48 protein-coding genes (1 of these 48 cut by a window edge) are annotated in these 48256 nt (G+C 39.0%); 2 read left to right on the forward strand and 46 right to left on the reverse strand.

The window, feature by feature from the left end:
• The 27 genes from CZ487_RS15540 to shc all read right to left on the reverse strand — a co-directional run.
• Positions 1-36, reverse strand: the start of a protein-coding gene (locus CZ487_RS15540; RefSeq protein WP_077213200.1) for an acyl-CoA dehydrogenase family protein. The gene continues 1116 nt to the left of window position 1, outside the view; only the first 36 of its 1152 coding nucleotides appear in the window; the start codon lies at positions 34-36; its stop codon lies beyond the left edge, outside the window.
• A gap of 371 nt (positions 37-407) precedes the next feature.
• Positions 408-2036, reverse strand: coding sequence for an MDR family MFS transporter (locus CZ487_RS15545; RefSeq protein WP_077213201.1), 1629 nt, complete (start codon positions 2034-2036; stop codon positions 408-410).
• A 154-nt stretch (positions 2037-2190) separates the two neighbouring features.
• Positions 2191-3789 (reverse strand): ABC transporter substrate-binding protein, encoded by a 1599-nt coding sequence (locus tag CZ487_RS15550; protein ID WP_077213202.1) that lies wholly within the window; start codon positions 3787-3789, stop codon positions 2191-2193.
• 55 nt (positions 3790-3844) lie between these two features.
• The gene (locus CZ487_RS15555) at positions 3845-4642 is read right to left on the reverse strand and encodes an SDR family NAD(P)-dependent oxidoreductase (RefSeq protein WP_077213203.1); all 798 of its coding nucleotides are present in this window, start codon (positions 4640-4642) and stop codon (positions 3845-3847) included.
• Positions 4639-6210, reverse strand: coding sequence for a class I adenylate-forming enzyme family protein (locus CZ487_RS15560; RefSeq protein ID WP_077213204.1), 1572 nt, complete (start codon positions 6208-6210; stop codon positions 4639-4641). Before CZ487_RS15560 ends, CZ487_RS15555 begins: the two co-directional genes overlap by 4 nt.
• A 26-nt stretch (positions 6211-6236) precedes the next feature.
• Positions 6237-7391: an acyl-CoA dehydrogenase family protein gene (locus tag CZ487_RS15565; protein WP_077213205.1), complete on the reverse strand. Its 1155-nt coding sequence runs from the start codon at positions 7389-7391 to the stop codon at positions 6237-6239.
• Positions 7392-7422: 31 nt separating this feature from the next.
• Entirely contained in the window at positions 7423-8331 is a 909-nt protein-coding gene (locus CZ487_RS15570) for an NAD(P)H-dependent flavin oxidoreductase (protein WP_077213206.1), read from the reverse strand.
• A 6-nt stretch (positions 8332-8337) separates the two neighbouring features.
• The gene (locus tag CZ487_RS15575) at positions 8338-9108 is read right to left on the reverse strand and encodes a crotonase/enoyl-CoA hydratase family protein (protein WP_077213207.1); all 771 of its coding nucleotides are present in this window, start codon (positions 9106-9108) and stop codon (positions 8338-8340) included.
• Between the two features lie 93 nt (positions 9109-9201).
• Positions 9202-9378: an AMP-binding enzyme gene (locus CZ487_RS15580; RefSeq protein ID WP_161949651.1), complete on the reverse strand. Its 177-nt coding sequence runs from the start codon at positions 9376-9378 to the stop codon at positions 9202-9204.
• A gap of 193 nt (positions 9379-9571) precedes the next feature.
• The gene (locus CZ487_RS15585; RefSeq protein WP_077213209.1) at positions 9572-10720 is read right to left on the reverse strand and encodes an acyl-CoA dehydrogenase family protein; all 1149 of its coding nucleotides are present in this window, start codon (positions 10718-10720) and stop codon (positions 9572-9574) included.
• Between the two features lie 126 nt (positions 10721-10846).
• Complete coding sequence (locus CZ487_RS15590; protein WP_077213210.1) at positions 10847-11956, reverse strand: thiolase family protein; 1110 nt, start codon at positions 11954-11956, stop codon at positions 10847-10849.
• A 15-nt stretch (positions 11957-11971) separates the two neighbouring features.
• Positions 11972-12373 carry a Zn-ribbon domain-containing OB-fold protein gene (locus tag CZ487_RS15595; RefSeq protein ID WP_077213211.1) on the reverse strand — a complete coding sequence of 134 codons (402 nt, stop codon included), beginning with the start codon at positions 12371-12373 and terminating at the stop codon, positions 11972-11974.
• Positions 12374-12615: 242 nt separating this feature from the next.
• A complete protein-coding gene (locus tag CZ487_RS15600) occupies positions 12616-13488 on the reverse strand; it encodes an acyl-CoA dehydrogenase family protein (protein ID WP_084783300.1) in 873 nt (290 codons plus the stop codon).
• A gap of 33 nt (positions 13489-13521) precedes the next feature.
• Positions 13522-13776 carry an acyl-CoA dehydrogenase family protein gene (locus CZ487_RS26205; protein ID WP_161949653.1) on the reverse strand — a complete coding sequence of 85 codons (255 nt, stop codon included), beginning with the start codon at positions 13774-13776 and terminating at the stop codon, positions 13522-13524.
• A 43-nt stretch (positions 13777-13819) separates the two neighbouring features.
• On the reverse strand, positions 13820-15454 hold the full coding sequence (locus CZ487_RS15605; protein WP_077213212.1) for an ABC transporter substrate-binding protein: 1635 nt from the start codon (positions 15452-15454) through the stop codon (positions 13820-13822).
• A gap of 46 nt (positions 15455-15500) precedes the next feature.
• Entirely contained in the window at positions 15501-16400 is a 900-nt protein-coding gene (locus tag CZ487_RS15610) for an ABC transporter permease (RefSeq protein WP_077213213.1), read from the reverse strand.
• A gap of 35 nt (positions 16401-16435) precedes the next feature.
• Positions 16436-17386: a nickel ABC transporter permease gene (nikB, locus tag CZ487_RS15615; RefSeq protein ID WP_077213214.1), complete on the reverse strand. Its 951-nt coding sequence runs from the start codon at positions 17384-17386 to the stop codon at positions 16436-16438.
• Positions 17387-17399: 13 nt separating this feature from the next.
• Positions 17400-19430 (reverse strand): ABC transporter ATP-binding protein, encoded by a 2031-nt coding sequence (locus CZ487_RS27745; protein WP_272914204.1) that lies wholly within the window; start codon positions 19428-19430, stop codon positions 17400-17402.
• A 385-nt stretch (positions 19431-19815) separates the two neighbouring features.
• The gene (locus tag CZ487_RS15625; RefSeq protein ID WP_077213216.1) at positions 19816-20601 is read right to left on the reverse strand and encodes an enoyl-CoA hydratase/isomerase family protein; all 786 of its coding nucleotides are present in this window, start codon (positions 20599-20601) and stop codon (positions 19816-19818) included.
• A 110-nt stretch (positions 20602-20711) separates the two neighbouring features.
• The gene (locus CZ487_RS15630) at positions 20712-21473 is read right to left on the reverse strand and encodes an SDR family oxidoreductase (protein ID WP_077213217.1); all 762 of its coding nucleotides are present in this window, start codon (positions 21471-21473) and stop codon (positions 20712-20714) included.
• An 11-nt stretch (positions 21474-21484) separates the two neighbouring features.
• Positions 21485-21892 (reverse strand): PaaI family thioesterase, encoded by a 408-nt coding sequence (locus CZ487_RS15635; RefSeq protein ID WP_077213218.1) that lies wholly within the window; start codon positions 21890-21892, stop codon positions 21485-21487.
• Between the two features lie 56 nt (positions 21893-21948).
• Positions 21949-23514 carry a long-chain-fatty-acid--CoA ligase gene (locus CZ487_RS15640; RefSeq protein ID WP_077213219.1) on the reverse strand — a complete coding sequence of 522 codons (1566 nt, stop codon included), beginning with the start codon at positions 23512-23514 and terminating at the stop codon, positions 21949-21951.
• Between the two features lie 64 nt (positions 23515-23578).
• Complete coding sequence (locus CZ487_RS15645; RefSeq protein ID WP_272914205.1) at positions 23579-24574, reverse strand: ABC transporter ATP-binding protein; 996 nt, start codon at positions 24572-24574, stop codon at positions 23579-23581.
• Positions 24556-25518, reverse strand: a complete 963-nt coding sequence (locus CZ487_RS15650; RefSeq protein WP_077213220.1) for an ABC transporter ATP-binding protein — start codon at positions 25516-25518, stop codon at positions 24556-24558. The genes CZ487_RS15645 and CZ487_RS15650 overlap by 19 nt, the downstream gene beginning before the upstream one ends.
• An 11-nt stretch (positions 25519-25529) precedes the next feature.
• A complete protein-coding gene (locus CZ487_RS15655; RefSeq protein ID WP_084783302.1) occupies positions 25530-26435 on the reverse strand; it encodes an ABC transporter permease in 906 nt (301 codons plus the stop codon).
• Positions 26436-26452: 17 nt separating this feature from the next.
• Positions 26453-27388, reverse strand: a complete 936-nt coding sequence (locus CZ487_RS15660) for an ABC transporter permease (protein WP_077213222.1) — start codon at positions 27386-27388, stop codon at positions 26453-26455.
• A 444-nt stretch (positions 27389-27832) separates the two neighbouring features.
• The gene (gene shc, locus CZ487_RS15665) at positions 27833-29710 is read right to left on the reverse strand and encodes a squalene--hopene cyclase (protein ID WP_077213223.1); all 1878 of its coding nucleotides are present in this window, start codon (positions 29708-29710) and stop codon (positions 27833-27835) included.
• Positions 29711-29779: 69 nt separating this feature from the next.
• Between shc and CZ487_RS15670 the strand changes: the two genes are divergently transcribed.
• Both CZ487_RS15670 and CZ487_RS27890 read left to right on the forward strand, forming a co-directional pair.
• Positions 29780-30913, forward strand: a complete 1134-nt coding sequence (locus tag CZ487_RS15670) for a DUF2515 domain-containing protein (protein WP_077215342.1) — start codon at positions 29780-29782, stop codon at positions 30911-30913.
• Positions 30846-31289 (forward strand): CBO0543 family protein, encoded by a 444-nt coding sequence (locus CZ487_RS27890; protein ID WP_337189744.1) that lies wholly within the window; start codon positions 30846-30848, stop codon positions 31287-31289. The genes CZ487_RS15670 and CZ487_RS27890 overlap by 68 nt, the downstream gene beginning before the upstream one ends.
• A 26-nt stretch (positions 31290-31315) precedes the next feature.
• Here the strand turns inward: CZ487_RS27890 and CZ487_RS15680 are convergent, their stop codons facing one another.
• The 19 genes from CZ487_RS15680 to CZ487_RS15770 form a co-directional block, all read right to left on the reverse strand.
• The gene (locus CZ487_RS15680) at positions 31316-31708 is read right to left on the reverse strand and encodes an acyl-CoA thioesterase (protein ID WP_161949654.1); all 393 of its coding nucleotides are present in this window, start codon (positions 31706-31708) and stop codon (positions 31316-31318) included.
• 125 nt (positions 31709-31833) lie between these two features.
• Complete coding sequence (locus CZ487_RS26365; RefSeq protein WP_139339582.1) at positions 31834-32259, reverse strand: hypothetical protein; 426 nt, start codon at positions 32257-32259, stop codon at positions 31834-31836.
• Entirely contained in the window at positions 32174-33226 is a 1053-nt protein-coding gene (locus CZ487_RS15690) for an acetate--CoA ligase family protein (RefSeq protein ID WP_139339583.1), read from the reverse strand. The genes CZ487_RS26365 and CZ487_RS15690 overlap by 86 nt, the downstream gene beginning before the upstream one ends.
• Positions 33227-33304: 78 nt before the next feature.
• Positions 33305-33970, reverse strand: coding sequence for a 3-oxoacid CoA-transferase subunit B (locus CZ487_RS15695; RefSeq protein WP_077213227.1), 666 nt, complete (start codon positions 33968-33970; stop codon positions 33305-33307).
• Positions 33970-34638, reverse strand: a complete 669-nt coding sequence (locus CZ487_RS15700; RefSeq protein WP_077213228.1) for a 3-oxoacid CoA-transferase subunit A — start codon at positions 34636-34638, stop codon at positions 33970-33972. The genes CZ487_RS15695 and CZ487_RS15700 overlap by 1 nt, the downstream gene beginning before the upstream one ends.
• A gap of 91 nt (positions 34639-34729) precedes the next feature.
• Positions 34730-36031: a TRAP transporter large permease gene (locus CZ487_RS15705; RefSeq protein WP_077213229.1), complete on the reverse strand. Its 1302-nt coding sequence runs from the start codon at positions 36029-36031 to the stop codon at positions 34730-34732.
• Between the two features lie 87 nt (positions 36032-36118).
• A complete protein-coding gene (locus CZ487_RS15710; protein WP_077213230.1) occupies positions 36119-36613 on the reverse strand; it encodes a TRAP transporter small permease in 495 nt (164 codons plus the stop codon).
• A gap of 107 nt (positions 36614-36720) precedes the next feature.
• The gene (locus CZ487_RS15715; RefSeq protein WP_237562898.1) at positions 36721-37824 is read right to left on the reverse strand and encodes a TRAP transporter substrate-binding protein; all 1104 of its coding nucleotides are present in this window, start codon (positions 37822-37824) and stop codon (positions 36721-36723) included.
• Positions 37825-38133: 309 nt separating this feature from the next.
• Positions 38134-38541 carry a Zn-ribbon domain-containing OB-fold protein gene (locus CZ487_RS15720; protein WP_077213231.1) on the reverse strand — a complete coding sequence of 136 codons (408 nt, stop codon included), beginning with the start codon at positions 38539-38541 and terminating at the stop codon, positions 38134-38136.
• Position 38542: 1 nt separating this feature from the next.
• The gene (locus CZ487_RS15725; RefSeq protein WP_077213232.1) at positions 38543-39682 is read right to left on the reverse strand and encodes an acetyl-CoA acetyltransferase; all 1140 of its coding nucleotides are present in this window, start codon (positions 39680-39682) and stop codon (positions 38543-38545) included.
• Between the two features lie 153 nt (positions 39683-39835).
• Positions 39836-41266: a hypothetical protein gene (locus CZ487_RS15730; RefSeq protein WP_077213233.1), complete on the reverse strand. Its 1431-nt coding sequence runs from the start codon at positions 41264-41266 to the stop codon at positions 39836-39838.
• Positions 41267-41271: 5 nt separating this feature from the next.
• Entirely contained in the window at positions 41272-42417 is a 1146-nt protein-coding gene (locus CZ487_RS15735) for a thiolase family protein (RefSeq protein WP_077213234.1), read from the reverse strand.
• 296 nt (positions 42418-42713) lie between these two features.
• Positions 42714-43901, reverse strand: coding sequence for a CaiB/BaiF CoA transferase family protein (locus tag CZ487_RS15740; RefSeq protein WP_077213235.1), 1188 nt, complete (start codon positions 43899-43901; stop codon positions 42714-42716).
• Between the two features lie 45 nt (positions 43902-43946).
• On the reverse strand, positions 43947-44351 hold the full coding sequence (locus CZ487_RS15745; RefSeq protein WP_161949655.1) for a PaaI family thioesterase: 405 nt from the start codon (positions 44349-44351) through the stop codon (positions 43947-43949).
• A gap of 259 nt (positions 44352-44610) precedes the next feature.
• A complete protein-coding gene (locus CZ487_RS15750) occupies positions 44611-45543 on the reverse strand; it encodes a ketopantoate reductase family protein (protein ID WP_077213237.1) in 933 nt (310 codons plus the stop codon).
• Between the two features lie 155 nt (positions 45544-45698).
• Complete coding sequence (fadH, locus tag CZ487_RS15755; protein WP_077213238.1) at positions 45699-46472, reverse strand: 2,4-dienoyl-CoA reductase; 774 nt, start codon at positions 46470-46472, stop codon at positions 45699-45701.
• 102 nt (positions 46473-46574) lie between these two features.
• Positions 46575-46955 (reverse strand): MaoC/PaaZ C-terminal domain-containing protein, encoded by a 381-nt coding sequence (locus tag CZ487_RS15760; RefSeq protein ID WP_077213239.1) that lies wholly within the window; start codon positions 46953-46955, stop codon positions 46575-46577.
• Between the two features lie 12 nt (positions 46956-46967).
• Positions 46968-47375 carry an FAS1-like dehydratase domain-containing protein gene (locus CZ487_RS15765; protein ID WP_077213240.1) on the reverse strand — a complete coding sequence of 136 codons (408 nt, stop codon included), beginning with the start codon at positions 47373-47375 and terminating at the stop codon, positions 46968-46970.
• 31 nt (positions 47376-47406) lie between these two features.
• Positions 47407-48256, reverse strand: an 850-nt coding sequence (locus CZ487_RS15770) for an acetyl-CoA acetyltransferase (protein WP_077215345.1), incomplete at its 5' end; no start/stop codon positions are given.

Consider the following 48256-nt stretch of genomic DNA (forward strand, 5'->3'; position numbering starts at 1 on the left):
AATCATTTGTTGTTCATCAGTAAAATCAAAATTCATAAATCATCTGCCTCCTATATAGCTCTAATTTATTTTCTCACCTATGATGGTGTATTTCATAAAGTTAAGAAAGACCATAGCAAATTCATTACCAAAAGTACCCCTTATCATGAAGGCGTTTTCAAAATTATTTAAGAAACCCAATTGAGAGTTTGTTGAATTCTCTAATAATAGAGAAATATAAATACATCACGGCTTAATCAAAGTGGATAATTTTCAGAATATACAGTATATTAAATCACTACTAAAATCTTATTTGATTTTTTGATTTCTGTAAAATAGTAATTTTTTATATAGAGTATTAATGAATTTTATACAATCGACTACTCACGTGTATAAAGTTCGTGACAGTCGCAAAATCACAATGTTAGTTAGTTTGTTTGCTTGCTAGTTAATCCCGAGGTTTTCTTTTGATCTGTGACATTTGCTGGTGTATCCTTTGGACTATTAGTAAGTCTTAAAGGTTTTTCTTTCAAAAAAAACGTTAATACGAATCCCATTAAAAGAATCATACTCGTTATCATGAAAACAAATGTTAAAGAATGTCCTAATGATTCTCTAACCTGTTCAATTAGGCTCCCCGTAACTTCCTGTAAATCTTTTGGTATATTTGCTTTGATATCTTCAACTTGTTGATGATCAATCAAAATCTGTGGATCTTGAAGTTGAGCTAATACTTTATTTTCATCAATTATCTTATCAAGTCCGTTCCTTGCAGTCATCTGTTCCACTTCAGTCCCAAGTCTTGCGTTCATAATAGTCCCCATGACTGCTACACCAATTGTTCCACCTAATTGCCGGAATAATTGCACTGTAGAAGTTGCTACTCCAAGTAGCGATTGTGAAACAGCGTTTTGAACTGATATCATGATTACCGGTAAACAAAAGCCAAGCCCCGATCCGACAAAAATAATATTGATAACAGCTCTTGCTGTTGAAGTTGACACATCCATTAACGATAAAGAATACATCCCCGTTGCCATTATAAGTATTCCAATGATGACAAGTCTTTTATATTTTCCTGTTTTTGAGATTAGTTGACCGCTAATTGCACTCGCGGTAACCATACATAATGTCATGGGCATCATAATTAATCCAGATTTTGTAGCTGTAGTCGCAAGTACACCTTGAACAAAGAAAGGCATATACATGATCGCCCCAAACATACCCATCCCAAGGATAAATCCAATTCCATTAGATAAGCTAAAAACTTTGTTCTTAAATAAACTTAAAGGTAGGACCGGGCTCGAAACTCTCTTTTCTGTGTAAATAAATAAAATAAAACCAACTAAGGAGCATATAAAGAGAAAAATAATCATGGATGATGACCATGCATAATTATTCCCCCCCCATGATAGAGCAATCAGCATCGGAACAAGTGTTAATGAAATAAATAAGGATCCAAAATAATCGATTGGCTCTTTTGTTTTTGCAGCTTGTTTGGGATAAATAAATAGAATCATACAGAAGGCCACTAAAGCAATCGGTAAGAACACCCAAAATACCCAATGCCAATCTGCATTATCGACAATCCATCCTCCTAGAGTGGGACCCAGTAAGCTTGAAATTCCAAAAATACTTGTCAGTAAGCCTTGCCATTTCCCTCTTTCTCTTGGTGAAAATAAATCCCCAACCACAGTGAACGAGGTTGACATAATCATACCTGCGCCAAAACCTTGTATACCACGATAGAGAATTAATTGAATCATGCTTTCTGACAGACCACAAAGAAATGACCCAATAGTAAAAATACCAATTCCAATAAGCATAAAAATTTTACGTCCATAAATATCAGATAGTTTTCCAACTAAAATGGCCGTAACACTAGAAGTAAGCATGAACATCGTAAATACCCAGCTATAGTAGTTTATACCATCTAGATCGGATATAATTCGTGGAAGGGCTGTACCCACAATCGTTTGATTTAAGGCAGCAAAAAGCATAGCTGACATAACAGCAAGCATAATTAAAATTTTTTTCCTCAGCACAAGATTTTCCATCTTGCCCTCTCCTTTTTAAAGCTTAATTATTAGCTTTTATTGCCCTAATATTTGCAACGATTTACAAGAAAAGCATTTTTAGATTATCGCAAAATAATATCTCCTTATCGATTACTGTGTAGATAACTGATAAGGAGACTATTCATAATAAATCTTATTTTAAATCTGTATTTTCATTTAGCGGCCAATAGTAGTATAGACTTCCCCCATGCTGACTGTAGCCTAAATCTACTTCTGTTCTTCTAACAAGAGTTGTTGAATATTCAATAAGTGGAGCGACGACGTACTCTTCCATTACTTGCTTTTGGATTTGTGCATATAATTCATTTGCTTCACTCTCGTCTGTTGCAACAACAGCTTGATCAATAAGAGCATCACTCTTATCATAATGAGAATAATTCAATACTCCAGTTGGTGTTCCAACCGTTGAATTACTATGATATACGTCCCTTACCCACCAAGAAGCATGAGGAATACGGTTAAAAGCAACGTACGCAATCGTATTCATATCTTTTCTCATATTATCTTGGTATGTTGTATGTTCAACCTTCTCTAATGGCATGTCAATCCCTATTTGTTTAAGTTGATCCTGAGCAAATACCATTGGATTTAAGATATGAGAAGCTTGTGAGACATATTGTGGTGGTAACTTAAATCCATTTTCATAACCAGCTTCCTTCAATAGTTGCTTCGCTTTTTCAATATTATATTCATATTTTCCAGCGTCGACAGCACCTGAAACATCAGAAGGTATTGGTCCTTGCGGTACTTTTCCATTTGTTGTCATGGAAGTAACATAAGATTCCGCATCAATCGCATGAGCAATCGCTTGCCTTACACGGATATCATTTAACGGTTCTTTTGAGCTATTCAAGTAAAAATTCCCTTGGTTGTTCGGACCACCAAGTTCAACCTTAAGGTCCTGATTTTTACTAATTTTATCCAACCATAAAGGATCAGAAATACCCAAAGACATATGAATTTCACCTTTTTCCATTGCCACATCAATTGCTGTTGAATCTGTCATAATCTTAAAAATCACTTTATCAATTTTTGGCTCGCCACGGAAGTAATCTTTATTTTTTACTAAAATCGCTTGGTCTTGCGTTTTGTATTCAGCGTATTCGAATGGACCAGTCCCTATATGGGGCTCACCTGCATCAATTGCCTTTGTATTAGCAATTGCACCACCTTTATAGTTCATAAGTAATTGTAGAAAGTTAGGATCAGGATTACTAAGATTAAATACAACTGTATATTGATCTGGTGTTTCTATACTTTCTACATGCTGAAAATATGTCGAATCAGAAATTCCATTTGTAGGGTCTATTACTCTTTCGTACGATGATTTAACATCCTCGGCAGTAAGTTCTCCATAACCTTTATGCCATTGTACTCCTTGTCTTAAATAAAAAGTCCATTGGGTAGAGGTTTCATTACTTTCCCACTTTTCAGCCAGGTCTCCTTCAATTGCCGTAACATCAACTTTTCCAAGAGGCATTCTTACTAACCCATTAAAAAGGTTCGGGACAACTGCATATTCTGGTAGACCTGCTAAGAAATGCGGATCAAAGTCTTTTACTTCACCACCGATAGCGAAGTAGAGAGTTTTTTCTGTATCAGTGTTATTGTTATTCTCTTTTTCTTCTGAACTCTTCTGATCACTAGAAGAAGTTGATTGTTGCCCGGAACAACCTGTGATAACGAAAATTGCTGCGATAAAAATCATTACAAACTTTTTATATTGCTTCATAAGATTGACCCCCCCTTTTAGATTAAACTTATATTTTTCTATGTTATTAATTTTTTTATTGATTAAAAGAATAGCCGCCATTCACTGGGTAAGTTTGCCCTGTAATCCAGCTAGATGCGTCAGAAGCTAGGAATAGTACCATATTGGCAACATCACTTGGTTCTCCAACACGGCGAATGACATAATTTTTCAACATCTTACGAAGTCGTTCTTCATCCTCTAGTCCTGCGGCAATTGCTGGGGTTCTAGTTGCTCCAATCGCAACAGAATTAGCTGTAATTTGGTAACGCCCAAGTGATTTTGCTAATGCTCTCATAAGTCCAGAAGCTCCTGCCTTTGCAGCAGAGTAAACAGCTAGATGCGGTTCACCAACTCTTCCTGCGTCAGAAATAATCGTGATAACTCTCCCTCCAGGACCTTCTTTAATCATCCCCGGAAGGGCAGCTCGACAGCCATTTAATACCCCATGAAGGTTAACATCAATCCATGTACCCCATGTTTTTGGATCAGATTCCCAAAAAGGAATACCCCTCTGATCAGAATTGTTATTTACGCCAGAATTCCCCGCGTTATTTACCAATACACCAATCCCCTTATTAAAATGATTCTCAGCGGTCTTTACCATTTTTTCTACACTTTCAAAATCAGTAACATCACCTTGCAAGGCTAAAGCTCTGCCACCAGCCTTTTCAATTTCAGCTGCAACCGCTTCAGCACGTTCGAGATAGTAGTCGTTCACTACTACACCACCCGCATTATTTGCTGCTAATTGTAACGCAATTTGTCTGCCTACTCCCTGTCCTGCTCCTGTAATCAACGCAACGCGACCATTTAAATCTAGAATATTATTCATATATTTCTCTCCCTTTCTCTCCAATATTGAGCTCGAAGCTCGTTTTTTAGTAGTTTTCCCATCGTATTTCGAGGTAATTCTTGAACAATTTCTATGGATCTTGGCAACTTATAAACTGCGAGTTCTTTTTTACTAAATTCATGTAGTTCATTTTCACTAATATTGGCACCCGTTTTTAGCTCACAAAATGCTTTGACTTGTTCACCAAAATCATCATGTGGTATACCAATAACAGCAACATCTTGAATAGCAGGATGTTTAAGAAGAACAGATTCAATTTCAGCAGGGTAAATATTGACTCCCCCAGAAATAATCATGTCTTTCTTTCGGTCTGTAATATAGAGATAGCCATCTTCATCTAAATAGCCGACATCGCCAACTCTAAAGTAGCCCTGTTTATCAAGAGTATCTGGACCAAGCGGCTCCCGATTAAGGTAACTTTCAATCGTCATTGGCGATTTTATCCAAAGTTCTCCTGGAACTCCTTGAGGCAATGGGTTTCCCTGTTCATCACGTACAGATACATGCACGTTCTTATAAGGGCGGCCTGAAGAACCAAGCTTAACCATTATCATGTCAGGAGGAATAAGTGAAACTAATCCTGTCTCACTTGATCCATATGACTCGTAAAGAACATTTTCTCCAAAGTAACTGATCGCCCATTGCTTTAGAACACTTGAAACAGGAGCTGCCCCACAAGATAAGAATGTGATAGACGAAACATCGTATTTTTCTAAAATTTCTTTAGGCAAGGCTGCAACCCGTTTTAACATTGTCGGAACCGTAACCCAAGTGGAAATTTTATATTGCTCTATTAATTGCAATGATCTTTCAGGGTTAAATCTTTTTAATAACACAACCGTATTTCCTTTTGAGTGTGCCAATTCCGCTGCATGCGGGCCCGCACCATGATGCAACGGCAATGTTAATAGTGTCTTATTCTCGGGTGATGGGGAAACCTTTTTCGCTTTCTCCATATCGAGCATATATTCTGTAATCTCTTTTTCTCGTTCTTTAAGTAGAGTGAGCGGAAGATGTACTCCCTTTGGTTTCCCAGTCGTCCCAGAAGTATAAACAATTTTAGGGACTTTCTTACCATCGGCAAATCTTAAAGGAGCGGTAGTCCTCGAAATGATATCTTCAATTCTATCTACACCCGGAATAGAGTGATTTGTCCCAATCGTTAACCAAGCGTTCAAGTTCATATCCTTCAGTTCATTGGTAAAACTAACCGGGTCCTCGTCATCAAAAACAATAGCCTTTGCCCCGCTATCTTCAATCATATAACGGACCTCAGAGGGGGTTAAGCGCCAATTGACTGTTAAGGTACTGCAGCCAATTTTGGCAAAGGCACGGTTAATAATGAACCATTCCTTCCTGATATGGGAACGGACAGCTACAATATCCAATGGGTTGATACCCTTTTGAATAAAAGCCTCGGCCAACTGATTGGCTTTGTCATTCCAATCCTTCCATGTTAGTTCATTTCCGGATTCATCGATGATTGCCGGTTCATTTGGTTTTTGTTGAGCCCAATATTCCAAGCTACCCGCAATTGGTTTAGTCATAATTACCTCCTACTAGACATTTGCTTCTATTTTCTTATCGCATTTAGACCGGTAAGTTCACGACCGATTACTAATTTTTGTATTTGCGTAGTTCCTTCTGGAATTGTTAAGATTCTGGCATTTCTAAACAGACGCTCTAATGGGAATTCTGACGTTAACCCATAGGCACCATGAATTTGAATCGCTTTTGAAGTGACACGAATAGCCATTTCGGTAGCAAATTGTTTAGCCATCGATGTCTCAACCCTGCAGTGTTTTCCTTTATTAACCATATCAAGTGCACGGTAAGTTAATAGGCGAGAAGCATCAATTTCTGTCTTCATATCTGCAAGCATTTCTTGGACTAATTGGAATGAACCAATCTTTTTCCCAAATTGCTCTCTTTCATTCACATATTTTAAAGAATACTCAAGTGCTTTTTCAGCAATAGTAGTTGCTTTTGCTGCAACAAAACAACGCCATGCATGATAACCTTTTAAGTTCTTCACTAACCCTTCTCCTTCAGGTACTAAAAGGTTTTCCTTCGGTACTCGAACATTATCAAAATATAATTCTGCTAAATCTCCAGTTTTAAGACCCATTAATTCAATTCTCCTAGATTCTACTGGTGTTTCTTCTCGATCGATAAGAATAGTCCCTAAACCTTTTCCACCTTTAGATTTATCGAATTGTACAGTAACAGAGATGTAGTCAGCATGGTTTCCATTTGTAATGAAGGTTTTTGTCCCATTAATCACCCAATGATCTCCATCCAAATAGGCAGTTGTCTGCATTCCGGATGTATCAGAACCGACATTTGGTTCTGTATTTGCTGAACAGGCAATTTTATCCCCAGCAAGGAGTCCAGGTAAGAATTTTTCTTTATGGTAGTCAGAACCTCCATGTGCAATACTCCTGGCAACATTTGGTGAAATTCCTGCATAACCGCTAAGCTCACCTGGCAACTCCTCATACATGAGGGCCCATGTCATTGTATCCATGCCAGCTCCACCTTGTTCTTCTGGAATTGTCGTGGATAATAACCCAAATGGTTTTAACTCCTTCATCATGCTTAAGATAAATTCTTTTGATAACGGTTTGTCATGGCCTTGTTCTTCAATCGCAGGTTCCAGTACTTCTCTAACAAATTTCTTCATTGTTTTCTTAAGCATTACTTGTTCATCAGTAAAATCAAAATTCATAGTCAATCTCCTCCAATATATAAGTTAAATGTTAAATTTTAACTTTCTCGTTATATTCTACAGAAAGCTCTTTAACTAATTCTTCTACGGACACAATCTCTTTCACTGCAGTGACACCTTGACCTGCAGACCAAATATCTTTCCATCTTTTCTTGCGATGTTCACTGTTATTAAATTCTTGATATGGTGGAAGATTATCCGGATCCAGACCCGCATCCACGATCGTAGGTCGTAAATAATTTGCAGTCATTCCTGAAATTGATTTAGTCGTCATAACATCGTCCATATTCACTTCGATAAGCTTTTGTTTATATTCTTCATCGGCAATGCTTTCAATTGTTGGGATAAATCTTGTTCCCATAAATACTAGGTCAGCACCCAGTACTTCTGCTGCTCGTATACCAGCTCCATCCATGACACAGCCTGCCAAAACGACAAGTCCATCATAGAATTCTCGCACTGCACGAACAAATGCAAATGGATTATTCCAACCAGCATTACCTCCAGCTCCAGCCGTTAAAAGAACAAGTCCGTCCACACCTAGTTCAGCAGCTTTGCGTGCATGCTTAAGGGTCGCAACATCTGCAATAACAATTCCACCGTATGAATGGATCGGACCAACCACTTTTTCTGGAGACCCGACACTACTAATAACCATTGGGACCTTGTATCGCTTACACAGTTCAATTTCCTCTTCCAGCCGATCACTTCGGGCGATTAGATTAACTGCATAGGGTGCTGCACTAGGTTCCTTTTCTAGTTCACTAGTTATTTGGGATAACCACAGTTCAAGCTCTTCAATTGTTCTGGGATTCTTTGCCGGAAATGAGCCAATGACCCCACTTTTACATGAAGCAACTACTAACTCTGGCCCTGATACCCGAAACATTGGAGCAGCTACAACCGGTAGAGATAAGTTTTTTAATATTGGATGAGACATCGCTACTTACCTCCCCATCCATACTGGCTTACGTTTTTCCGCAAATGCTTTTAATCCTTCTTTCCTATCTTCTGATTCCAATGCAACTTTTGCGTAATCCATCTGGTTCTGCCATGCTTCTTCCTCTGTCCATTCATAGGAACGGCGAATAATTTCTTTTGTAGCAATTTGCGCGGTCGGACCATTTACCGTAATCCGTTCCGCTAATGCTATAGCACCTTCAAGAGCTTTTCCAGGCTCTGTTAATTGGTTCACTACTCCATGACGATGGAAATGCTCCGCTGGTAACATATCCGCAGTAAGTGCTAGCTCCATTACTAAATGGTATGGCATACGTTTTGGAAGTCGAAATAGGCCGCCACCTACAGCAACAAGATTATGACGGACTTCAGGAAGTCCTAATCGAGCATTATTAGCAGCTACAATCATGTCACATGACAAGCAAAGTTCCATTCCACCAGCTACTGCATATCCCTCAACTGCTGCAATCACCGGCTTTTTTGGTGGTTTTGCAAAAATACCAAATCCTCCACGTTCAGTAGAAGCACGTTCTCCCCGCGCTGCTGCTTTTAGATCTGCACCTGCAGAAAAAGTTCCGCCTGCACCAGTAATAATCGCAATAAATAATTTAGGGTCTTCTTCAAATCGATCAATTGCTTTATTCATTTGTGTTGCTGTAGCTAAATCAAAAGCATTTTTAGCTTCAGGTCTGTTAATGGTAATGATAAAAATATTTCCTCTTTTTTCAGTTAAAATTAAATTTTCTTGATTACTCATAAATATTTCCCCCTTAGTGAAGATATAGAAAAGGAATCTAAGTTACATAAACGCTCTATATAATTTAAATATTCAGAAAATACAAAAACCCTTTTAAACCGTTTTGGGCACCTTATATTTCCCAATTAGATTCTTAGTAAATTCAAGTAGTTCTTGTTCGCTAATCTTCATTTCTTGTTTTAAGATGACTTCGCCATGAACGGCTTCTCCCCATTTTTCATCCGGAATTCCAACCACTGCTGATTGCTGGACTGCTTGATGAGAGCTCAAAGTATTTACCACCTCAATTGACCCAAACCCTTGTAAGAATGTATTTCTAAGTTTATTCTGCAAAAACTCTAATTTTGCAGAACTCATAGGAGATGCTCCGTAAATCACAGCCTCTAAACTGTTAAATCAAAAGCTCTTCATATCCATTCTTCGCTAGTAAAATAAATAGTGTTATTAATAGCATCTTTCTTTACTATTTAAAAGCACTTATTCCAGTAAGTTCGCGCCCCATAATTAATTGTTGGATCTGCGTTGTTCCTTCTGGAATTGGAAGGATTCTTGCACTTCTGTATAAACGCTCAAGCGGAAATTCAGAAGTTAGCCCATAAGCTCCATGTATTTGAATGGCATCTGATGTGACACGAACGGCCATTTCTGCCGCAAATGCCTTAGCCATTGATGTTTCCAATCGACAATGTTTCCCTTTATTCACCATATCTAATGCGCGATATGCTAGAAGTCTGGCAGCATCAATATCGGTCTTCATATCAGCAAGCATTTCCTGAATTAATTGGAAAGAACCAATTTTTTTCCCGAATTGCTCACGCTCTTTAACGTATTGTAACGAGTACTCCAATGCTTTATCAGCAATTGTAATTGCGTGTATAGCAACAAAGCAGCGCCAAACGTGGAATCCTTTTAGTTTACCTTTGTGCCCTTCACCTTCTGGAACTAATAAATTCTCTTTTGGAACCCGAAGGTTATCAAAATAAAGCTCAGCTAAGTCGCCTCCTTCAAACCCCATCAATTTTATAGGTCTTGACTCAAATGGCGTCTCATTACGGTCAACTAGAATAGTTCCTACCCCCTGACTTCCCTTGGAACGATCAAACTGTACAGAAACACCGATATAATCCGCATGGATTCCATTCGTGATAAACGTTTTAGTACCATTAATCACCCAATGGTCTCCATCCAAATAAGCAGTTGTTTGAATTTCCGCTTGATTAGAACCAACGTTTGGTTCTGTATTAGCAGAACATCCTGTCTTATCACCTGACAAGAGACCAGGTAAAAACTTCTCTTTCTGATAAGCAGAACCATTATTAGCAATTGCTCTTGCCAATCCCGGAGAAACACCACCAATTCCTTTTAGTTCATGTGGCAATTCCTCATAAATCAGGGCATACGTCATTACATCAAGACCAGCACCTCCAAGCTCTTCAGGAATTGTTGTCCCAAGGAGTCCGTAAGGCTTTATCGCTTTCATTACTTTGGTTAAATACTCCTTCGTAATTGGCTTTCCCTCTTGCTCTTTTATCATTGGCTCCAATACTTCTTTAGAGACCTTTCTCATCGTTTGCTTTAGCATCAACTGTTCTTCTGTGAAATCAAAATTCATGTAATTTTCCTCCCTTTTATCGATACAGTGAGTCAATAGTGGAAATAAGGATCAATTTACCTTCAAGGAATAGAATCTCTACTCATGAAGGTAAATTGTCCACACCATCCATTTTCCCTGTAGGACTTATAATGAAAAAATGTTTACTGCACAAATGCCACCTGCACCTTGCGTATGTGCTAAGCCCACTTTCGGATTATTTTGCACTTGTCTTTGACCAGCTTCCCCACGTAACTGCCAAGCTATTTCACAAACTTGAGCTACACCTGTCATCCCTAAAGGATGACCGCGTGATTGTAAACCACCGCTTGGGCTAACTGGTAAACTTCCAGTTATTTCAGTTACGCCTTCATCAATGAGACTTCCAGATTCCCCTGGTGCACAGAAACCAAGAGCTTCATAATGAAGTAGCTCACCAATTGTAAACGCATCATGAACTTCTGCTAGACTAATATCTTTAGGACCAAGTCCTGCCATTTGATAGGCAATATTAGCTGTTCTTGTTGTTAAATCGATATCTTCTAAAATCGTTTCTGTTTGCACAGCTGTACCAACGAATTTAATTGGGTCTTGATTTCTATTTTTCTTCATAACATTTTCAGATACTAAAATAACAGCTGCTGCTCCGTCACTCGTAGGACATGCCTGTAATAAAGTTAATGGATCGGCAATCGGACGTGATTGTAATACTTCTTCTAATGTGAAGTTCTTTTGATAATGAGCATATGGATTATAGGTACCATTCTTGTGATTCTTAACGGAGACCTTCGCCATTTGCTCAGGCGTTGTGCCATATTCATACATATGCCTTTGTGCTTTTTGGGCATATTCAGATGGCATTACCTGTAACCCTAATTTATCTTCATAAGATCGTTCTTCACCCTTATTTGCGTCAATTACGCCTCTTTTCATTTTTTCAAACCCAACCACCAAGACTACATCATATTTACCATAAGCGATATCATAATAGGCATGATGTAGTGCTGTTGAACCACTTGCACAGGCATTTTCTACATTTGTAACATTTAATCCTGTAATTCCAATCTGGGAAAAGACTTTCTGACCAGCTGATGGTCCTTGCATAACATGTGCTGCATACGCAGCCTGAACATCGCGCCATTTCATACCCGCATCCTGCAGTGCATTCATACAGGCTTCCGCTGCTTTAGTTTCGATTTTCTCTGTATAACGACCACATTTTACCATTCCAACACCTTGGACATATACATTTCTCATGATTTATCCCCCTTTTTAACCTACTGGACAGAACCGATAGATTTTCACTTTTTCCCCTTGCTCATTGATCATGACATGTGGTTCAACCTGCATTTTCGTTCCAATCTGCAGTGGAGATAGTTCATCATTTTTAATTTGTGTTTTTACGATTACTCCTTCAGGTAATTTCACCCTTCCTACGGTATAAGGAACCTTATCCTTCCACCAAGGGGGACCCTGCCTAATAATCGTATAGGTATATAATTCGCCCTCTTGCGATAAAGCTGTTCTTTCCATTTCATGACTGCATCTTGGACAATAAGATTGAGCAGGAAAAGCATATTGATTGCAGTCAGGGCATTTACTTCCAATTAACCTAGCATCTTGATCCATTACACCTTCTTCAAATAGTGGAATCTCCGCCATTGATTTTTCCAAACTAAACACCTTCCTTTTATAAAATAAGAATTCCAACAGTGGGGGTTTTCTTTCATCCCCCACTGGGAAAGTTAAACTAAAGGACTAATAGGGGCTAATGTTCACTCATTATCTTTTTTGAGCCCGCGAGGTAGGGGTCTTATTGCCGGTTAACCTTAAAAAGAGGCTATTGTTACTGACTATATATCCGGAAGCATCACCCCTCTAATAGCTTCTAAATGACTTAATTTTTCAATTACTGCTTATTTAAATGCACTCATACCAGTTAGTTCACGCCCCATAATCAACTTTTGAATCTGGGATGTTCCTTCAGGAATAGTTAATATCTTTGCATTTCGATAGAGGCGTTCTAACGGAAATTCAGTAGTCAATCCGTAGGCACCGTGAATCTGAATGGCATTTGATGTAACACGAACAGCCATCTCTGTTGCAAATTGTTTAGCCATCGAACTCTCAAGCCGACTATTTTTCCCTTTGGTAACCATATCTAATGCTCGATAGGCTAGTAGCTTAGAAATATCAAGATCGGTTTTCATATCTGCTAACAATTTCTGAATTAACTGAAAGGATCCAATTGGTTTGCCGAACTGCTGCCTTTCCTTGACATATTTTAGAGAATGTTCCAATGCTTTCTCAGCGATAGAGTTTGCATGAACGGCAACAAAGCATCTCCAAGTATGAAAACCTACCATTTTATGCTTATAACCTTCACCAGGAGGTACGATGAGGTTTTCCTTTGGAACACGGAGATCATCAAAATGAAGCTCCGCTAACTCTGCCAAATCTCCTCCTTTAAGTCCCAGCAAATGAATTCTTTTGGATTCAAATGATGTTTCATTTCGATCAACTAGTATCATTCCGATACCCTTAGAACCCTTGCTACGGTCAAATTGGACAGCAACACTTACATAATCTGCAAATTCACCATTTGTAATAAAGGTTTTTGTTCCATTGATCACCCAACTGTCTCCATCTAGATAAGCTGATGTTTGAATTTCAGATGCGCTTGAGCCAACATTTGGTTCCGTATTTGCTGAACAACCAATCTTGTCTCCTGATAACAGTCCAGGCAGAAACTTATTACAATGACACTCATTCCCGTGATCTGCTATCATTCTGGCAAGACCAGAGGAGATCCCAACAATCCCTTAGAATTCAACTGGAAGCTCTTCATAAATCAATCCATATGTCATTACGTCAAGCCCATCCCCTCCCAATTCTTTAGGAATGGTAGTGCCTAGGAACCCATATGGCTTTAATTCTTTTAAAATATTAATCATAAAATCTTTGGAGTACGGTTTATCCTGACCTTCTCTAGCAATCGCTGGCTCCAATACTTCTTTTGACAATTTCTTGACCGTTTGCTTAAGCATGATTTGCTCACCTGTAAAATCAAAATTCATAATCATCATCCTCCAGTTGCAGCGAACAAATTACTTGCACTTTTTATTTATCAAGCCAAACATTCTTCATATGGATATACCCGTATGATGCATGTTCATGCCATGCCTGTAAATATGGAGGTATCGGCAAAGTTCTATACTGTGTTACAATTGGCATCGGATTTAAGACATGCTTTAAGATATACCTTTGCGCTTCATGTACTTTTGCCTTTCTCGCATCCACATCTAGAAGTACTCGTTGTTCTTCAAGAATTTTATCCAACTCTGGATAACTGTCGCCGAAATAATTCCCTACACCATTAGTATGGAATTGATAATATAACCACTCATCAACCTCTTGATATCTAGTGATATAACCAAACTTCAGTTCAAAATCTCCAGCTCTCCATCTTTCAATGAATGATCCATATTCAGCAACTTCAATTTCTGCATTAATGCCAATCGCTTTTAGATCTTCCGCCACCCATTGTGCCAAACGAACTAGTTCCTCACCGTAAGCTTCAGTTGTCATAATTACTGTGTCAAAGCCGTTAGGGAAACCAGCATCAGCTAATAGTTGCTTTGCTTTTTCAGGATCATATGCTAGAAGCTCTTCTCTTTCTTCTATTGGTAGTGACCAGTCTCCCATTGTTGGATTAACCGGGGCACTTATTTCCCCACCGCCATAAATACGATCAACTGCATTTTGTCTATCGATTGCCATACTAATTGCTTGACGAACACGTTCATCTTTAAATTTTTCATGCTTCATCCCCATGGCCAACTGAGATTGTGTCGCATATAGTTTTCTATTCTCAATCGTATCTGGATTTGTTCGTTTTAGATTTTCCCAATCTTCCGGCGATATCTCACTCATATATTCGATTTGGCCTGTTCTAAATGCAGCAATTCGTGCAGCTTGATCTGGAATTATCATAATGTCAACTCCATCAAGATATGGTTTACCTTCTTCAAAGTAGTTGGGATTACGAACATACGACGCTTTAATATTTTTGTCCCATTTTTCTAACATAAATGGTCCTGTACCAATCGCTTCCTCCGCTAAATTAATTTGACCTTCTATCGCTTCTTTTGGCAGAATCCACATAAAATGGCTTGCCATATTGGTTAAGAATGGAGCAAAGACTGTTTTTAAGTTAAAGACAACCGTTTGCTCATCCGGTGCCTCAATGCTTTCAACCGCGTCCAAAAGGTTTAATTGGTGTCCTGGCTGGTTTAATATGTTTTCCATCGTAGCGACAACATCTTCAGCTACTACTTTTCGTCCATTTACCGGCGGAAGATCATGCCAATAGGCTTCACGCAAGTGGAATGTGTAAGTTTTACCATCCTCCGAAACTTCCCATTCCTCTGCCAAATCCGGAACGATCGTAGCATCTGCGTAAGCTGCATCTGGACCAGTTTTGAATGTCACTAATTTATTATAAACAAGACCGGCACGGTCATGTACCTGATAGGTCGCTGATTCATGCGGATCTAAGGTTAAGGCGTCTGCAGGCATTGCAACTGTAACAGTTCCTCCGTACTTAGGTTCATCTGATTGACTACTATCTGAAGATGACGGATTTTCTGACTCATTCGACTCTTTTGCTGTTTCTTTCCCACCCGAGCATGCGGCAAGAGTGAGTGTTAACAGTAAGAGAAAACTGAAACACATCCATTTTAAACGTTGATTCATGTTCTTTTCCCCCTTGAACAAAATGTTCTTTTTAAATAATTTGATTTTATGAAGATAACTTTGGATCTAGGAAATCACGTAATGCATCACCAAGCAAGTTGAATGCTAAAACAGAAAAGCTCAATGCCAGCCCTGGGAAAATTACAAGCCATGGAGCACTCTCCATATAACGACTAGCATTACTAAGCATTAAACCCCATGAAGGATTTGGAGGTGGCGTACCAATTCCCAAAAAACTTAAGGATGCTTCTGCAATAATTGCCTGCCCAAAGGTTAAGCTCGCTAAAACAATAATCGGTGCAAGTGTATTCGGTAAGCCATGTTTCCAGATAATTCGAAGTGGACTTGAACCAATTGATTTGGACGCTTCGACAAAATTCATTTCTTTAATCCTTAACATTTCACCCCTGACAATTCTTGCAAATCGAGGAATCTCTATCACGACAAGGGCAATGATGACATTTTGAATGGATGGACCTAATAGTGCTGCTATGAACAGAGCCAATATTAAGGCCGGCACTGCCATAATTGCATCCATAATCCGCTGGATTAACATATCTATCTTTCCACCAAAGTATCCGGAAATTAATCCTACTAGAACTCCTATAACTAAAGAAATTACAACTGATGCGAATCCTACGATAAGTGAAATTCTTGAACCATAGACAATCCGGCTAAAAACGTCACGTCCTAAATCATCGGTTCCCATCAGATAGGTCGCACTAGGTGCAGCCAAAAATGCATCACGGTTCTGTGCGGTTGGATCATTTGGAGCAATAACCGGAGCAAAGATTGCAAATAGAACAATGAATAGGATAAATAAAATTGATATCGAACCAACTTTTTGTGTAAGAATAAAACGCTTACAATCCTTAAAAAACTTTAGTGTTCTTGCATTCTTTCTAACAATAACTTGACTTTGAGAGCTAATTTGAACCTCTTGCATGCCTTCACATCCTTTCTACTAAAGAAATGAACCTACTAGCTATTACGAATTCTAGGGTCAACCCAGCCATACATGATATCTACGATCAGATTAACAAGTAAGAACATTGCACCAAAGACTAGTACTGATGCCTGAACAACAGGATAGTCTCTCAATGTAACAGTCTCAAAAATCAAACTTCCTAACCCTGGCAGTGAAAAGATTGATTCTAATACAACAGTACCGCCAAGAAGATAGCCCACTTGTAAACCAATGAGAGTGATAACAGATACAAGGGAATTTCTAAGGGCGTGCTTATAAATGACGATTCTTTCCTTGGCTCCTTTTGAACGAATAGTACGAATAAAGTCTGAATGTAATACTTCTAATAATGCTGAACGGGTCATCCTGACAATACTTGCACTCAGTGTCATTGCGAGACAAATTGCGGGTAGAATCATTTGCTGCAAGTTTGCAATTGGGTCAACTGTAAAGGGTTGATAACTTAATGGCGGCATCCAATTAAAGGTTAATGACAAGAATGTTAAGAGAATTAGACCTACCCAGAAGTTCGGTACTGATAACCCACCTACAGAGATCAATCGCAGGAAATGATCAATAAATTTATTATGTTTTACTGCAGAAATTACACCGATCGGAATCCCAATCAAAATAGCTAGGACAACGGAAATGAAAGTTAATTCAAGTGTGATTGGTAAACGTTCTGCGATCATCTCAACTACAGGTCGATCTGACCAAAATGAGGACCCCAAGTCTCCCTGTACTGCACCTGTTACCCAATCTACTAGCTGGACAAATACATTCTTATCCAATCCTAATTCAGCTTGTAATGCTGCAACCTGTTCTTCTGAAGCAGCCCCAGCTTCTTGTAATTGAAGCGTTACTGCATCACCGGGAACAGCTCTGATCATGACAAATATAAATGTGACCATAATAAGTAAAACTACTAAACCAAATAATAATCTACGAATAATGTATTCTCCCACAAGATCACCTCTCTTAATACAGATGGCAAGAAACCAAATGTCCTGACCCCATATCCTTCAAGTCTGGTTTCTTCTGTTTGCAAATATCCATCGCTTTAGGACATCTCGTATGGAATTTACAGCCCGATGGTGGATTGGATGGACTTGGAACTTCACCTTTTAAAATGATTCGATCGGGTTGTCTTGTTGGATCTGCTACAGGAACTGCAGATATCAGCGCCTGTGAATAAGGATGCATTGGTTGATCGAATAATACTTCCGATTCAGCTACTTCTACTATTTCTCCTAAATACATGACAGATACCCTATCACAAATATACTTCACTACATTCAGATCATGAGAGATAAATAGATAGGAAAGTCCCATTTTTCTTTGTAAATCTTTTAATAAATTAAGAATTTGCGCTTGGACAGAAACATCTAACGCAGATACAGCCTCATCACAAATTAGTAAATCAGGATTTGTCGCTAAAGCTCGAGCAATCCCTATTCTCTGCCTTTGGCCCCCTGAAAATTGATGTGGAAACTTTTGAATATCGCTAGGATTTAGACCAACTGTCTCTAATAATTCTGCAATTCTTTCATGTTTTTCTTTTCCACTAGCAATACCATGTACCTCTAACGGTTCTCCAATAATGTCAAGTACGGTCATTCTTGGATTGAGTGAGCTATATGGATCTTGAAAAACAAATTGGATGCGCTGTCTAATCGCTTTCATCGTTTGACTATTTACTTGGTCCAAATCCTGTCCGGCAAATGACACAGTCCCTGCAGTTGATTGCAATAGCCTAGTAACCAAACGTCCAACAGTTGATTTTCCACAGCCTGATTCTCCAACAAGCCCCAATGTTTCACCTCTATAAATATCAAATGAAACATCATTAACAGCTTGAACATAGCCTACTGTTTTTGAAAAAAGACCCTTTTTAATCGGAAAATGCTTTTTTAATTTTCCAACGCTTAGGAGCAATTCTTTCTTTTCTACGGAATGGGTAGCAGAATGCTCAGTAAGCCCTTCATTAATTTCATCCTCTTTATTGATTAACGACAGCATTTCTTGTTCTGCTTCGGGATCCTTAAGCCAACATTTGCTGTAATGATCATCACCTAACTCCATCATCGGCGGCTCTTCTGTCGCACATTTACTGCTAGCGTATGAACAGCGCAGATGAAACCGACATCCAGAGGGCATTTCAGTAAGGCTCGGAACCGAACCTTTTATTGTATTTAGCCGCTGTGATCGATCAGTTTCAATTCTAGGGATACTTTTCAATAAGGCTTTCGTATAAGGATGCTGGGGATCGGCAAATAAATTTTTAACGCTAGCTTCTTCCACTACCTGTCCCGCATAGACAACCACAACCCGATCAGCCATCTCCGCTACAACTCCAAGGTCATGTGTAACGATTATAATAGACGTCCCCATTTGCTTCTGAAGATCCTTTAATAGAGTCATAATTTGCGCTTGCACAGTAACGTCTAAAGCTGTTGTAGGCTCATCTGCGATAAGTAAATTGGGCTTGCATGCTAATGCAATCGCTATCATTACACGTTGCCTTTGACCTCCAGATAATTGGTGTGGAAAGTTATTGATCCGACTTTCCGGATCTGGAAGACCGACAAGTCGTAATAATTCGATGGCGCGTTTTTCGTATTCTTTTTTTGGTAGTTTCTCATGAATTCGGATGGCCTCGATGATTTGATCACCAATGGTAAAGACGGGATCTAAACAAGTCATTGGATCCTGGAAAATCATTGAAATTTCTTTGCCTCGAATTTTACGAATTTCCTCATCAGTCATTTCATTCAATTTCAAATCATTAAACAATATTGATCCTGATGCTACTTTACCTGCTCCCTCTAGTAGTTTAATAATTGATAATGCGGAAACACTTTTACCAGATCCTGACTCACCAACTATAGCGAGAGTCTCTCCTTTTGCAACACTAAGTGATACCCCGCTGACCGCTTCTAATGGTCCGGATCTAGTTTGAAAAACGGTTCTTATATCATCTACCTTTAGTAGTACATCAGAGTTCTGCACGGAAACATATACCCCCTTCATAATTTGTATATTTTTTTAGCGCTATTATTTTGTGAATCTTACTTTTAAATGTAGGAACTGATATCATCTATCTTATCTACTAGTAGAAGTCATATTATTTACAAATTGTGTGTTAAAAGGATGGTTAAATATATGAATGATGTAGAATTTAAAAAGATTAATTCAGGATTATTATGAGGGCCGGAAGTAATATATTTGTTTATTATTAATATTTTTAATATTCTCAATATTTTCTTAATCTTATTACATAGTTGTATTGTTGTAAAATAGTTATAATTTATAGTTATTATAGATTTGCATTATATCTTCCCTTATACATTCTAAATGTATTAAGTACGAAAGATTGAATGGAGCCAATGCTAGCTTACTTTCCTTTGAAAACGGGCTTTTCTTTTTCTAGAAAAGCTGCCACACCTTCCTTATGATCCTCCGTTTCTTTAAGGATGGCCATATGAGAAGAAATCATATCAAGAGCTGTCTCTAATTGCATATCCGAAGCATTCCTTACCGACCTTTTCATCATTCTTATTGCTAGTTGAGGACCTTCTGCAATTCTTTTAGCTAAGTCTAATGTTTTTTCCATGAAGACTTCTGTAGGAAATACATGATTGACAAGACCAATACGCAGCGCTTCCTCAGCATCTACAAAATCTCCTGTCCAAAGAAGTTCATAGGCTTTGCTTTGGCCAATAAGTTTTGGTAAGAAAAAAGCTCCTCCATCTCCTGGAACCAATCCTACTTTTACATATCCTTCGCTTACTCGAGCTGTATCTGCCATTGTTCTAAAGTCTGTCATTAAAGCCATATCAAGCCCTGCCCCTACAGCGACTCCATTAATTGCTGCGATTACAGGTTTATCGATATCTTTCAGGATCAATGGAATTCTATGGATATGTTCCCAAAGAACATTTTTAAAATCTAGTGGGGTCGAAGTTCCCTCTGCTAGATTTCCCACTTCTCCACCAGAACAGAATGCATCTCCTGCACCCGTGATAACGATCACATTGACATTCTCATTATTTTTAGCTTCTTCTAGAGCTGCGAACCAAGTATCGATCATATCCTGATTAAATGCATTCTTTTTTTCCGGGCGATTTAGTGTAATAATTTTTACTTTATCTTCGATATGTGTAAGTATTGTTGACGACATAATACAGTTATGTTTTGAATTGTTATCGGGAATCTAAAACGAAAATGATTATATTTAAAAAAACAACCGATGTGTTTGTTTCATCACCTCGGTTGAATTGTTGTGAATGATTATAATGATGCACCACCGTCAACAGTAATAACTTGCCCTGTAATAAACTTACAGGCTTCACTTGCTAGTAAGAGGGCAGTAGCCTGAAGTGACTCAGGGTCGCCTGTTCTTTTCATTGGATTTCCCAATACTAATCTTTCTTTAGGTGCATGCTTTGACATATTTGTTTCATATATACCAGGTGCAATGGCATTTACATAGATTCCATATTCAACCCATTTTCTTGCAAGATCTCTTGTCAAATGATGAACAGCTGCTTTGCTTGTACTATAACCAATCGCATTTAGCTGATCGGAAGACTTTCCTCTTAAACCAGCAATGGATCCAATATTGATAATCTTCCCATAACCACGGCGAATCATATGATTTCCGACCGTCTTTGACATAAGAAATGTTCCTGTGACATTTACGTCTATTACTTTTTTCCAAGCTTCAAGTGGCATATTCTCAGCATCTGCCCCCCATGTAGCTCCACTATTGTTTACCAAGATGTCAATTTTCCCGAAATCACCTAGGACTTTTTCTACAGTATTAATGACGTCTTCCTCATGTGCAATATTACATGCATAAGCAGCTGTTTTAACTTTATATTTTTCATTTAAATATTTAGCACTTCTCTCACAATTTTCTAGTTTGCGAGAGCAAAGGGCAATATTAGCACCATGGTCTGCAAAAGCCTCTGCTATAATTAGACCAAGTCCAACTCCCCCACCAGTAATTAGTGCAGTACGACCTTGTAAATTAAATAGTGATTTGGCAATTTAATTTCTCCTTATTTCATATTTGGGCGAATAACTTTGAAGGTTCCAATTGTTATTGCAAGTAAGGTATCTTTACAATCTCTAATCTCACCTTCTGCAGTGATGATACTCTTTCCAACCTTCACTACTTTAGCGGTTGCATACAATGTGTCGCCCTCCTTTAAAGGAGCCAAAAAATTAATGCTAGAATTGATTGTTACCGTTGACTTGTTTGTTACAGTTTTAATTGTAGCCCCCATAACAGTATCGAGAATAGAAAAATAAACTCCTCCATGTACGACATCATTTGCATTTTTATGATGTGGGCCAATTTGTAATGAACAATGGACCACACCTTTTTCAGGCCTTTCTATCTTTACCCCTAAGAAATTATTAAAGGGGCTTCTTGCTTTTTGGCTTACTTTAATGGACTTTTCCATTCAATTACTTAGAGCCTCCTTTGTTTTTTGAATAATCAGAACTTTTAATCCGCTATTTATATATTTCTCGTTCTTTCTCTCCAAAAAGGTTCACGTAATTCCCTTCTCATCACTTTACCATAGGGATTAACAGGAATTGATTCTACAAACTCAATTGATTTTGGTTTTTTGTAACTAGCTATCTTACTTTTCACAAACTCAATGATTTCACTTTCTGTGGCTTCATGACCATCTTTTAAAACAACAAATGCTTTAACCGCTTCTCCCCACTCATCATCTGGTACACCAATTACTGCAGACTGAAAAATCGCATTATGAGCATGTAAGGCTTCCTCTACTTCTCTTGGATATATATTAAAACCACCACTAATAATCATGTCATGTTTACGATCGACGATAAAAAGGTATCTATCCTCGTCCATGAAGCCCATATCACCAGTGCGTAGCCAACCATCTTGCAGGCGCTCTTCAGTAGCCAAAGGATTTTTCCAATATCCTTTCATGACGTGGTTACCTTTAACAGTAATTTCCCCCACTTTTCCCTGTGGCAATTCATTCCCTTCGTTATCCAGTATTTTTATCTGTATTAATGTCAGTTCTCTTCCAGCAGATGATAGCCGGCCAACTTCTTTCTCATTACCGTCAATTTTATGATCTTCCTTTGATAGTAAAACACACTGTGCACCAGCCTCAGTTAAACCATATCCTTGAGCGAAAATATTTCCAAGTTTCTTTTGCGCTTGCTTTAGGTGCTCAACAGGCATTGGAGCAGCTCCGTATAAGATCGTTTTAAGGGAGGATAAATCATATTCATGAAGCTTAGGATAATTGATCAAAAAAAGAATCATCGTTGGTACCATCATTAAGGTTGTTCCTTTTTCCGTTTGAATCGTCTCTAAAAGTAATTTTGGATCAAACTCCGGTAAAATTACATTTACAGCCCCCTTCATAAAGTGAGGCAGCATTAAAGCACCACTAGCATGAGTAATTGGCCCAACATGAATAACTACGTCATCTTTTTCAGGTCTTGTTGAATCTAATATCTGATTAATTGCACTTGCAACATGATTTTTTTCAGTTACCATGACACCCTTAGGGAGTCCGGTTGTCCCCGAAGTATAACGAATAGACGAAAGATCCTCTTCATTGATCTGTATCATCGGATCTATGTTTGATTGACTGTTCAAAAGGAATTCATAGTCTCTAAAATCTTCTGTTCCCCCTCCAACGCGAATATAGTTTTTAACAATTGGTAACTGGGGTTTTATATCTTTGATGATATCAGTAAATTCTTCTCCGAAGATGACAGTGTTAGCTTCGGAATGATTTAGCATATATGCATGTTCATTCCCTGACAATCTGGCATTTAGCGGAACAAGAACAAATCCAGCTTTTGCAAAAGCAAAATTACATTCCATTCCTTGGAGGGAGTTGTGTAAAAGAACACCTACTCTGTCACCCTTTTTTACTCCTAAAGAAAGCAAAGCATTCTGTAATCGATTTAAGCGATCATCAAATTGCGCAAACGTTAACCTTACTTCTCCGGAAACTACCGCCAATTCATCGCTAAAACGTTGAACGGCACGACGGATAAGATAATCACTAGTAACTTGTAATCCCATATTATCCCCCTCATTTACTCACTAATTTAAAAATAATTTTAGATGTATTTGTCAACCTCTAGTGCTATATAATATGGCACGCAGCTTTATGGTCACCTTTAATTTCCTTATATTCAGGGTATATTTCTGCACATTTTTCCGTTTTAAATGGGCAACGAGTATGAAAATGACAACCCTTTGGTGGATTTTTTGGACTGGGAACATCCCCAGTTAAAATAATTCGCTGTTTTTTATCTTTTAATTTCGGATCTGCAATGGGTACTGAAGACATTAGTGCTTTCGTATAAGGGTGTTGCGGATTTTGAAATACTTCCTCCCTTGAACCCATCTCAACAATTCTTCCTAAATACATGACTGCAACTCGATCACTAATATGTTCGACAACACTAAGATCATGAGAGATAAAAATGTATGTTAAATTAAATTTCTTTTGCAATTCTTCTAGTAGGTTAAGTATTTGAGATTGTATGGAAACATCTAAGGCAGAAACAGGCTCATCACAGACGATTAGTTGAGGATTCAATGCTAATGCCCTAGCAATTCCTATGCGTTGCCTTTGTCCACCAGAAAATTCATGTGGATACCTATATAGATGATGCGGCCCTAAACCTACTAAATCTAGCAGTTCTAGTACTCTTGTTTCCATTTCTTCATTCGTCATTTTTCTATTAATGACAAGGGGCTCACTGATAATCTTCTTTATAGTATGTTTTGGATTTAACGAACTGTAAGTATCTTGAAAAATAATCTGGATGTTTTTACGTAAATCCCTTAATTCATTTCGATTCTTATCCAGCATATTTTCTTCATTAAAAATGATTTTTCCGGAAGTTGGTTCAGTCAATCGCAGTAAACTCATACCAACTGTACTCTTTCCGCAACCAGATTCTCCAACAATGCTGAATGTCTCACCTTTTTTTACGGTAAAACTAACACCATCCACTGCTTTTACTTCTCCGGTTGTCTTACCAAATACTCCGTTTTTGATAGGGAAATGCTTTTTCAACTCTTGAACGACCATAAGATCTTCTTTTTCATTTTCTATAATAACTTGTTCCAACAGCGCACCCTCCTGCCCTCTTGAATTTCTTCAAGCTTTGGTTCCGACTCAAAGCATTTATCTGTAGCAAACTCACAGCGTGGATTAAAGCGGCACCCTTTTGGCATATTTTCACGATCAGGCACCATTCCGTCGATAACATGAAGTTTTTCTTTCGGACTACCTAGTCTTGGAGCTGAGAGCATAAGACCTCGGGTATATGGATGAAGAGGCTGCTCAAATATGTCTTCTACTTTGCCTTCTTCAACAATTTGACCGGCATACATGACAATGGCTCGTTGACAAGTTTCTGCAACAACCCCTAGATCATGTGTTATCATCACAACACTCATATTAAAATCTTTTTGTAATTCCAAGATTAAATCTAGAATCTGCGCTTGGATTGTAACATCTAAAGCCGTTGTTGGTTCGTCAGCAATAAGAATTTTGGGATTACATGCAAGAGCCATCGCAATCATTACTCTTTGCCTCATTCCACCAGACAACTCATGAGGGTAAGCCTTGAGTTTCTCTTCTGGATCGGGTATTTTCACTTTTTGTAAAACTTCTATCGATCTTTTCTTTATTTCTGCAGCATTATAGTTTGTATGGTACTTAAACACTTCTGCAATTTGATTGCCTATCGTAAAAGAAGGATTGAGTGATGTAAGTGGCTCTTGGAAAATCATTGCCATATCCTTCCCACGAATTTGATTCATTTTTTTCGTTGTAAACGAAGTCAGATCTTTTCCGTCAAAAATAATGCTTCCTGAACTAAGCTTAATATTTTGAGGAAGCAAGCCCATTATTGAAAGCGCAGTCATACTTTTCCCACAACCACTTTCACCTACGACGGCCAATGTTTCACCTTGTTTTACCTGAAAGCTAATATTATCTAATATCGAATTGATTTGATTATTGTCAGGGCCAACTTTAAGGTCCTTAATTTCCATTAATGTTGTCATTTCAGCTCCCCCTATTTGCGTTTTTTACTAATATGTGGATCGAGTGCATCTCTAAGTGCATCCCCCACTAGATTGAAAGAAATAGATACAATAATCAGTGCCAAGCCTGGATAAATCGCTAGTGCTGGTTTAGTTGCTACATGTGGGAACCCATCCATAATCATATTTCCCCACGTGGCTGTTGGTGGCTGAATACCTAAACCTAAGAAGCTTAAACTTGCTTCAACCATAATCGCTGAAGTCATATGCAAAGCAGAGATTACCAAGAATGAACTAAGTACGTTTGGAAGGATATGAGATATAAGAATCCTTATCGTCCCACTTCCCATGGAAATTGCTGCTTTTACAAATTCCTTTTCTTTTACATCAAGAGTCGACCCACGAGCAATCCTCGCACAACTAGGAAGAAGTCCCACTGTAATCACTAAAATAAGAGTATAAATATTAGAACCAGCAGCAACTAACACCATTAAACCTAGTAATAAAAGTGGAATCGTTTGAATTGATTCTAGCACTCTCATTAAAATATCATCTAATTTTCCACCTTTATATCCAGCGATCATTCCGATCGCAAAACCGATTACACTACTTAGTGCAACAGAAATCACACCAACCAACATTGATGTTCGTGCACCATAAATGATTCGACTCAGGACATCCCTACCGTAAATATCAGTCCCTAGCCAATGTTCTGATGAAGAGGACTTCATTCGGTTTATGACATCTTGAGTATTCGGATCGTAAGGAGCAACAAGGGGAGCTGCAATTGCCATAATGCTCACAATGATTAATACCCATAGAGCAATCATTCCAATTTTATTACCTCGAAAGGCAGCCCATTCTGCCGACTTTCTTTTACTGTTTTTTTTGATTACATTTAGATCTTCAACTTCTTTTATAATCGTTCTTTCCATCATCTTGGCCTCCCTTCCTTTTAGCTAGGTCGAATTCTAGGATTTATGATCGAATAACTGATATCAACTAATAGATTCACGACCATGACTGCAATTGCAAATAGCACTAAACACCCTTGCAGCACAGGGAAATCACGTGTAGTAATTGCTCCAATAGCTAGACTTCCTAACCCTGGACGACTAAAAATAGATTCTGTAATAACTGCACCGCTTAATAAGCCGGTCATTTGTAAACCAATAACCGTTACAACAGGAATAAGTGTATTTCTTAATACATGTTTGTATATTACTAATTTCTCAGGTATTCCCTTTGCCCATGCTGTACGAATATAATCTTGGTTAATTTCATCTAGCATACTGGAACGTGTATACCTCATAACAGACGCTGATAGAATTAAGCCAATGGTAAGTGACGGCAAGATTAAGTAATAAATTTGGTTTAGAAATCCTTCACCTGTTCCCATCGAAGGAAAAATTGCCATTTTCAGTGAAAATGCTAGAATCATATAAATTCCAAGAAGGAACGGTGGAACCGATAATCCAATGATCGATATGAATCTTAAAAAATTATCAATCTTCGTATTTCTTTTAAGTGCTGAAATTATCCCTAATGGAATCCCAATTACACATCCGAAAATAATACCAAAAAAGGTTAAATTAAGTGTATCGGGAAATACTGCGAATAACTGGGCAGATACGGACTCACCTGAAATAAAAGATTCACCAAAATCAGCCTGAACAATGTCCCCTAAATATGCGAGATATTGTTTCCATAAGGGTTCATTAAGCCCCATTTCTTCACGCAAAGCTTCTACTGCAGCCGGAGTTGCATTATCACCTAGCATCGCAACAGCTGGATCACCAGGGAGAATACGAAGTCCAAAAAAGATAATGGAAATCGTTAAGAACATTGTCGGCAACGTTACTAAAAGTCGTCGAAAAATAAATTTAAACATCTCCATCTCCTCCATTCTTTTATTTTTTCGAATAATTATTATTTAATTTAGTGAATAGCTAATATTACCAACGAGATGATAACGCTTACAACTAAACTATTACTGTGCTCAATGTTTATCTAGCTAAAGGAAATTTTTAGCCTTTAATCTACTTTTTATTATTGATGTAATAATTTACTTAATTTTCTTAATTATATGATAATTTTATTTTATACAAGCTAAAAAGTAAAATAGGGATATTTTATATCAAATATAAATCTTTTTAATATCTAATAAGAAATATCCTTATCTATCACAATTTAGCTTTATCTGAATGTTCCTCTTGTTTCCCCGATCTGATTTCGATTAATAGTCTTCTGTAGGTAAAAGCATTTTTTCGTTTACTACAATAAAGTAAAAAGTACCCTTTCGGGCACCCTAAAAAGGTTTGTAATGAAGTTCAAGCTAAAATTTTTTAAGATAGCTCCCCAATGCCAACAGTGGAAAAATATACCGATAACTATGATAATGAATATAAAAATCCCCGGCCATGCCCTGACCTTTTGGATAATTTGTTGTCCAATCGTCACGCTCCAAATTTTTGAGTAAGTATTCAACACCTGCTTTAATCGCTTTTGTCGGTTGATCACAAGCAGAAATGAGGGCATCCACTGCCCATGCAGTATGTGTTAAAGTACTGGCCCCAAGAGGTACATACTTGTTTTTGCTGTCGCTTTTACATGACTCGCCCCAGCCGCCGTCTCGGTTTTGAATGCCCTCCAACCAAGCCACAGCTTTTGAAACCCGCCGATGTGTCGGAAGGACTCCAACCGCCATTAACCCTGTAAGAGCAGCCCAAGTTCCGTAAATAAAACAAATTCCCCACCGTCCGTACCAAGATCCATCTTTTTCCTGATGATGAAATAACCATTCCTTCCCTTTTTCCACAGATGGATGATGTTTGGGCAGGTTTGTATACCTTCCGAGGAACTCCAATGTTCGTCCCGTCAGGTCTCCAGACGGCGGATCAGCGAGGATAAATTCCGCTTTTTCGATCGGAAAAAACTTGAGGAGACTGCTGTTTGTATTTTTCTCAAAAGCAGGCCAGCCGCCATCATCATTTTGCATCGATAACACCCACAGTACTCCGCGCTCCCAGGCCTGCCTGTAAGCTGAATGGCTAGGCACCATTCTTGAAAGTGATCTTAAAGACGCTGTTGTATCGTCTACATCTGGATTAAAGGTGTTAATGTCTGAAAATCCCCATCCTCCTGGGAAATCGTGAGGATTATTGATGGCCCAGTCACCATAAAGAGAGTGCTGCCGCTTCAGTAAATAACCGTTTGCTTTCTTAATCATTGAATCATCCGGAGTCACTCCTGCTTCCTGTAAAGCCGTATTGATCAAAGAAGTATTCCAAACAGCAGCGCTTGTATACTGCATATGAGGCAGGCCATCGATTTCACACTTCATGTCCTTCAACCCTTCCACCGCTTTCATAATAGCAGGGTGATTTTTCGGATATTCTAACGAAAGCAAAGCAAAAATCATTAAAAATGTTGAACTAAAATAACTATAAAATGTCCCATCAGATTCAGTGTGGCGGAGCATATACTGTTCGGCTTGCTCGATCGCCATCTTTTTCAGCTGCTGCGGCAAACCAATTAAACATTTAATTCCATCGCTAAGAGTGGAAAAAACTGACCGCCACTCTTCATCAAAAGCAAGATCCTCCTGCTCTCTATTTTTACCAGTATATAAATCGGATAAATCAGGTGATTTCTTATTTTTGAGACTGTACTTTTTTTCAGATAAAATCATAATCGGTGTCAAATTGGCTCTTCCGAAAACAGAAAAGCTGTAAAAATGTATCGGAAAGGTCGGCGGCAGCAAGATCATTTCAACAGGAATAGGGAAAAACGCCGGCCATTTGTATTGCCCTGTAAGTGCAAGCATGATCTTGGTGAGCATATGTGCACCTTCCATTCCTCCATGAGCTAAAATAAACTTTCTCGCCATTTTCAGCCTGGCATCATGACGGTGAAAATACCCTGAATATAACAGGGCGTAATACGCTTCAATGGTGGCAGTGACATTGCCCTCACCCTGCTCATCATAAAATAACTTCCAGGCGCCGTTTTCTTCTTGTTTGCTCAGTATCCTTTCTGACAGACCCTTTATCAGATTTTCATCATCTATTTCCAATGTCCTTAATAAAATAATCATATAGCAATCCGTTGAGATTCCTGTTTCAAAAGGGTAACGCCAGGTTCCATCAGGGTGTTGATCTCCCCTTAATTTATCAATTAACGAGTTCATCCCGTCCTTAATGCGTTTTTCCATGATCTCACCTCATCACTATACATATTCGCTTGGGGCGAAGAGAATTCGCAGGAGGTGGTTTTGGACATCATGTGGTTTTTACCAAAAATAAAAAACCGTCTTCCACAGCATCTTCAAAGAATAAAGAAAGAATTAATAAAAAAGAAAACAGCCTTACCATCAAAAGAAACACTTCCGAGAAAGGATCGCCTGCTACTGCAAGAAATCACAAAACTAACAGAGGAATACAATCTAAATAATGTAACTAGAACGAAAGCTTACTTAGAGTTTTATCAGCGCTGCCCTGAGATTCATTGGGCCTTTTTAGGACATATGGTCTCGCGAAACGGCGGCTGGAATATGACCGATTTAAAAGGAAGTCTGCTGTCACGTCTGCTGACAAAAAAACAACAAGATTCATTCTTTTCCTTCTTAGAACGAGGAAATTGGCTAATCTTCCAAGATGCCTATCCGCAATTCCTCGTTTACGAAGAAAGTCTAAAAAGGGGAATAAACTCATTTTATCTTCTTCCTTACTTACATGTTTCAGCTTTTATGGAAAGTGTCTGGAATTATTTTTGGAAGGACAAAGACAAATACACGCTTACAGTCGCGCTTGTCATTAATGAACAGAGTTATTTAGAATCTAGAATTCTCGCTGATCCCACATTTAAAAAAGAGATTTTTAATAGTCTTGAATTTCAGCTTCAAGATGTTCTTTCCATGAATCACATTCTACTCCCCTTCGAAAATAGTGGCAGAATACAGTTGATCGGGCAGACACTGCACCATTTCGAAAGTCTGCACGAACGAATTCTGTTAGGAAAAAGACTATACGAAATCCTTTTCAGCGATGGACCTAGATTAAGGAAAATTGAAAAGTGGGCAAAATCCACTCCCCATACTGGTTCGAGAAAAGACTATTGGCCGCATCTTTTTCATTCAGTCGATGAAGGCATACCGGGAACTTTCCTAAAGCCCAGACTAATATCCTGCGAGCTGGCCCCGGGATCACCGCGTTTTTACAGTCCTGCTCTACAGTCAGTGTGGAAGGATGTAAAGCATCTTCCAGCGGAAAAGGGGGATTGGTATAAAAATTGGCAGGTCATTTATTATTTGATGAATTACCCGCTAAAAGTAGATGGAGAGATTGAGAATGAATACTGTAAAACAATTGAAAAAATCGAAATCGCAGGAAACACTAAAAAAGTCATATTTGATTGAGTTCCTTCCAGAGATTCTCCTAGCCACCCTCCTTGGAACATATTTAGATTTATATTTTGTTGGTAAAGGACAGTATGCCTTTCCAATGAGACCGCTGCCAGAGATATTTTCTATTAATATTACCTTTACATTAATATCCCTCCCGCTTCTCGTCTATTTCATACTGTTGCTATGCCGAAACTTTCCTGCTTGGAAAAAAGCAATTGTAATTATTGTATCCAGCGTGTTTATGGCCTTTTTTGAAAAACTGGGGGAAGCTTTCGGTTTCTTTATCCACGAAGACTCATGGAAGCATTGGTATTCGCTTGTCGGATACAGCCTCTTTTTTGCCGTCATTTTTTCCTTTCATTCTATAAGAAAAAAACACCTCTCATAATATGCATGAGAGGCGTTACTATCTTTTCACTTAAAGTACCGGGCAATCTCCTCAACAACAGGGATGCTTTGTTTAGCCGACCAATTCATCATCACATTGGTGACCGTTGACTCTACTACTTTTTCATCATGCTGATTATAAATATCCTGCTGCTGAACAAAACTTTTCGTCCCAAGTTTTACCGGTGTTGTTTTGACTTTCAATACATCCCCTAATTTGGCTTCCTTTAAATAGACAATCTCAATTTTTAGCACAACCGTTGTTAGGGATCTTTCCTTCATTTGCTTAAAAGACATCCCCGCTTCACTATACCAATCTCCTCTTGCCTTCTCCAAATAATTCAAATAAACGCTATTATTGACATGCTCCAACTCATCAATATCAGTTTCTTTAACGATTATTTCTGTGACGGTTTCCATTTTTTCACCTGCTTTTTTATTCATTCGAAAAGGAGATTTCCCATATAGACAAAAAAACTAGGAGACCAGCCGCTCCTATGAAGAAATCTTCACTTTATGTAATTTTATTCTAGCACATTACTCCTCTATTTTTCATAATATTCGCTAATCTTTTTCAATACTAGCACTGCTTTTTCAGGACTGGTGAAAATAGGAATCTGATTTTCTCTTAATAGAGCAAAGGCGTTAGAAGCGAGTGTTTCTGAGATAAGCCAGCTTAAGATGATACTTTTATCAGATTTTCTAGTAAGGTCAATGATATCCTTTGCGACTGTGGAAGCAATGGGATCTCCAACTGTGGTGAGCATTAACATAATGCTGTCGATATTTGGATCGTTCAATACAATTTCTAAAGCCTTTTTTAAATTACCAGGATTATTTATGATACTTGCCGTCGTATCAAAGGGATTCTGAACAACGCCAAAGTCAGGAATTACTTGCTTTAAATAGACCTTCGTGCTTTTGGAGAAATCGGGGAGCTGCAGTCCATGCCTGCAGGCAATTGTCTGCAATAATTGTGCAAGCACCTCCAGAGGTGGAAATGACAGCCACATTTTTTCCATGCAGATTTTTAATAGAGAGGAATCCTTTTGCGACTTCAAACATATCTTCTAAAACGTCCACATAGATGGCACCATATTGCTTAAAAACCGTTTCGTATACTTGATAATTTCCTGCTAGACTGCCTGTGTGCGACTGTACTGATTTTTGACCAATAGACGTTCTCCCATTTTTATAAATAATAACTGGTTTTCGATTGTAATTCGCCTTTTGTAAAGAATCAATCAATTTCCTGCCATCCTTGACTCCCTCAAGATAAACACAAATGATTTCTGTCTGTTCATCTTCAGCTAAAAAAGAAAGATAATCAGCTGTATCTAAGTCAGCCTCATTTCCCGAACTGATAAAATGACTGATCCCGATTCCCTCACTCCAAAGCTTGCTTAGTATGCCGCCACCGATTGCTCCGCTTTGTGAAACGAAAGCAATTTTTCCAGACCGCGGGATATTCGGTGTTTCCATCGCCATGCTAAAACTTCCAAAAAAACGTTGATTAGCATTCACAACCCCAATCATATTAGGTCCGCAAATGTAAACCCCTAATTCCTTTGCTCTTTCCAACAGCTTTTGCTGCAGCTCTACACCTTCTCCTCCCATTTCTGCAAACCCTGAAGAATAAACAGCAAGAACGTTAATGCCTTTAGCAGCACATTCCTCGACCACCTTCAAAATCTTTCTCCCCGGCAATACGACTAGAGCTAGATCAATATGATCAGGTAGTTGTTTTACGGATTGATAACACGGCTTCCCGAAGACAGTTTCCTCCTTTGGATTAACCGGATAAATTGAATGAAGACTTTTGTGCTTTGTTAAATAATCCATCAATCGGCCGCCACTTTTATTTTTATGATTGCTTGCCCCAATCACCGCTAATGATCGAGGATACAAAAGTTTTCTTACAGCTTCCATTCTGCTCATTACCAACCTGTCCCCCCTACATCCTTAAATTCTTCCCATACACATTACAGGAACCTCTCTTGAGGTTCCTGTTTCTTATCAAACTGGAATTTCTTTTAAATCACTAGAGATAATCAGCCGAGGTTCAGTAGCTTTTTGAACTTCCTCCACCGACAAACCTGCCGCAATCTCCTTTAGCACTAGTCCCTCCTGTGTTACATCTATAACCGCCATATCTGTAAAAATACGAGTCACGCATTTCAAGGCTGTAACAGGATAGTCAAGCTCCTTCACAATCTTAAACTCACCTTTTTTACTCAAATGGGTCATGGCAATGAACAGTTTTTTTACTCCGATTGCTATATCCATCGCACCGCCAATACTTCCTAGCTTAGCGCCTTTCACCTTCCAGTTAGCTAGATCCCCTTTTTCCGAAACTTGCATGCCGCCTAATACCGCTACATCGATATGCTTCCCTCTAGTCATCGCAAAAGAGTCGGCATGATGACAAAAACTGCCTCCTGGCACCAAAGTCACAGGCAATTTTGAGGCATTCACCAAATCTGGATCCTCTTCACCAGGTTTGGCTAGTGAGCCCATCCCCAAGACTCCCTGCTCACTGTGGTACAAGACTTCAGCGTTATCTGCCACAAAATTGCTGACAAGAACTGGTATGCCAATTCCTAAATTTACAATGTCTCCATCCGTAAGGTCCTCTGCAATCCTCTTAGCAATTTGTTCTCTGGTTAATAATCGATTATCCATTACTGCTCTCTCCTTTTAACCACTCTTTGTACAAAAATGCCAGGAGTGACAATAGACTCTGGATCTAGTTCTCCTACTTCTACAATTTCATCGACTTCGGCAATCGTTACTTTCGCAGCCATTGCCATAATGGGATTAAAATTTCTCCCTGATTTGTTATAGACAAGATTTCCCCATCGATCTGCTTTCTTTGCTTTAATGAAGGCAAAATCTCCTTTTATCGCTTTTTCAAGCACACATGTAATACCATCGAACTCTTTCACTTCTTTCCCTTGAGCAATTTCCGTACCTGCACCAGTAGGAGTGTAAAAAGCTTCGATCCCTGACCCGCCAGCTCTAATTCGTTCTGCTAACGTCCCCTGTGGAACTAATTCCAAGTCAATCTTTCCTTCCATATACTTCTCTATAAAAATATAACTTTCTTTCATCAACGGAAAGGAACAGATGATTTTCGAGAGGCGGTCATATTTAATTAGCTTTGCTAACCCTTCTTCAAAGTAACCGCAGTTATTACTAACGCCAATTAATTTATTGGACCCTTGATAAAATAAACTGGAAATTAATTGTTCAGGAACTCCAGAACCGCCGAATCCACCCATCAGCACGGTACTCCCGGTGGTTATGTCAGCTACCGCTTCTTCCATTGAATCAACCAATTTATTAATCAAACCATCATCTCCAATCCCGCTAGTTTTTCCTAAGACCTATAGAAAACTTCTTCTATTACGCTTTATCGCTCCCTGCCACCATTTCGTGTTGTCACATCATTTTGCTAGGTAAATAGAGTGCTATTTCAGGGAAAACGTACAATAAAGCAATTAAAATAAGGATAGGAGCTACAAATCGTATCGCACCTTTAAAGATGGTTTCTAATTTCAACTCCGGAGCAACCCCATTTAAGACGAAGCAATTCATTCCCACCGGCGGTGAAATTAACGCCATTTCAACAACAATAACAATAATGACACCAAACCAAATGAGGTCGAAGCCCAGTGCATTAATGATCGGTAAAATAATCGGAATGGTCACCACAATCATAGCTAACGAATCCATTACAGCCCCTAAAAGAACATAGATTAAGATAATTAAGGCAAAGAGAACGAATGGCGGTAAAGGTACGGCGGTTAAAACCTCCGCCAGCAGAATAGGAACTTTTGTTATCGCTAAAAAGTAATTAAGGATAAAGGCAGCAAGAATGATCGCAAAAAGAAACCCCGTTGTTCGCAGTGTTCTTGAAGCAGATTCAACAAACGTATCTACTGTTAATTTCCTTTTTACTAAAGCGATGATGACAGCACCAAAAGCACCAACACCCGCTGCTTCAGTCGGACTAAAGAATCCAAAATACATTCCACCAATCACCAGGACAAATAGCAATAAAATCCAAATGGTTGATTTAAGTGAAGAGAATCGTTCCTTCCATGTACTGCCGCCTAAAGACGGAGCCAGGCTTGGTTTTATAAGGACAGAAAGATAAATGGTTAACATATATAAGGTCGTCAATAAAATACCTGGAATAATTCCGGCAATTAAGAGCTGTCCAATCGATTGTTCTGTCAACATCCCATATATGATGAACATCGTGCTAGGAGGGATCAAGATACCAAGTGTTCCTCCAGCCACAATTGATCCGCTAGCGAGCGACTTATCATACCCGGATTTGAGCATCTCCTTTGATGCAATCACTCCCATTGTGCCAGTTGTAGCCAGACTCGAACCCGAGGCAGCGGAGAAAATGGCGGAAGCTCCCACAGTGGCAATTCCTAATCCACCTCTTAATCGCCCCATCCAATGACGGAATGTTTGGAATAATTCATCACTAATTCCTGATACAAAAAGCAATTCACCCATTAACACGAACATAGGAATAGTCGTCAGCGTATAGCTGAAGCTATGATCCCAAATAATCGTCTCAATCGCTGTTGTCAAAGCTCCCCAGTCCCGTACATAAATGATTCCAAGAAATGCTGGAATCGCCATTGCTATTGAGATAGGAAATCTTAAAAACATTAACACGAACATGACCATAATCCCGATAAATCCGATTAATTCTAAAGGCATGAAGCACCTCCTGTTATGATTCTTTATAGTCATAAACTTTCCGTCTATGCCTTTTAAAACACGAGAGTCAATTTCATATTTTCCTAGCTATTGCGAAGTTTTTCTTAACAATGATACTGCATGCAAAACTTTTAGAAATGCTTCTAGTCCCCATAATACGAACCCGACTGCAATGACATATCTAAATGGATAAAATGGTATTTCCAACAAATCGGTTGATCTTGGGCGTCCAAACATTTCCTCAGTAGCTACCCCAAAAGTCACCCAGCCAATGATTAAACAAATGACAAGAGTGCAAAGAAATGCAGCAGCATCAATGATATGCTGAATCTTCTCTGGAAAGCGATCTACCAATAAACCAATTGATACATGGGCGTCTTCCGCTTGGGAATATGCTAAACCAAACATAATTAACACGACCATTCCCAGCCGGACAAGCTCCACATCCCCTACCACTGGTGTAAAAAGTTCTCTATTTACCACCGCAAAAGTTATAAATAACATCATCAATGTCATCGTCGCGATGGCGATCCACTTCCCAAACTGTGATAGCGTCCTTACTGTACTAAAGATCCATTTCATAGTAAGCACCATCTTTCATATAGAATTAGGGCTGCCCCAAATTAGCCAGTTCCTTATAAAAGGCTAATTACCTGGTTTGTTCCTAAGACAGCCCCGCTCTTAATCATTTAGAATGGAAGTTCTAATCCTTCTGCTTCTAGCATCTTTTTAAATTCTTCCATCATCTCTTCCCCAGGGTACCCCATGTCATTTGCATCGTTTACCCAATTTTCCCAAACTGATTGTGCAGACTTTTTAAATCCGCTTAATTCTTCTGGAGCTAGAGTGATAAGCTCTCCTTTTCCATCTACTTGCTTCTCAAGCTCTGCATAGGCCGTTTCCAGTTCCTTTGTATAGCTTTCCGTAAATAATGCTCCAAGTTTTGGACCTAGTTCATCATCAAATAATTGCTTTAAATCATCAGGCAGCTTTTCATAAAAATCCTTGTTCATTACTGGAATTAAAGGAGTGACAGTGATCCCCATTTTCGTAATGTACGGGCCAACTTCGTAATACTTGTTCCCTACTGCTCCAATTGGAGTATAAAAACCTGTATCTAAGGTTCCTTTTTGCATCGCTTCATAAAACTCTTCTAATGGCAGTGATACAGGAACAGCATCCCAATTCTTCACTACCTCTGTATCGCCCTTACCTTGAACTCGCATTTTTAGTCCTTTTACATCACTCACACTTTTAATCGGCTTTGTCGCAAATAAATCATAAGCATCAGTCGTTGTAATTTCCCCTAAATAATGAAGATCTTCTTCATATGCATCCATCGCGTATTTCTCACCAAACTCAGTCATTACTTTTGCAGCGCTTGCAGCATCTGGAAAAGCAAAAGGCAGATTTCCAATTGTATAAGGGAAGAAGTTCGTATCGTAATAATAAGTGGCAACAACTAATCCTACATCCGCAAGGCCGCCGCCAACATCCTCAACAACTGAACTAGATTTGCCCAAAGTTCCTCCATGATAAAGGTTCACTTTAATTCGGCCATTTGACTTTTCCTCCACTAGCTCTTTCCAAGGTTCATAAACGTTGTAAGCATAGTGGTGTGTTGAAGGGTTAAAGTTACTGACATTCATCTCGATAACCTTTTCAGACGATCCGCCATCCTTTTCACCTGAATCTGAGTCCGACGAGCTAGTGGAACTTGACCCGCTGCAGCCAGCCAGCACAAATGCAAATAGGAATAAGAAACTTAGCATAAACGTTAATTTTTTTAACACATATAAAACCCCCAATAATTTAAATTATCCCATCGAAAGCGCTTACAGTATTACTAGATGAATCCTGTGCTGTCTAATAAGGCCCCCCTTCTATCTGAAGTCAAAGCAAATTAAAAAGTTATTACCGGATATCAATCTTTCTGAAATATCCGATAATAGGATATTAATAGATTATATGATTATTCGAAAAATATCAACATACAATTTAAAAAATTCGGAATATTTAAAACAAAAAGATTCTCTTTTATTATATCCTTTTTAACATATTACTTTTTCCCGCTAACAATTATACGTTTTTAAGAGTTCTTTTTATTTTGCAGGTACAAATTGCGGAAGCTTATACTCTCCTATTTGTTCACGGAAAACGACAGATACTTCCATCCCTACGAATAAATCACCTTCATCAATATCTACCATATGGCTCATTAACCGTACTCCTTCTTCCAAGTCAATTAAAGCGACAATATAAGGCACTTTATCTTTATACTCTGGAATAAAGGTCTTTTTCACAACCGAATAGCTGTATAATTTTCCTTTCCCGGAAGCCTCAACCCACTGAACGGCATCTGAGAAGCAATTCATGCAAAGCACTCTTGGATAGAATTGATGTGTATGACAAACTGAACAGTATTGGATAACTAACTTTTGGTCCTTGGTGGCCTCAAAATATGGTTTATTTTCATCATTTAACAAATGCGTAATACTAGGATAGTTCATATTAATCCCTCCCTAAAATAACGGTGCTGCTAGAAGAAAGTACTCCGCCCATTCCATTACAAAGGGCAGTCTTTGCATTTTTCACCTGTCTATCACCGCATTCGCCTCTTAACTGCCTAACTGCTTCGATGATTAGAAAGATTCCAAACAAACCTGGATGACAATAGGATAATCCTCCCCCGCTGGTATTCAACGGAAAATCACCGCCAGGGCGTATATTTCTGTTCTGGACGAAGCGCCCGCCTTCCCCTTTTTTACAAAATCCTAAATCTTCTAATTGCAAAAGTACAGTAATCGTAAACGAATCATACACTTGAACAAGATCAATCTCAGAAGGTGTGATCCCCGCCATTTCATAGGCTCTTTTACCAGAAGTTTGAGCCCCCGTTACGGTATGGTCATCCATTTGTGATATATGCATATGGGTATGTGTTTCACCAGTTCCTAAAATCCATATCGGTTCTGTTTTACACTGCTTTGCTTTTTCCTTTGAGGTGATAACAATGGCTCCTCCCCCATCTGTTACGAGACAACAGTCTAATTTATGAAGTGGTGAGGCAATGATTTCAGAATTCAGTACCTCTTCAATCGTTAGCGGATCTCGTTTGAATGCGTTTGGATTCAGTTTGGCCCACTCTCTTGCTGCAACAGCTACTTCTGCCAATTGTTCTGAGGTTGTTCCGTACATGGACATATGCCTTTGTGCCGCTAGCGCATAGCCTCCGAGCGGGAAAGGCATACCATAAGGAGCCTCAAAGATATCTCTTTCAATTCTGCTTCCAGGGCGGGAACTATCCGACCTTTGGGTACTCCCGTATGTTATGAGAGCAGTATCAAACAGTCCAGCCGCTATCCCTGCAACAGCATGTCCTATATGCGCTTCAAAAGAAGAACCGCCAATGCTCGTTGAATCAGTATATTTTGGCGTTATCTTCATGTATTCAGCAATGGTAACTGTCTGCAAGTAGGAGTGTGGTCCGGCCGAAAAAACAGCCTCAACATCTGACTTCTTTAACCCGCATTCATCAAGCGCTTTCTTTGCAGCTTCCGCTTGTAATTGAAACACATTCTTATTAGGCACAATCCCTAAGTCTGACTCTGCAGCACCGACAATCGCGGCACAACGTGATAAATGTTTCATTCATATCACTCCTTTTTAATTTTCTTTTCTACAATTCGCTTTTAAAAATCACTAGTATTAAGCGGCCACCCTAATACTAGACTAGAACAGTATTATATAATCCTATTTCTATAGGTAAGCCGCCGTTTTTAGTACACTTTTTCCGGTTCTACTTTAGAAGCCTAGCAATGAAAGACTATAAGCAAAAATCACTAATAGTACAAAAAGAACTCCGTTAAAACCGATATTCCAATGAACGCTTCCTTTATACGCGTTAAAATTCGTATCCCTTATCACGACTAGGGTAGTAGCAGAAAACGGTGACAACGTCAGCGACATTCCCCAACTGCTAAATATAACCAAAGCAAGAACAAGCTGGCTGATCGGAATCCCGCCCTGTGAGAATGTTGCAGCAAAAATCGTCGTCAACACAAACGGATGGACGCCGATAATCGATATAAAAATCATGATGAAAGATAATAACAATATAAACGGCAAAGCATGGTTTCCTGTTATTTGTGTAAACACTTTAGGCACTAAGCTGCTATAGCTGCTATTTACAAAGGCAAAGCCAAAGAAACTAGCGCTAATCATTAAAATGATTTCCCCTTTTAACTTTGGCAGAAGATGATTATAGTAATACTTAATGCCTTCACCTAGCTTCTTGATCTTTTTTAAATAAAAGAACCAAAGAATCGGGACGGTAACCGATAGCACCGAAATCGTGATTGTCATGGTAAAATGACTCACATAGTATAAAAGTAGTGTTGAACCTAAAATCAATAAAATTATAAGAACCAGTTCTAGTAATTTTTTATTATTTACAGGTACAGCTGAAGAGTCTGTCTCACTTAAAGTCTCCAACTCTACTACCGTAGGATTTTTCACATTTTCAATTTTCACCATCAGAATACTAAGCAGCATCCCAGCAATAGCAAATGTTAAGGTGAAAGGAACAATTTCCGCCCACTCCATCTTTAAGATTGAAAGAATAAAAATAACCGTTCCAAAATAAGGCGTCCACATCAGGGTCAATCCAAACATCCTCGATAACGAGACCAAAAATGTTTTTTCATTTTTTAATTGTGGAGATAGGTCCTTAATCATTGTTACGGCACCCAGCGTTAAAATGGGAGCGAGCAAAGCCATTAAGAAATTGGCAAAAGTATGTATCTTCCATTTAACACCTCCAAGCTGCTGAAAAATGGAATTAATATTTTTCGTATATCCACCGTATTTAACGGGGAGGCTCAGCAGTGGCACTAACATAAAAAGGGTGACTAATTCAATATTAGAGCCAATCGCATGCTGCCATGTATCAAAGTTGGCGTGTTCGGTAATTAAAAAGAACGAACCCATGATCCACATGCCAATCGAATAATATTTGGGGCCTTTAGCTATGACGGGAATGCTGAGTACCAGTGTTATTCCTAAAACAACCGTTAACAAAGGAAGAAGTCCTCTTAAAGACTCGACTAATCCCACAAGCAATGCGGAAAAAGCGATTGCTAGCATAAGCATATCAATCGCTTTTTCATACTTGCTTTTAAGAGAACGTTTTGCACTTTTGTTTTTTACTTCTAGTTGTTGAATGGCTGCTTTCATGAAGTTTATTTAATCCTCTGTATAATAGTCGCTGTTGCCATGCCCCCGCCGCAGCACATCACTTGCAGACCATATTCTTTATCCAAGTCTTCTAATTCATGAAGTAGAGTGGTCATTATCCTTGCCCCGCTTGCTCCTGTCGGATGTCCTAGTGCAATCGCCCCGCCGCGAGGATTGATTTTTTCTTCTGGAATTCCGAGTTCTTTCGCCCAGCTTAATGTAACCGACGCAAAGGCTTCGTTACATTCATAAATATCAATATCTTGAACGCTTAGGTTGACTCTTTCAAGGATTCGTTTCGTAGCAGGAATCACACCGGTCAACATCAAGGTTGGATCAGATCCAATTACATCTCTAGCAATAATTCTAGCACGCGGTTTTAGACCTAGTGCTTCAGCCTTCTCTCTTGACATAATCAAGACAGCAGATGCCCCGTCACTAATTTGGCTGGAGTTTCCAGCATGAATTTTCCCATCTTCCTTAAAGGCAGGCTTTAACGTGCTTAATTTCTCCAAAGTCGTTCCAGGACGAATTCCTTCATCTTCTGTCACAACAACCTTTTGGCCATCCTTGCTGACCTCAATCGGAAGAATCTCTCGTTTAAATGCCCCGCTTTTAGTAGCTTCATCTGCTAAATGATGACTTCTCACCGCCAGCTGGTCCATTTCCTCGCGAGTAATATTCCAAAGGTCTGCAATTCTCTCTGCTGAAAGTCCTTGTGGAATCAGCTCATACATATCCTTTAGCTCCTGTGGTTCTTCTACCTTATCAGTTCCCATTGGATGTCTTGTCATATTTTCTATTCCAGCTGCCACAACCACATCGAAATCACCGGCAATAATTCCTTGTGCTGCTTGGTTCACAGCATGCTGAGAGGAACCGCATTTTCTGTTCAACGTCATCGCAGACGTATTTTCAGAAAGACCAGCCATTAATGTTGCAATTCTAGCAACATTATTTCCCTGCTCCTGATTTTGCGTCACACAGCCAACAATCACTTCATTGATTTCTTCTTTATTGATACCAGAGCGTTCTAGCAATCCTTTTAGAACATGAGATAATAAGTACTCGGACCGCGTGTCAGCGTAAACCCCTTTTCTCCTTCCTACTGGCAATCTGCAAGCTTCTACTATTACTGCTTCTCTATCCATCCCATTCTCTCCCTTTTTAAAAAAATATATATAATCATATTTACTTATGTAAATATCGAAAAAAAGATGACTACTATCCCTTTTAGAAGCCATCTATAGCAAACTAGTAATACTAAGTTTTACAATTTTAAGAAGGGCCATTACCTGCTTTCGCTGGACCGCTTTCGGTTCTCAAACCCTTTATGAAGACCGTTTGCTTTTCCCTTAAACCAGGAATCGGCCTTCATCCCCTTATGAAGATCAACTCTCGCTTTCAATTTGTATCCTTTCAACGAACTACCCAGCAAATTACAAATCTAAAGGGCATGATCTTCTCTTAATTCTTTTATTTCCTCTTCGGAATAACCTAGTTCTTGCAGTATTTCATCCGTATGCTCACCTAGTAGAGGCGGGTGTTTCCTCAATTTGGCAGGTGTTTCCGAAAATTTAACAGGGAATCCCGGCACCTTCAGATCCTTCACATTTGGATGTTCTATTTCCAGCACCATCTCTCTTGCCTTCACATGCGGATGTGTCATCACTTGCTCGACTGTATGAATCGGACCACAAGGGACACCAGCCTTTTCCATTAGCTCAAAAATTTCAGCGCTTTCCATTTTTCCAAGGCGCTCATTGATAATATTCACCAATACTTCCCGGTTAGCTACCCGGTCATCATTGATTTTAAAACGGTCATCTTCCAGCAAGTCATTCCAGCCAAATCCACGGCAGCATTTTACCCACAGTCCATCATTTGCCACGGCTAGTATGATATCCATATCCTTTGCTTGGAAAGCTTGATACGGCACAATTGTTGGATGACCTGAACCATAGCGGGCCGCCGGTTTACCTGTTGCAAAGAAGTTCGTGCCATGATAATTCAAGAGAGCTACCTGGCTGTCTAGTAAACTAGCATCTATAAACTGGCCTTTCCCTGATGTTTGTCTTGCAAACAGGGCAGTCACAATGCCAAACGCAGCGAACATTCCCGTATTTAAATCAACTGCCGAAGTCCCCACCTTAACAGGAGGTTGATCAGGTTCTCCCGTTATGCTCATAAGTCCGCTATACCCTTGAAGCAGTAAATCATAGCCGGGTTTATCTTTTTCAGGGCCTGTTCGTCCGAATCCAGAAATCGAACAATAGATTAATCGTGGATTTTTTTCTTTTAACTGTTCGTAGCCGAAGCCCAATTTTTCCATTGTACCGGTGCGGAAGTTTTCTACAACCACATCCGCTTCCTCAGCCAATTTGTAGATGATTTCTTTCCCTTTTGGCGATTTAATATCTATCGTGATGCTGCGCTTGTTTCGATTGGATGTAAGGTAATAGCAGCTTTCTCCATTCCATGTTGGAGGCGTAAACCTTCTCGTTTCATCCCCGCTTCCAGGCTGTTCCACCTTAATAATATCAGCGCCCATATCCCCAAGCATCATCGTACAAAACGGCCCTGCCAATGTTCTCGATAAATCCAGAACTTTAACTCCCTCTAAAGCTAACATCATCTTACTCCTTTCTCCGTACCCTCTCTAAAAATGAATCTTTTTAGACTATTTTTTAAGAATCGTAAATGTACCTAACGCCGTTCCAACAATCTCTTCTTTATCAACCGTTGCCGTTGATTCCACATAAAGAATTCTTTTCCCGGGGTTAACGATTCTTGCTGTTGCATATACTGTTCCCTCGCGAACCGGTGCCACGAAATTCGTTGTTAAGGAGATGGTCGCAACGCGAACCTCTCTCTCTGTCCGAATGGCTGCACCAATAACAGAATCTAGGATGGTAGCAATCGCCCCGCCATGCATAACACCGTTGGAATTAAGCAATTCAGGTTTAACAGGCATTTTTATTGAAACATTTCCTGCCTCAAGTTTGTCTACCATAATCCCCATATGCTTCCAAAAAGGTGACTCTTCAAACTCCTTTTGCAGCCACTCTAAATAAGATGTATTCATTACCGTTTCCCCCATGTTCCTACCCCTTTATGCTTTAATTACATTGCGAAATTTCAAAATAATTATTATAATATATTACTTTAGATTATTCAGTCACTTTTGCATGTAACACTTAATTGTATTTTATTAAAAATAGAAGTTAAAATAGTAAATTCGACAGGGTATACAAAAACCCTTTAAAATTTGAATATAAATTTAAAAAACATAGTAACTCAAGCTAAAAGATAACTTTCTTCTTGCAGCTTGAGTCTACCACTATTTATCTATTATTTAATTTCTCCATCTCTTCCATAATTGTTATCATTTTATACAGTTGATCATTTATAGGTGTGGCGACCCGATACTTCTTCCCTAGTTCGCATACCTTGCCAGCGAAATACTCTACTTCTGTCTTTCTTCCTGCCTCGATATCTTGAAGCATTGATGTTTGACCATTTGGCGAAAGATTATTAAGAATAGGACGAAATTTCTTTACATCCTCTTCTGTTAAAATAACTCCAGCTTTCTCAGCTACAGCAACGACTTCATACATCGCAGACTCCATCCATTGGTGAAGAGAAGGGATTTGTTGAAAATATCGATACGGTGCTCTGAGTACCGCTGAAGTTTGATTAATTCCAACATTAAACATAAACTTCCACCAAATCGTATGCCATATGTTTTCTGAGATTTCATAGGGAATTTCTGCTCTCTCAAATAAATCCTTCACGGCCAGCACATCTTCTGACAACGATTGATTTTTTTCACCAAAGCAAATTTTCCCAATACTAGAAAACCGTATAGATTGGTTATCATCTCGAACTGCATCGATCTCAACGCACATACTATACAAAATATGTTCATTATGTATTGCCTCAGATATCTCTTCTTCACTCGAAATTCCATTTAACAGCGAAAGAATGATTGTATCTGGACCAATATGGTATTTAGCGTCCTCTATCGCTTGAGGCAGCTGTTCATTCTTGACGGCAAAAATAACTAGATCTGAAGGCTCTGCCTCCACGTCTGTACTTATGTAATTGAAATTTTGTTTCTCACCGTTTACGGTTATAGGATTTTTTTGATATTTTTGAATACGATCTTCGTTTGCAACAACAAAGAATGAATTCCCCAGTAATGCCTGAAGCCTGCTTCCGTACGCTGCTCCAATTGCTCCTAGTCCAATTAACGTTACTGTGTGAATTTTTTTCATATGAATTACCTCTCTTTTTCGTAAAATTTCGTCAATACTAGCATAACAAAATTAAAGAGGGATTCGTAAGATTAATTTAAAATAGTGAAAAAACAAACTTAAATGAGTGAATCCCCATCTAAGCTTGTTCTCCTTTAATCATAGCTATGAAATTCTTAAACTCCTTTTAAGCCAGAATTATTCAACCATCTGCCGCCATCCATTGTGATACATTCACCTGTGATATACTCCAACTCAGGTGTAGATAAAGCGTATGCAAGGTTTGCAATTTCTTCGGCCTTTCCAAAGCGCTTAAGCGGGACATTATTGATCGCATTACTATAACCATCAGTATCGTCTATTAATCTCGCAACTCCTTCTGTATCGGCGATCGGACCTGGTGCGATCGCATTCGCTCGAATGCCATATTTACTCCCCCACTCAACAGCAAGTGTACGAGTCATCGCTAATATTCCAGCTTTTGCACTTGCAGCATGAACGTTTCCAGGTGCTGCACCCCAGGCGAATGTAGCGACAATATTAATAATGCTTCCTTTTTGATTGTTGGCAATCCATTCTTTTCCTACAGCTTGAGAGCAGTAGAATGTACCATTCAAATCAATATTGATAACCGCGTTCCAGCCATTTAAAGAAAGTTCCTCTGCTGCACAAATAAAGTTCCCTGCCGCATTATTGATCAGCACATCAATTTTTCCAAATTGATTCTTTGCAGCTTCAACCATTCCTGCGACATTATCCGGGTTTCTTACATCCATTTGATACGTAAGGACTTGACCATCAAACGTTTCAATCTCGCTTTTTGCCCCATTTAACTTTTCAAGATTTCTTCCGGTAATGACAACGTTTGCACCTTCCTTCGCAAATTTTTGTGCCATTGCCTTCCCAATGCCGCTTCCGCCGCCAGTTATAATAACTGTTTGATTCTTCATAATATAACCCCTCCATTTATTTGAATTATCTAATTATTCTAACTATAGGGATGCCCGCCGTTTTGGGCGGCGGGCATCCCTATAGTTAGACTGCTATTTTGATTATTTTCTAATTTCGAAGTTACCTTTAACTTTGACTTCTCCAGCCTCGTTCACAGCTTCTGCTTCACATACCCAGCGGTCTGCTGTTTCATCAACAACGCTGCCTCTTACTGTGATTTTTTCACCTGGTCTAGTCATCGCTCTGAAGCGGACATTAAACTTAGCAAGATCGTCTACTGAACACCATTCGCCAATTGCTTGACCAATGAATCCCATGATCATCATTCCATGTGCAATAACTCCGCCTAGGCCAGCTTCTTCAGCATATGGAACAACTGTATGGATTTGATTGAAATCCCCAGAAGCGCCAGCATATTTTACTAGCTGTTGATGTGTTACTTCATCTTTTTGGATTGGTTCGAATACATACCCTACATTCATTTTTTTCGCCTCCTAGTGTCTTTCGATTGTGGTTGAACGTGAAATTAATACAAGTTCGCCCTTTTCATTGTAAAATTCTTTTTTTATGACAAAGAAATTCATAGCAGCTTTTGTATAAGCATTTTCAACAGATCCTTTGACTGTTAGGACATCGCCAGGATTGATTGTTCCTACATATTCGTATTCCATTTCACCATGCAGGACCTTCTTCATATTAAGGTTTAATACAGCAGAAGTGTTTTGAGTTCCACCCCAGAAATCAATAACAGTTGGGAAAGTTGGAGGAAGCTTTTCCCCTTTTAAATATTCTTCTTTTAAATCCCCAATTGCCAAAGCGAGCTCACGAGCTTTCACGCCTTCGACTTTAAATGTGTACGTTTCTAATTGCATGCCAATTTTGTCTTGTAATGATGTACTCACTGGATTCACTCCTTTTTTAATTTTTTCTATATTAAGATAATTCTTTCCCTACTACTGATACAAAGGAAACACATTGCATTGGTGTTCCGCCAAGGTTATGCGTTAACCCGATCTTCGGATTATCAAGCTGACGCTTGCCGGCTTTTCCTTGGAATTGAAGGTACATTTCATATAGCATTCTGAGACCGCTCGCACCGATTGGGTGTCCGAATGATTTTAATCCGCCATCAGGGTTAACAGGCAGCTGCCCAGTTAACTCGAACTTGCCATTCAAAACATCCTTCCAGCCTTGGCCGCGTTCACTGAAGCCTAAATCCTCATAGATAACCAATTCTGTTGGAGTGAAGCAGTCATGAACTTCAGCCATATGAATTTCCTTGCTAGGATCTTTAATACCAGCTTCTTTATAAGCAGCTTGAGATGCTGCAACGTTTTCTTTAATCATTGTAAAATCAAAGTCCTGACGTAAGCGTCCATCTCCAGGACCTGCAGCAATTGATAATGCTTTAACATACATTGGATCCTTACGGTATTTATGAGCATCTTCAGTACGAACGATGATCGCTGCAGCTGCTCCATCCGCAACACCAGAACAGTCCATGATTCCAAGTGGCGCCGCAACTAATGGAGACTTATTAATAGTGTCCATAGAAACTTCATTGCGGTATTGTGCTTTAGGATTTAATGAACCATTGTAATGGTTTTTATAAGCAATGCGAGATAAAACTTCTCTTCCTTGTTCCTCTGTTAAACCATATTTTTTATAATAAGCTGGTGCAAGGAATGAGAAGTTAGCAGGTGCTGAAATATTTGGTGCTGTTCCATCAGTTGGTACAGGTGGTCTCGTTAATCCGCTGTACCCAGAATCCTTTAATTTTTCT

Source organism: Robertmurraya dakarensis (genome assembly GCF_900156875.1).
Lineage (GTDB): Bacteria > Bacillota > Bacilli > Bacillales > Cytobacillaceae > Robertmurraya > Robertmurraya dakarensis.

Bases quoted from the DNA above. Each gene is read 5' to 3' on its own strand.
- CZ487_RS15545 (WP_077213201.1), bottom strand. From the start codon at position 2,036: ATGGAAAATCTTGTGCTGAGGAAAAAAATTTTAATTATGCTTGCTGTT.
- CZ487_RS15550 (WP_077213202.1), bottom strand. From the start codon at position 3,789: ATGAAGCAATATAAAAAGTTTGTAATGATTTTTATCGCAGCAATTTTC.
- CZ487_RS15555 (WP_077213203.1), bottom strand. From the start codon at position 4,642: ATGAATAATATTCTAGATTTAAATGGTCGCGTTGCGTTGATTACAGGA.
- CZ487_RS15560 (WP_077213204.1), bottom strand. From the start codon at position 6,210: ATGACTAAACCAATTGCGGGTAGCTTGGAATATTGGGCTCAACAAAAA.
- CZ487_RS15565 (WP_077213205.1), bottom strand. From the start codon at position 7,391: ATGAATTTTGATTTTACTGATGAACAAGTAATGCTTAAGAAAACAATG.
- CZ487_RS15570 (WP_077213206.1), bottom strand. From the start codon at position 8,331: ATGTCTCATCCAATATTAAAAAACTTATCTCTACCGGTTGTAGCTGCT.
- CZ487_RS15575 (WP_077213207.1), bottom strand. From the start codon at position 9,108: ATGAGTAATCAAGAAAATTTAATTTTAACTGAAAAAAGAGGAAATATT.
- CZ487_RS15585 (WP_077213209.1), bottom strand. From the start codon at position 10,720: ATGAATTTTGATTTCACAGAAGAACAGTTGATGCTAAAGCAAACGATG.
- CZ487_RS15590 (WP_077213210.1), bottom strand. From the start codon at position 11,956: ATGAGAAATGTATATGTCCAAGGTGTTGGAATGGTAAAATGTGGTCGT.
- CZ487_RS15600 (WP_084783300.1), bottom strand. From the start codon at position 13,488: ATGATAGCAGATCACGGGAATGAGTGTCATTGTAATAAGTTTCTGCCT.
- CZ487_RS26205 (WP_161949653.1), bottom strand. From the start codon at position 13,776: ATGAATTTTGATTTTACAGGTGAGCAAATCATGCTTAAGCAAACGGTC.
- CZ487_RS15605 (WP_077213212.1), bottom strand. From the start codon at position 15,454: ATGAATCAACGTTTAAAATGGATGTGTTTCAGTTTTCTCTTACTGTTA.
- CZ487_RS15610 (WP_077213213.1), bottom strand. From the start codon at position 16,400: ATGCAAGAGGTTCAAATTAGCTCTCAAAGTCAAGTTATTGTTAGAAAG.
- CZ487_RS15625 (WP_077213216.1), bottom strand. From the start codon at position 20,601: ATGTCGTCAACAATACTTACACATATCGAAGATAAAGTAAAAATTATT.
- CZ487_RS15635 (WP_077213218.1), bottom strand. From the start codon at position 21,892: ATGGAAAAGTCCATTAAAGTAAGCCAAAAAGCAAGAAGCCCCTTTAAT.
- CZ487_RS15640 (WP_077213219.1), bottom strand. From the start codon at position 23,514: ATGGGATTACAAGTTACTAGTGATTATCTTATCCGTCGTGCCGTTCAA.
- CZ487_RS15650 (WP_077213220.1), bottom strand. From the start codon at position 25,518: ATGACAACATTAATGGAAATTAAGGACCTTAAAGTTGGCCCTGACAAT.
- CZ487_RS15655 (WP_084783302.1), bottom strand. From the start codon at position 26,435: ATGATGGAAAGAACGATTATAAAAGAAGTTGAAGATCTAAATGTAATC.
- CZ487_RS15660 (WP_077213222.1), bottom strand. From the start codon at position 27,388: ATGTTTAAATTTATTTTTCGACGACTTTTAGTAACGTTGCCGACAATG.
- shc (WP_077213223.1), bottom strand. From the start codon at position 29,710: ATGGAAAAACGCATTAAGGACGGGATGAACTCGTTAATTGATAAATTA.
- CZ487_RS15670 (WP_077215342.1), top strand. From the start codon at position 29,780: ATGTGGTTTTTACCAAAAATAAAAAACCGTCTTCCACAGCATCTTCAA.
- CZ487_RS27890 (WP_337189744.1), top strand. From the start codon at position 30,846: ATGAATACTGTAAAACAATTGAAAAAATCGAAATCGCAGGAAACACTA.
- CZ487_RS15680 (WP_161949654.1), bottom strand. From the start codon at position 31,708: ATGGAAACCGTCACAGAAATAATCGTTAAAGAAACTGATATTGATGAG.
- CZ487_RS15690 (WP_139339583.1), bottom strand. From the start codon at position 33,226: ATGAGCAGAATGGAAGCTGTAAGAAAACTTTTGTATCCTCGATCATTA.
- CZ487_RS15695 (WP_077213227.1), bottom strand. From the start codon at position 33,970: ATGGATAATCGATTATTAACCAGAGAACAAATTGCTAAGAGGATTGCA.
- CZ487_RS15705 (WP_077213229.1), bottom strand. From the start codon at position 36,031: ATGCCTTTAGAATTAATCGGATTTATCGGGATTATGGTCATGTTCGTG.
- CZ487_RS15710 (WP_077213230.1), bottom strand. From the start codon at position 36,613: ATGAAATGGATCTTTAGTACAGTAAGGACGCTATCACAGTTTGGGAAG.
- CZ487_RS15720 (WP_077213231.1), bottom strand. From the start codon at position 38,541: ATGAACTATCCTAGTATTACGCATTTGTTAAATGATGAAAATAAACCA.
- CZ487_RS15725 (WP_077213232.1), bottom strand. From the start codon at position 39,682: ATGAAACATTTATCACGTTGTGCCGCGATTGTCGGTGCTGCAGAGTCA.
- CZ487_RS15730 (WP_077213233.1), bottom strand. From the start codon at position 41,266: ATGAAAGCAGCCATTCAACAACTAGAAGTAAAAAACAAAAGTGCAAAA.
- CZ487_RS15735 (WP_077213234.1), bottom strand. From the start codon at position 42,417: ATGGATAGAGAAGCAGTAATAGTAGAAGCTTGCAGATTGCCAGTAGGA.
- CZ487_RS15740 (WP_077213235.1), bottom strand. From the start codon at position 43,901: ATGATGTTAGCTTTAGAGGGAGTTAAAGTTCTGGATTTATCGAGAACA.
- CZ487_RS15745 (WP_161949655.1), bottom strand. From the start codon at position 44,351: ATGAATACATCTTATTTAGAGTGGCTGCAAAAGGAGTTTGAAGAGTCA.
- CZ487_RS15750 (WP_077213237.1), bottom strand. From the start codon at position 45,543: ATGAAAAAAATTCACACAGTAACGTTAATTGGACTAGGAGCAATTGGA.
- fadH (WP_077213238.1), bottom strand. From the start codon at position 46,472: ATGAAGAATCAAACAGTTATTATAACTGGCGGCGGAAGCGGCATTGGG.
- CZ487_RS15760 (WP_077213239.1), bottom strand. From the start codon at position 46,955: ATGAATGTAGGGTATGTATTCGAACCAATCCAAAAAGATGAAGTAACA.